Here is a 57,671-nt window from a genome sequence, read left to right as displayed (position 1 = left end):
TGATCAGGAGACCAAGTGGTGTCCCCGTAATTTGAGTGGGTGTTAATCACGACATAATTGCTGCCTTTATGGCTCACGATTTCACCACTTGTATACACTTCTGGTGCCGAGAATGTACCTAGTTTCCACACACGGTATTCTGACTCCCCGCCTCCAGGTGTTTCCGTTTCTTCTTTGGCATTGGTTTTCACGCTCAGCTGGTTACTGAAAGCGGATTGTTCGCCCGTTTTGCTGATTGCTTTGATTTGGTAATTGTAGGTTGTATCCGCTGCTAGATTCGTGTCTTCATAGGTTGTCCCTGTGGCTGTAGCGATTTTGACGCCATTGCGGTAAACGTCATATCCAGCGATCCCATTTGTATGAGTCGATGCTTGCCACATTAAGGACACGCTGCTGTCTGTCACGCTCATTTGGTGCAGGTTGCCTGGTGTCGAAGGTGTTTCGACTTGATTATCTGCTGAGGTAGTCACTTTCACTGCAGCACTTTTTTCTGAAACTAACGCAGTAAAGCCAACTGCTTCTACTTGATAGCTATAGGTTGTGTTGGCTTTTAATTGTGTGTCGGTAAAAGTTGGCTCAGTCGTCGTTGCCACTAAGGCACCATCGCGATACACGTTGTATTCTTTCGCATCGGCTTGACCGTTCCATGCTAAAGCCACCGTGCTGCTAGTCACTCGTTCTGAGCGGACATTTGCTGGTGCTGCTGGTTTTTCGGGAATGACTGTTGAACCAGAAACGTTAACGTCGATCACGTTATAAAAGGCATTTGGCGTATCTGCAACATCCCAGACCGCTAAAATGACATGGTAACCGAGACGATTTTCTGGAATAGTAATGGTATGGCTTGGGCTATTGCTGGCAGCCGAACCATCGTGATTCACAGTAGCGATCAATTCCAAGCTATCTCTTGAAAGTGGCGCGTTTTGATCCCAACCTGGTTTCGTGATATAGTAATGCCATTTTGTGGTCTTGTGAGGCGCTGTATAATGCCAATTGACCCGCAATGGTCCTTGATTGATGTCTTGTTTGGTCCAACGATTGGTTCCTTGTTCATCAAGAACAAAGTCCCCGATTTGTCCGAGTCCACCATCTGCTGAAGCGATACGACCATCTACTGGTCCTGCTTCTGGAAAGCCTTTTTTAGTTTCCAATGATTGTGGGTTTGAAATGACATTGCCATATTTTTCAAACGCAGCGCTCCACCCTAACGTATTGCGATCCAAAGACCCTTGATAGCCCCGACTGACAGGTGATTCCACATAACCATGAGCAAATACTTGTTTCCCCGTGAAGAACAAGGTCCCTCCAAGTAAGATTGCCACCCCGACCGACCATTTTACCAATGCGTTTTTCATACTCTGCCTCCTAAAATTTTTTATCATCGAATAAACCAAACTTATCCGTTTATTCATTGATTCCGATTCAGTGAAAAGCAACCTCTCCATTTAAAAATAGTTTGTTTATATATGTATAATAAATGACCTAATCATTATAAGATTATAATGACTAGTTTTCCGTCCTTTCAGTGAGAAATACAAAAAAACTTGAAACGATTCTCCTAATCACTTAAGAGGATTCGTTCCAAGTTTCTTTCTTTATATACCATCTTTTTCAGGAAAAAACAGCCGCTTATTTCCCGTTTTCTTTCACATAGTCAGAGGATTGCGCGCCTGCTTGGCGACCAAAGACCATAATGTCGGCTACAGCATTGCCGCCGATTCGATTTTGTCCGTGGATACCGCCGGTCACTTCACCTGCTGCATACAAGCCAGTGATTGGTGTGCCATCTTCTTTCAACACTTGGGTCTTCGTATTGATCTTGACGCCGCCCATTGTATGGTGGATCCCAGGTGCGATTTGAATCGCATAGAATGGCCCTTCCGTCAAATCATAGTCCATCGCCGTTTCACGACCGAAATCTTTGTCGGCTTTGTCTGCCACTGCTTGGTTCCATGTATCTAAAGTTTTCTTCAAGGTTGCTGGATCAACATCAATTTTTTCAGCTAACGCTTCGATGGTGTCAGCTTCTACCACTACACCTTGTTCTTTGTAGTAATCGACTTGTTTGGCTCTACCTGCTAACGCATTGTCAAAAATCAAGTAGGCATAGCTTTCTGGCAGATCCGTAATGGCAGCTGAAACATTGTCGCGGGTTTCTAATTCATTGTAGAAACGTTCCCCTTGTTGGTTCACCAAAATGGCGCCTTCTCCACGAACGGTTTCACTGATCAACATCCCTGTATCTTGAACCACTGTTGGATGGACTTGGATTTGATCCATATCAACCGTTGCGCCGCCTAATTCTTCGATCATCTTGATGCCATCGCCTGTACTTCCTTCAGAAGTCGTGCTGACATAGCCTTTCAGATCTGGACGATATTTTTCGATCAGTTCTTTGTTGGAGCCAAAACCACCAGTAGTAACAACCACTGCATCACCAGCGATTTCTTTTTCTTCGCCATTGATTTTCACGTTGACGCCAGTGACTTTGCCGTCTGTTTCATTGATTTTTGTCACATCAGCATTTACAAACAAAGGAATTTCTTGCTCATGAATGTTTCTTAACAGGCCATCCACCAAATACGTACCGACTGCTGAACCGTCGTGAGGGCGATGGATCCGTTTCACACTGGCACCGCCGCTATAACTGATATTGTCTAAAGTGATCCCCATTGAATCCAACCAATCAATCGCTGAAGCAGAGTTGTCTACTAAATAATGTAGCAATTCTTGATCGTTGGTTCCTTTACCACCTTTAAGGGTATCTTCAAAAAATTGTTCATTCGAATCTTCAATGCCTTGGGCTTCTTGGAATTTGGTTTCTGATGCGTTCATTCCGCCAGAAGATTTCAAGGTATTTCCGCCTGCGATCGGCATTTTTTCTAAAATGACTGGATTCATTCCAGCATCTTTAGCCGATAAGGCTGCTGCCATCCCTGCACCGCCAGCACCAACGATAACGATATCATATTGATCTTTTAACTCTGCTGGATCGGTATACTCTTGTTGGGAAGCACCTGAAGTGACTTCACTTTCTGAAGAAGAGCTTGCCGCACTGCTGCTGGCTTTTGTTCCGCCATCGGCACCACATGCACTAAGCAACAATAATGAGGCTGCCCCAATCACCCATTTTGACCATCCACTTTTTTTCATTTGTTTCCCTCCGTTTTTCTTGCTCTTTTCTCCTCACTGATCCCCGTCATATATGATGAGAAAAAAAGCATTTTTCTTGCGAACCCCGCTCAACTTGTTACTTTATTAACAATGGTAAACATCTTGCGATCGGACTATTTTTCTATTCGATAGCGATAAAAACATTGTTTAAGCAACATTTCAACAGCGTTCTATTTTATTTAACCATTGTAACAAAAAAAGAAACTAAGTGTCTCGTAATAATTTGTGTATATTTTAACTATCGATTCTCATTATTTCCTAATTTTTTTGAAAAAAGATATTATATTTTCCTCACTACTTTCTGCTATTGAAAGCTATCACAAAAGACATGCCCATAGAATGACCGTTAAGCTCGCGGGTAAAAAGATATGGCCGCGATTGTTCTTTCACTGTTCTTTTCCCTTTGTCCTGCGCCTTCTTTTGTATAATAAAAGAAAAAGCAGAAATGGAGTGGCAAATGGAAAAATTGACCCGAATGTTCGAGCGAGTGATTAGTATCTGCATTGATAGCATGTTAGCGATCTTAGTCGTTGTCGTCTTGATTTTTATGGGAAAAGCGATTTTTATGATCAGCACGACGCTCTTTCCTTTAAGTGAAGCGCCCCACCTGTCCTTTTTGATTGAAGAAATTGCCACGTTATTCATTTTGTTAGAAATCATTTTGATGTTGCTGCGGTATATGAAGGACGGACACCATATTCCCGTCCGTTACTTGATTTTGATCAGTATCACTGCGATTTTGCGCGAGTTATTATTGACGCAAGGCATGGCGAACGATGCCCTATTTTTTGCTTTAGCGATCTTTGTTTTGGTACTCGTCTTACTAGTCCTGCAAAAAATCAATGCCTTCCAGCATGCCCAAGAAAAAGACCACTGAAACCACCCCGTCGGATCAGTTGGTTTCAGTGGCTTTTTCGGGATCAGTTAGAGGAATACCAATATAAAAGGTGGTTCCTTTAGGCGTACTCGTAACATCGATCAACCAGTCGTTTTTTTCCACGATTGAAGAGACAGTAAAGAGTCCTAGACCAGTACCGCCAGTGGCACTCTTGGTCGTGAAGAAGCGGGTAAAGATTTTTTCTTGGATCGCTTCTGGTATGCCGGGACCGTTGTCGGCAATTTCGATCAAAGCAAATTCCTGTTGCGCTGGGAATGCTTGCTTACGAAACGGAAAGTTGGCGGTTGTTGTCGAACTGCGACTCAATCGAATGCTGCAATCGGCATTTGCTTGGTACACATTCATCAACAAATTGTAAATGATCACTTGCAGATCGATTTTCTCGTAGACGGCATATCCCGCTTCTTGGATATCATACGTAAGGGAAAAGGCTTTTGGCAATAGCGAGCGCATAGTATCGATGGCTTCTGTCAAGGTAGTAGCGATCGACTGCACAGTTTTATCGGCACTTTCGAGTTTCGAAAAACGCAGCACATTGCTGGCTAACTCTTTGCCTTTTTCCGCCGCTTTGCAGACTTCTTGCAAGTCCTCCACTAAGACTTCATCGTGTTGGTTTTCCTCGATCAGTAATTGCAGATGACCAATCATTGGCGTCAAAAAGTTGTTTAGGTCATGGACGATTGAGGTCGTTAGCAAGCCAATGGTTTCCAGTTTTGATTCTTGCAAAATGTTTTTTTCGATTTCGTGCTTTTCTTTTAGTAGCCGTTGTCGTTCTTTCAATGCTTGGTTTTCGACATAGGCTTGATTGCGTTTCATGTAGTTTTTGATCAGGACCGTCAATAAGATCATAATGACAAACAACAAACCCAACAGGCCGATCAAAATCAAGTTGTCTTGTAAAAAGAGACCGCTTTGCTCCAAAAAATCGGCATTGCTAGCGACGATCAGCCGACTGTCGCCGATGGTGATCCATTGATAAGCAGCCAATTTCAGCACTTTTTGCAGTGTTTCTTCATTCCACCAATAAGAATAATAGACAGAGGTGCCTGCTTCATTGTCGATTTGTTCTTGCTCCAAGCGCTCAAGATCGGTGAAATCCAGCTCTGGAAATTCTTTTTTACGGCTCTCAACGATGGAAAAACCAATTTGTTCGTCCGATGGGTGCATAACGATCCGCATATCGGCGTTTTTGACCATCGTATAGCCGGAGACATTGCGATCGGTGGTAAATTCATGATGATACATGCGCTGTAGATTCAAAGGCATCACAAGAACCGCTTCTTTGTCGTCAAGGGTTAGGGACTGATACACATTTAGATAGGCCTCTTTACCATCGAAATAGACTTGCCCATTTTGTACCTGCCGTCCCGCCAATACTTTGTCTAAGGATGGGTCTTTAAATAACAGCTCCTGCATCGTTGGATCTTGTGGTTTATTGATAGACGTTGCGGTATTTTGAGTGATGACTTGACCTTGTTGGTCGATCAAAAACAATCCGACCATGGCATTGTTCGCGGAATTGATCACTGGTAACGTTAAGGGCCGCTGCAAGTCAGCCAAGGCGGCTCCTTCGAGGTGGTCATCGGCATAATTGGCAAGAGCCATGTGGTACGATTCGATACTACGGCTGATCAGCTTGATCGCCGCTTGGTTGACCGTTTCTAACTGCCGCAACCCGACGGTTTCAGCTTGTCTTTGTGCGCTTTTATAACTTGTAAAGGTAAAAATAAGTCCAATCAATGTAATGAATAAGGTAGCGACCACGCTTAAATACAGCCAAAACTTTGATGGCGGTTTCATTGTAAACCCCTTTCATATTTACTATAATACTATTGATACAGGAGGCGGATATTTTGCGAGATGAAAAAATTTTAATCGTTGATGATGACCCTGCTATTCGGCGGCTGATTTGGAAATCTTTACAGTCGACAGGCATTTTGATCTACCAGACTGATTCCGTTGAAAAAACGATTGCGATCAACTCTCGTGTCAGCTTTGATCTTTTTTTACTGGATATCAGTTTGGAGCATGAAAATGACGGCTATCATTTGGCACAACTGATTCGGGAAGAAAACCCCACGGTGCCGATCGTTTTTTTGAGCGGAAAAAGTGACGAAAAAGACATGATCAACGGCTATGAGATCGGCGCCGATCACTACATTACGAAGCCTTTTTCACCGGCACTCTTAAAAGCACAAATCGTTTCGATTCTAGATCGCCGCAACGTGCTGCGAGAAAAAGGGATCGCTAAACCGGAAGGAGATCTGTGCAGCGGCATGTTTCGTTTTGACCAAAAACGCTATCAGTTTTTCAAAAATGATCAGCCCATCAAGTTGTCTTCAAAAGAAATCATGCTGATGCGCTTTTTCATGGAAAATCCGGATCAAGTGTTCTCGAAAGAACAGATTTACAGCAATGTTTGGCAAGATGGCCAATTCGATGCCAATACCGTGATGGTTTTTATCAATCATCTGCGAAACAAAATTGAAGATGAGCCGAAGCAAGCCCGTTTTTTGAAAACCGTTTGGGGGATCGGCTATACCTTTTTACCAGAAGGAGACGCCTTCTAGCTGCAAGAAATAAAGGGCCAAGGCTAAAAGATCCGCCGAGCCGCCGGGACTCAAATGGCGTGCAATCAATACTTGATCATAGGTCGTTAATTCACGAAGCAAGTCTGTATCCGACAGATTGGCTTGGTGAATTTTTTGCATCTCCTGCTGCACGGTCTTCATCGCCTCGTAGCCGCCTCGGTGGACGAGGTTGCTGTCTTCGGTTTCACTCATTAGATAGACCAACCCGCGCAACAAGGAAACGGAGGTTTTTTGTGGTTGCTGCCGCAAGTACTCCAGCAGTTTTTTGACCGTTGGATACCCAGCTGCAGCTTCTCCACGAATCCCCATCGTGCCGTAGGTCAAATAATTTTTTTCTCCGTAAGACAACTGGTCTTTGTGGGCGATTTGCTGCAAGTCTTGCTTGACCAAATGCTGGCAGATATCAGCGGCAAGCTGCAGGATCTGATTGGTATCTTCAGCCGTCAGCTCCGCCTTGCCATTTTGTTGATAATAGACTCCTGTTGCCCCCAACAAAATCGCAAAGGAAAAATTCGCCCCTTTGTGGGTATTGATGCCTTTGGTTGCCTGAAGCATCGCTTCTTCTGCTTCTTGACCGATGCCTCGTAACTGGTCAAACAGCTGGATCAGGGCACCTGTATGGGCGAAACCGGCTTGGCTATAGCGCTGAAAAAACGGCGCCAAACAAGTGATACTATTGATAAAGGTAAACACATTCATGTCCTGATGCGCACCGGATGAGCAAGGATCTACTAAACCAGGCTTGGGAGCTAACACTACCTCATAATGCAGCGCATTGACTGCATAGTTGCTGGCGGTAAAAAGACGGGAATCAGTCAATTTTTCTTCGCTCCATTTCAGCAAGAATAAATTGCAGGGAATGATCCAAATGTTCATGGGTCAACAACGTGATCTGTTCCGTGTCATTGGTTCTCATGCCGCGATAAATCAGCCAATGTTCCGCCAATGCCGCATCCCTTCTTCTAGAAGAGCGAATCGCAATGTCGCGGAAATACACGAGGTACGCTTGCAGATCCAGCACGATACTTTTTAACCGCAGCATCTGGCTTTTTTCGTAAATAAACGCATTGAAGTCAGAAAAGTTTTTCAAGACCCCATCCACATCATCCTCACGATTCAGCTGTTCGCCATGTTCTAACAAGCAGCGCATCTCCCGGAAATCTTCCTCACTCATCAAGGCCATTGCTTTGATAGTCGCCAACGTATCCAATGATTTACGGATATCATAAATCTCATAGGCATCTTTGATACTGATCCCTTTTACAACGATGCCGATTTTTGGCACATGCTCCACGAGTTTTTCAGCCACCAGCTGAGTCATGGCGTAACGAATTGGGGTCCGGCTGATGTTTAACGTATCGGAAAATTCTTTCTCATTGATGCGAGAGCCTGCGGGAATGTCTCCTAAAATGATGGTTTTTTTGAACGCTTCATAGATCAAATCTTTTAATGGTTTATTTTTGGTCAGATCCAGATTTTTATTTACTGCATCAATAATTGGATTCATGATTTACTCCTATCATACTAAAAACAAATGAGATTTTTGGGAAAAAATAGATATATCGATAAACAAGGAAAACTACCGAGCAAAATGGCAGCCTGCTCGATAGTTTCTGTATGAAATTACTGTGGAATATAAAACGGCATGTGGCCTAATAGTACGATCGTAACGACGAAGATCACGAAAATTCCCAGTGCGTATTTCGCCGCTTCTTTTTGCCATTGCCCCATATCTAAGCCCGTCAAGCGCAATAGCAAGTAGATGAAGGCAACCAATGGACTTAACAAGTGGAATGCTTGGCCCATTAAGGACGCCAAGGCCATCTGCATATTGGTGAAGCCATACGAGCGACCTGCTTCTGCTAAGACCGGCAGGACCCCAAAGTAAAACCCGTCATTGGAAATAAAGAAGGTTCCTGGTGCGGAAATCAGGGCGATAACTAACCCCCAGAAACCGGCCAATTGTTTAGGGATGATTTGCGTGAAGCTATTCGCCAAAGCCGTTGCCATCCCTGAGCCTTGGAACAAGCCCATGAAGACGCCCGCTGCAAAAACTAAAATTACGACTTGCACAGCGTCGCCGCCGTTGGCACCGATCCGTGACGATTGATCTTTCAAAATTGGGTAGTTGACCATCAATGCGATACAAGTACCTACAAGGAATAACAAGATTGGTGGTAAAGCGATACTAGAAATAAAGGAGCTTGCTACTAACCAGCCAATCAAGACGATCGTTAAGATACCATTGAAGACAAAGTTTTTCGGACGACGGATCGCTAATGTATCAGGATCAGTCACAGTCGTCATTTCTAAAATCTCATCGTTCGTCAGTTCCGTAACCCCTAAACGTTTCCGTTCTTGGATCCCCATTCTGCGAGCTACGAAGAAAATCACATATAACAGAGACAAAATCATTCCTGGCAACAAATAAGAAAGAATATCCGCATCAACTTCCAACACCGCCATTGCCCGAGCAGTCGGTCCGCCCCATGGCAATAAGTTCATGATGGTGTTTTGCAAAATGATCAAGACACCAAGGTTCATCATTTTCATATTCAGCTTCTTGTAGATGGGAATAAACGCAGAACAGCAGATCAAGGTAGTGGTCGTTCCATCACCGTTCAAAGAGACTGCAGCGGCAACGACTGCCGTTGCCATCAAGACTTTCATCGGATCGCCTTTGGCAAAATAAATCATTTTTTTCGTTATTGGATCAAATAAACCGGCATCCAACATAATGGAAAAGTACAAAATCGCAAACAGCAACATGATCCCTGTGTTGGCTGTAGTGGAGATTCCCTCAAGAACAAAATCTCCGATGTTGCCTTTTTCGGAAACACCGGCAACCATCGCAACGAGGGTAAATAGTAATGGGATAATTACTAAGGATGTAAAGGGTGACATTTTTTTCTTCATGATGACAAACATGAAGACAATAATCATGGCATAGGACAAAATTGTTAAGAACATTTTCTTCTTCCTTTCATGCATCGAAATGTGTAAGCGTTATCAAAAAACATTTTTAAAAAAATTACAGGCCCGTAATTTATTAGTGACAAGCGCCACTAGTTTGTGAAAATTTTTCTTTTCTTAAAGGAAATAATGTTATTGAATGCTTTACACGTCTAAGAATAAACAATCAAGAATTAGAAAAAAAGACCCGTTTACAAAAAGAACAGCAAAAAAACAATTTCTCTTTTCAAATCTTATTTTTCGTTTAAAAAGTTCTTAACAGAATATTAACGCAAGAAAAACCTTGATAAAACAACGTTTATATCGGTTTTTCACTCTTTTCTCAAAAAAGGAACACTGAAAAAACAATTTTGAGCTGAAATAATTCTCGCTGATTGAACAGGAGTTTCTATAATGAAAGAGAACGAATCATTGAGAAAGGAGAAGCCCATGAATCTTATTAAAAGATTGTTCAAAAAAACGCATGATGAACCAGATGCGCCTGTCAGTCCTACTCTGAAGCCAAGGGAAATGATAGCGGATCCACCCGCATCTGTTTGGCAAGAAATGTCGAGCTATCAGCCGGCGCCAGTAGAAGACTATCCACTAGTCAGTCTGATAGCCGCCGCACTAGGTGCCGAGTGTTACCCTAAAAGTCAGTTTGTCATTCGTAGAATTGAGAAACGCAATCCTGAATTTAAGCGAGTCACCCTGATAGCCGCCAGTATTGCCGCCGGAGAGCTGCCTGATTCTCAGTTCACAATCAAAAAAATAGCCAAAAAAAATGAAAACAAGTGAGGGAAAAACATGTTACGTAAATTTAAAATAGCAATCGATGGGCAAGAATATCTTGTCGAAATGGAAGAAATCGGTGCGCCGCAAACTACCGCTCCTGCCCCAGCAGTGCCAACACCGGCTCCCGCAGCGGTACCTGCTCAACCAGAGCCAGTCAGCACACCAGAACCAGAAGCCGCACCACAGCCAGCGCCAGCTACGCTCCCTGCTGACGGCGAGCCGATTCATTCTCCGATGCCGGGAACGATTTTACGTCTCTTGGTCAATGTAGGTGATACTGTACAAGAAAATCAGTCATTGATGATTTTAGAAGCCATGAAGATGGAAAATGAGATCGTGGCACCAAAAGCCGGAACCGTGGTTGCCATTGCAGTCAATGCGGGCGATATGGTCAACCCAGGAGAACTGCTGATTACGATCGGCTAATTTATTGAAAAGGAAGTGACGTAGTGGAAACGTTAATTGAAGGTGTAGTCGGGTTAGGATCAGAGCCGGGACGGATCGTTATGATGTTCATCGGTGGTCTATTGATGTATTTGGGGATCAAGAAAGAATATGAACCAACCTTGTTAGTCCCTATGGGATTGGGCACGTTGTTAGTGAACTTCCCGAACTCAGGTGTGTTAAGTGCTGGTGGAGAAGCTGGCCCGTTCCAAGTATTGTTTGATATGGGGATCTCAACTGAATTGTTCCCTTTACTTTTGTTTATCGGGATTGGCGCCATGATCGACTTCGGTCCATTGCTGCAAAATCCATTTCTTCTGTTGTTTGGCGCTGCTGCACAATTCGGGATCTTCTTTACGATCATCGTTGCCGTGCTGCTTGGCTTTGATTTAAACGACGCGGCTTCCATCGGGATCATCGGTGCCGCTGACGGACCAACGTCGATTTTTGTCGCAAATACGCTGAACTCGAAATATATGGGTGCGATCATGGTGGCAGCTTATTCTTACATGGCGCTAGTACCGATCATTCAACCGGTAGCCATCAAAGCAGTGACGACCAAGCATGAACGAAAAATCCGTATGACGTATCGTGCCGGAGAAGTTTCGCAAACGGCAAAAATTTTGTTCCCAATCGTGATCTCGATCGTAGCAGGGTTGATTGCTCCTGTTTCATTGCCATTGGTCGGATTTTTGATGTTCGGAAATCTCTTGCGGGAATGTGGTGTATTGGATCGTTTGTCCATCACTGCTCAAAACGAACTGGTGAATATCATCAGTATCCTCCTAGGTTTATCAATTTCTGTGAAAATGCAATATGAAGAATTTTTACAAGTCGATACATTGATGGTTATTGGTTTAGGGCTGGTTGCCTTCATTATGGACTCCGTCGGCGGCGTGTTGTTTGCGAAAGTGCTGAACTTGTTCCGTAAAGAAAAAATCAACCCAATGATCGGTGCAGCTGGTATCTCTGCGTTTCCAATGTCTAGCCGGGTCATCCAAAAAATGGCGACAGATGAAGATCCGCAAAACTTTATCTTAATGCATGCAGCCGGTGCCAACGTTTCAGGACAGATTGCTTCGGTCATCGCCGGTGGCTTACTGCTAGCACTGATTGCTTAGGTCACTAGAAAGGAGAGGAAAATTATGAGTCAAGATTTACTGACTTCATTTGAATTGTTGTTATTCGGTTGGGGCGGCGTCTTTGTCGTGATCCTGATCATCTACTTCGCATCCTTGCTTTTGTCGAAGCTCTTTCCAGTAAAAAAATAAAGAAGGCATTGTATGTATACCTTAAAAAGAATCTGGCTGCAAAAAGATCCGGAAGTCTTTTTGCAATGGCAAAAATTGATCACTCATGCTGGCTTAGCCGTCGGTGAAGAAGTAGCCTATACCGTGGGCATTTTTGACCAGCAAACCTTGATTGCTACTGCTTCTTGCTATGCCAATATCATCAAGTATGTGGTGGTCTGTGAAAAAAAACGCTCCGAACAGCTGTTAACGCAATTGATTTCGCACCTGAGCGATCATATCAAAGACGAGGGCTATACCAAGTCCTTCGTCTATACAGCACCGAAAAATCGTCTGTTTTTTGAATCTCTCGGGTTTCGTGAAGTGCTGGCTGCGCAAGACATCTTGTTCATGGAACAAGGCGTTCCTTCTTATGAAAGCTATGCCCAACAACTGCAACGGCAGCGAATCGGACAAAACAACGGCGCAATCGTGATGAACGCCAATCCTTTTACCAAGGGACATTTGTACTTAGTTGAAACAGCTGCGAGTCAAAAAGAGCAAGTTTATGTGTTCGTTTTGTCAGAAGACCGCTCACAATTTTCTGCCAGTGAACGGCTGCAGATGGTGACGGAGGGCGTGGCTCACCTGCCAAATGTAACGGTACTGCCAACCAACAACTATCTCGTCTCTTCGGCGGTCTTTCCCAGTTATTTCTTGAAAGAGCAAGCACCTGAGGCGATCGCCAAAAAACAAGCCGCCTTTGATGCGACCCTCTTCAAAGAAAAAATTGCTCCGCTGTTGGCGATCACTACGCGTTTTGTGGGCTCAGAGCCTTACTCACCCGTGACCCAACTCTACAATGAGGCAATGGCTGCCGTTTTTTCTCCCGAGCTTAAACTGATCGTGATTGACCGTCTGAAGATCAACCAATCAACCGTTTCGGCTACTAAAGTTCGGAAAGCGATTGCAGAAAGAGATTTACCTTCCTTGCAGCAATTTTTGCCAGAAACAACGTTCTCATTTTTAATGCAGCATAACTATATTTAGAGGTGATAATAAGTGGAAATCAAAAAAAGTGCGGTTGCTGGCTCTGTTGAATCCAGTGATATCTTGATCGCGATCGAGCCTAACACAACCCAAACCATCGAGCTGACCCTCGATAGCAGTGTCGAAAAACAATTCGGCAAACAAATTCGCGCCGTCATCCTTGAGACACTGAACCATCTAGGCGTGACCCAGGCCAAAATCACCGCCACCGATAAAGGCGCATTGGACTGTACCATCAAAGCCCGAACTCTGACCGCCGTTCATCGGGCAGCCGAACAAGAACAGTATGCTTGGAAGGAGATCGACACATGGAACGTTTAAGAAGAACGATGATGTTTGTACCAGGAGCTAACGCTGCCATGCTACGAGATGCACCATTGTATGGCGCCGATTCCGTCATGTTTGATTTAGAAGATGCAGTCTCCTTGAATGAAAAAGACTCCGCTCGGACACTGGTGCATTTTGCCTTAAAAACCTTTGACTATTCTGCCATCGAAACCGTCGTACGCATCAACGGCCTCGACACGGTGGGTGCCCTTGATATCGAAGCGATGGTCCTAGCGGGGGTCAACGTCATTCGTCTACCGAAAACCGAAACCGCCCAAGACATCATTGACGTTGCCACTGTGATCACACAAGTAGAAGAAGACAATGATCTACCGGTAGGAACCACCAAAATGATGGCTGCCATCGAGTCGGCCGAAGGCGTTTTAAATGCCCGAGACATCGCCACAGCTTCCGAGCGCTTGATCGGGATCGCTTTAGGGGCAGAAGATTATGTCACCAATATGAAGACTCGTCGCTACCCAGATGGGCAAGAATTGTTGTTTGCCCGCAGTATGATCTTGCATGCAGCTAGAGCTGCGGGAATCGCCGCCATCGATACTGTCTTTTCTGATATCAATGATACAGATGGCTTTATCGCTGAAACGACCCGCATCAAACAGCTTGGTTTTGACGGAAAATCAGTGATCAATCCACGGCAGATTCCCCTAGTCAATGGGATCTATGCGCCTTCAAAAGCCGAGATCCAGCAGGCCAAAGAAGTGATCTGGGCCATTCGCGAAGCCGAAAGCAAAGGCTCTGGTGTGATCTCCTTGAATGGCAAAATGGTCGATAAACCAATCGTTGAGCGAGCGGAACGCGTGATCGCCCTTGCCAAAGCAGCGAAATTGATTACCGAGGAGGAAGTGTAATTATGGTGTTAAACAAAGCAGGAAAAGACATCCCTGAATGCTATGCCACCCAATACGGGGTCTTTGAAAATGAAACAGCCAATATCCATGCCTACAAAGAAGCGAGTCGCAAGATCGAGCCAGTCCTGCCAGGCAAAAGCAAGGTCTTGGGCAGTATTCGTGAAGCCATTGAAAAAACAGGGTTAACGGACGGCATGACGATCTCCTTCCACCATCATTTTCGCGAAGGGGATTTTATCATGAATCTCGTTTTGGACGAGATCGCAAAAATGGGTATCAAGAATCTTGCGATTGCCCCTAGTTCCATCGCGAATGTCCATGAACCATTGATCGGACATATCAAATCTGGCGTCGTGACCAATATCACCTCCAGCGGACTGCGGGACAAAGTCGGTGCCGCAATCTCCGAAGGCATTATGGATGCTCCAGTCATTATCCGTTCTCATGGCGGTCGGGCTCGTGCGATTGCCGCCGGCGATATCCACATCGATGTCGCCTTCTTAGGGGCGCCTAGCTCAGATGCGTATGGCAATGCCAATGGTACCGTCGGAAAAGCAACTTGCGGCTCATTGGGCTATGCGATGGTCGATGCAAAATACGCCGACCAAGTCGTGATCATCACCGACACCCTTGTGCCGTTTCCAAATACCCCAATCAGCATTCCCCAAACGGATGTCGATTATGTCGTGGAAGTCGACGCCATCGGTGATCCTGCAGGGATCGCAAAAGGTGCGACCCGCTTTACCAAAAATCCAAAGGAATTGCTGATTGCTGAGTATGCAGCCAAGGTCATCACGAGCTCGCCTTACTACCAACAAGGCTTCTCCTTCCAAACCGGAACAGGCGGTGCCGCATTAGCCGTTTCTCGTTTTTTACGCGAAGCGATGATCAAAGATGAGATCAAAGCCAGCTTTGCCCTCGGCGGCATTACCAATGCCATGGTGGAACTGTTAGAAGAAGGATTAGTGGAAAAACTGATCGATGTCCAAGACTTTGATCATCCTTCCGCGCAATCGCTAGGGAAAAACGCCAATCATTACGAGATCGATGCCAATATGTATGCCTCACCGTTAAGCAAAGGGGCGTTTATCAATCAATTGGATACCGCCATTCTTTCCGCACTGGAAGTCGACACGGATTTCAACATCAATGTCATCACCGGTTCTGACGGTGTGATCCGCGGTGCCTCTGGCGGCCACTCAGATACCAGTATGGCGTGCAAAATGAGCTTAGTGATTGCTCCTCTTGTGCGGGGACGGATCCCAACGATCGTCGATACCGTCAACACGATCGTCACGCCAGGCGCCAGTATTGATGTCGTCGTTACGGAAATCGGGATCGCCATCAACCCTGCTCGCGAAGACCTGATCAGCCATTTTGAAGCATTGGATATTCCCCAACACACCATTGAAGAGCTAAAAGAAAAAGCCTACAGCATTGTCGGTCAACCCGAACCAATCAAGTACGGGGAAAAAACCGTCGCTTTGATCGAATACCGCGATGGCACGATCATTGATGTGGTCAAAAATGTCTGATGCCCTATTTTCAGGAAACCCTGTGACGCTAACCGATATGCTGCAGGCGCGAGAAAATAGAAGCTCCCTTCAACGGGAGCTTCTCGCTGCGGATGAAAAAGCAGCATTGCTTGTTGCCACCATGAATATTCCCGGTCCCGTGAAAAATTCTGCCCCATTGACCGCCGTTTTTGAAGAACTCATTACGGAAATCGAAGAGGCCGTCAAGGAACTGATTCCACTGGCAAACCTCTACCGTAGTTTGGAAACTGGACCGGAATATTATCTCGTACTGCCCACAGATCCTTATGAACTAAAACGAATGATGGTTCAGATTGAGACCCATCATCCTTATGGTCGATTGGTGGATCTGGATGTCTTAGCCAAAAACCAAGACCAGCTTTTACCTATCAGCCGCACCGAAATCGGTCTGCCGGCAAGAAGCTGCTACGTCTGTGAACAAGATGCCAAAGTTTGTGGCCGTTCTAGAACTCATAGCGTAGCAGATATGCAGCAGCAGATCCGTAAAATCATTCAGGAAAGAGTGAAAGAATGAAAAAAATCCAATTTACCGAAACCGTCTTGCGGGACGGCCAACAAAGTCTGATCGCCACGCGAATGCCTACCAGTGATATGCTGCCGATTTTAAAAACCATGGATCAAGCAGGCTATCATGCCCTTGAAATGTGGGGCGGCGCGACCTTCGATGCTTGTCTGCGTTTTTTAAATGAAGACCCATGGGAAAGATTGCGGGCGATCCGCAAAGAAGTGAAAAATACCAAATTGCAAATGCTCTTACGGGGACAAAATCTCTTAGGGTACAAAAACTATGCCGATGACGTCGTTGCTGACTTTGTGACCAAATCGGTCGAAAACGGCATCGACATTCTTCGTTTGTTTGACGCCTTAAATGATGTTCGCAATTTAGAAACCGCCATCCGCGCCACAAAAGCAGCCGGTGGACACTGTCAAACGGCAATCTCTTATACTACTAGCCAAATCCATACCGTGGATTACTTCGTTGACCTTGCCAACAAAATGGCAAACCTCGGCGCCGATTCCATCTGTATCAAAGATATGGCCGGCGTTTTGACGCCGCAAACCGGCTACGAGCTGGTCAGCCGAATCAAAGATGCCGTCGATCTACCGCTAGAAGTCCATACCCATGCCACCAGCGGCATCGCTGAGATGACTTACTTGAAAGTTGCGGAAGCCGGTGCAGACATCATTGATACCGCCATCTCCTCTTTTGCTGGCGGCACCAGTCAGCCAGCAACCGAATCTGTGGCAATCGCCTTAGAAGATTGCGGCTTTACTACGGGACTTGATCTGCAAAAAGTCACTGAGATCGCGGAACACTTCAATCCCGTTCGTGATCGTTTCCGCGAAGAAGGACTACTGAACCCGAAAGTCAAAGATATCGAACCTAAAACCTTGATCTATCAAGTACCTGGCGGCATGTTGTCAAACCTACTCAGCCAATTGACGGAACAAGGATTGCAAGACAAGTATGAAGAAGTTCTAGCAGAAGTACCAAAAGTCAGAGCGGACTTGGGCTATCCGCCACTAGTGACCCCATTGTCGCAAATGGTCGGTACCCAAGCCTTGATGAATGTGATTTCAGGAGAACGTTACAAACTTGTCCCAAGTGAGATCAAAGATTACGTCAAAGGACTTTACGGTCAATCGCCAGCACCCATCAGCGACGAAATCAAAGAAACAATCATCGGAGATGCCGAAGTGATCACCGTTAGACCAGCTGATCTACTGGCGCCACAACTGCCAGCCTTCCGGGAAGAAATCGCTGAGTATGCCAAAAGCGAAGAAGACGTGCTGATGTACGCCCTCTTCCCTCAACAAGCCCAAGACTTTTTAGGCCGACGAGAAGATCCCTTTTATGATGTCCCCGTACAGACCGTGTCTGTGAAGATTGCGGTGGATTAGCAACAAAGCCAGAAACAGAGAAAACGACTGAAAGTGCCCCTCACAAATTCGCTTGCTTGAGCAGATTTGTGAGGGTTGTTATCATTTCCAGGCTGTTTCCTCGTTTTTACTAATCAGCAGCGCGGAAATACATGCGCCATAGCCACTCCACCAATAAGCTTGCATTCGTCGTTTCTCGCTCACGTATTTTGGGTAGCTGAGAAGCCAGGATTGTGCTTCCGCTCCATCCATTCTATAATCAGCTAAAAGAAGGGGTTTAAAGGAGGAGTTATCCATGCAACGATACATCGCTTTATTAAGAGGCATCAATGTCGGTGGAAAGAACAAAATTTCTATGAAAGAATTGAAAGCCGGTTTTGAAGAATTGGGGTTTAGCAATGTGGTCACTTATTTGAATAGCGGCAATGTGATTTTTTCCAGTGAAGGGGATGATCCACAAGCCCTTGCCGAAACGATTAAAGCAATGGTCAAACGCGACTTTTCCTTTGATATCGCTATTTATATCATTCGCCAATCAGAGCTGCAGGAACGATTGACCCATATGCCCGACTGGTCAGGAACGGAAGATAAAACCATCTATGACAACCTGATCTTTTTGATGCCTTCGCTGACCTACGAGATGTTATCTGAAAAACTCGGGGCTCCGAATGCCGAGCTTGAACAGGTTTTCCCTTACAAAGACGTCGTCTTCTGGTCTTACCTCCGCAAAGACTATCAAAAAACCAATTGGTGGAAAAAAACAGCCAGCACCAGCGTCGGCAAACAGATTACGATTCGAACCATCAATACCGTACGGAAGATTGCGGAGCTGTGAGGACATTCTAAAAAATATTCCTCTTTCAGCTTATAAGAAAAACCGCCAGAAGGAGTCCCTCTGACGGTTTTATTTGACTATCGAATCGTCTTTTTCGCTTGATGGATTTCAATAAAAAGTGCCAGCAGAAACGTGAAGGTTACGATCCAAATTGAATATTTTTTTAAAGCAAGACTGACAAAGGCTAGTAAACAAGCACCAATGACAAATGAGAGCACGACGATCGTATAGTTATGGGCATTGCGTTTTTGAAGCGACGTTTTATTCCGTGAGGTCAGATACAGATACCATTCATTTAGCATTTTCCGATAATTGCCTGAGGTCATCATGATCGTATAAGGATTTCCTTCGATTTGCGTTCCAGTAAACGTCAGCATCAGCAAGCCACTGCCAAAAGCAAGCAGACCAATTTTAAAAAGGTGCAAGTTTTGAGACAACAATGGAATGATCAAGCTCGATAAAATAACAGGTAGCATGGTGTAACTGCGCCAATAATGACTGAAATTGCTGCGCTTTAGAAGAATACCTAATAAAAATCCTACCGTAAACAAAACGATCGATACGATCTTAGGCAGCATTTGCTGCCAATTATATTGGGATAAATTCGAAGCCATCAAAATAATGTTCCCCGTCTGGGTAGCAACTAATCCATGAAAGTAATTGTGAGAATAGACATCTAATGCCCCGCCTGAAAAAGCCATTAAAATCGCAAACAGACGACTGTTATTCGAGACAGAGACAACTTTATAAAATTTTTTTTGCATAGTAGGTTCCTCAATCGCTTGATAATTTTGATAATATCGTTCATTTTAGACACTTTTCTTCTATCAACACATTCAAAAATCATTGATCTTTGAATGAAGTTTTTTCAATTGTAAGTATAACAGAATGAACATCTCCTCTTACTTTAATGCAAAGAAAATAAATAGCAAGTAAAGAAGCCCAACAAAGCAAACTTCGTTGAGCTTTCCATACCCGAGATTCGAAAAGAAACCTTTCGCTATCTTTTCATCCAGAAACCAATAGTTCAAACGTACCTGATTCTTATATGCTACTGTTTTGCATGGCGGGCAGGTCATCCTTATTAAGTTTATTTAGATAAGGAATCATCATTAAGACACCCGCAACAAACGCGATACCTTCTGTAATCGTCATTGACCAAATCAATCCATCCAATCCATAGAAATGATGAAGCACTAAAACGATTGGAATAAAGAATGTTCCTTGAATCGTGGACATCACTCCGGTCTGAGCACCTAGTCCAGATGCCTGAAAGATGCCCGTGAATAAACCAGAGAAACCATTAAAGATCGAAGAAACCAACTGTGCCCCTAAAATCGTTAAGCCAACTTGGATCACACGAGGATCACTTGTAAATAACCCCAGCACAGGCACTCGCAACCAATACACAATCAATGCAAAAAGGATGGAGATCCCACCTATCCACAAAGATACTTCTTTCAGTGCTTCTTTCACTCGTTTCGTGTTATGGGCAGAGAAACTGTAGGCAAATAACGGTATGACGCCCAAAAATAGACCCATTGTTAAAAATTCCGGTAGTTGCGTGATTCGAACAGCGATACCAAAGCTAGCCACAACATTGTCCCCATATTCAGCAGAAAAATTGTTCAATAATAATGTGGTGACGATCATGAAAGCTGATTTAAACAGCTCGGATATTCCTATTTTGTAAACTTCTAGCTGATCTTTGATTGAAAGTTTCATGCTCTTTAAAAAGCCCTTCAATGTCTCACTTTTCGTTTCTAGGAACCAGACATAATACGTTGTTGAAGCGATATTCGCAATCACCAGTGATAGCCCTGCACCGATCACATGTAGGTTAAAGACGAGAATCAATAATGCATCAAGTAGGATACTCACTGCAACACTGACAAACATGCCATACATTGATTCTTTTGATGCCCCTTCTGAACGCACCAACTGTTCCAAAGCAAAATTTAAAATGAACGATGCTCCACCAACAAACAAAATCAGTGAATATTGTTTTGTATACAAAAATGTCTGACCACCTGCTCCTAGTAAATGAATAAACGGATCCATGAAAATTACTGCGACAATCCCTATGATCACACCGAGCAGGATGCTCGAGTAAAACGCATAGCCGGCAACTTTCTTGCCCTTTTGAGTGTCTCCATTTCCTAGTAGTCGTGTGATATAGCTTCCTCCACCAACACCTAGCATGTTCCCAACGGCCATCAACAAAATCGTAATGGGCATCGCCAAGGTAATCGCCGACATCATATTGGTATCATGGATCAATCCAATAAAATAAGCATTAATCAAATTATAGATCGTCGTGGTTGAAATACCAACCATCATCGGGATCGATAAATGGGCAATTGCCTTTCGCACCGGACTTTCGCTTAAATAGTAAATATTAGATTCATTCATTGTGACTTCTTCCATGATGATTCCTCCTTTAATTAGATAGTTAAATGTTAGAATTCTAACTTTAAGGCAATAAGCAGTGATTGACTGCTTATTGCTCATAGACTTTGATCGATTTTTCTTAACAAACGAGTCAGTTCTTCGACTTCTTCTGCATTCAGTGCTTGGACCAGTTCTTTTTCTGCCGCATAAAAAGCTTCATTGGTTTGATCAATCAACGCTTTTCCTTTGGGCAAAACGTATATATTTTTTTGCCGCTCATTATTTTTTGGGATGCGGCGTTCGATATACCCTTTTTTTTCTAACCCTTGAAGCATACTTGTGATACTGGCATCACGACGTTGAAACACTTGGGCCAAATCCTTCTGAATCAATCCCTTGTCTTCATTTTGTGCGATATACGCAATCATTCTTCCTTGCTGCTGACTGATATCCAGGTCTTTTATACGCAGTTCCATCGATTCCCGTGACTTATTCATAATGGAACGCATCAAATTCGAAACGATCAGTTCCTCCAAAACGACTCCCCCTTCGCCAAATGTTAGATATCTAACTATTCGAAAAGAATATACACCGGTTAAAAAGGAAAGTCAATAAAAAGATTCGCTACCTAATAATTAGATCTCTAATTATTTTCAATTCCAATAATGGTAGTAAGGCTCAGGGAGTTCCACACTGTGGAAAAGTTACTCACAAAAGCAGACAACAAGGTACTTTTTATTGCCTTTGTAGTAAACGTGTATAAAAGAGACTCTGGGTTCATCGATTTTTTCCCCTCATGGTATCAAAGCCAATTAGAAAAGTAGGCTTTATTTTCCGCTCTTGCTAGCGAAAAAAAGAAAGCTTAGCCAGAAATCATTTTCTGAATAAGCTTAAACTGATTTATCGATCTAATTAAAAAAATTTTCGTCAACTAAGATCGGATTCAATACTGTAGTAGGTATTATGAACTCTTGTGTCCCCATGTATCCAGCCGAAACTTCATATTTATCAAACGAAATAACTAGTTCATGATTTTCATTAATATAAAAATTCGGATCATTCTCCAACCAATTTGTATCATTATAGTCTAAAACCCAATATTTGATATCGCTATTTACTCTCATCCGCTCTTTCATTTGGTGCTCAATTTCCTGAGCCAGCACCTCTAAATAGTTTTCCGTTTTAAATAACATCTTTAATGATAATAAGACCTCGTTCTTTTTATCGAATGTATCAAATCGATGTTCGACATTGGTGCTCCCCACTGTCTCTTCAAACGTACGGTCGATTACTAAAAATCGATTATCATTGACTTTCACATCATAGGTACCACTGACATACATTTGTTTTTCGTCCACCTTATTTATTACGTCTATATAACTTTGATATGCTCGTTGTCCTTCGCGGAGATATTTTTCATTTAATTGCGAATACACTTGATTTTCTTCTGTTATCTTAGGCACATCAATAGTGATTTCTGCTTCCTCTTGACTGAACAGAAGCGTTTCCCCAGTTATAATTGATACCAAATCACCCAAAATAGGTATTTCTGATGCAAAACCTCTAAAGGTAGTATTTTGAAGCATAATCAAAAAACTAAAAACCACCAAGATCACGCTTTCGACTCCTCTTCTAAGTACTTTTCGCTTCTTTTCTTCGTATACCTTTGCCTTTTCTATTTGAAAACGCGCAACTATTTCACGCTTTAATTGTTCCTGGTTTTCTCCATCAAACGTGTGCTGTTTCATTTCGCTCATTCTCCTTTTCATATCTTGTTTTTTCTAATTTAAAAGATGCTTAAATTGAACAAGAGAACGGTACATCTTCGTTTTCACCGTATTCTCATTTAAATTAAGTATTTGAGCAATTTCTTGCAAGGTAAATCCATCAAAATATTTTAAAATGATGATATCTCTTTCCGGACTAGGCGTTCTCTCTAGAATTTCCTTTAGTTCAAGAAATTCACTTTGATCGAAACGAAAATGACTTAGTTCTATAGTTTCTTCAAAGGCTAACCCAAATGGTCTTAGTCTCTTCACTCGCCATTGATCAATCGCGGTTCTTACTAAAATTTTATAGAACCATGCTTGAAAATTATCAATTTCTACTGTGTTTCTAAAGCTTTTTAACGCCTTTTGAAAGCTATCCTGCAGGACATCTAAAGCATCTTCATGATCATAAACATAACTGTAGGCAATTCGATACATTTGATCATATTTACCTTCTATCAGTTCTTCTAGTAGATGCTCATAATAGCGCACTTTTTTTGTTTGACTTCTATTCTTAAAAATAAAGATCACTCCTTCAACAACTCTCCAAGGGACTAGAAAAGACTGCTATTTAATTTCTCTTTGGTCAGCTAAACCAAAATACTGATTTAGTGGTTTTTGTCCATAAGAGAGCAATTCGCTTATAGTCACAAACTCATAGCCTCTTTTTCTTAGTTGACTTACCATTTCTGGAATGGATTCTACGGAACGTTCATGGATATCATGAATCAAAATGATTGATCCATTTTCTACAGTATCAATTACCTTATTTACAATCAAATCTTTATTTTTGACTTGCCAATCTTCAGAGTCTACATTCCATTGAATAATAGGCAATCCGATGGTTTTGGCAACGGCGCCGTTTACTGCTCCGTAAGGTGGTCGAAAGAGTTTTGGCAATACCCCTGTAGCATGAAATATTGCCTTATCAGTCTTCAGTACTTCTTCTTTGACTTTATCCAGAGTTACTTGAGTTAAGTCTGGGTGAGTGTATGAATGACTGCCAATTTCATGCCCCTCTCCCACTATTTTTTTCGCGACCTCTGGGTTCTTATCAACCATCTGACCTAAAACAAAAAAAGTCGCTTTTATCTTTTCTTTTTTTAACTCTCCTAGTAATTTTTTCGTAGACGTATCGTTAGGTCCATCATCAAAGGTGAGTGCGACATAGTTTCTTTTTTGGTCTAAGGATTTTTTTGGCAGATTATTATCAGAAACGATTGCTGGATCAATAAAAGGCAGAATTTTTTCAATGTCGACATTCATCTTTGTCAACCCTAAGACCTCTTTATCAAAAGCGATTTGTATTGAGTGAGGGAGAATGGTTATCTTACTATCCTTGCTTAAAAAGTCATATGTTAACACTTGATCTAATTCTTCCTCATCAATTGTTGATTTTAATTTAGTTCGAGTACTAAGTAGTTGTTCTTGTACAACTCTGTTTATCGCAAGCAAGTCTGATTCATCGTTGACAATATCTTTTAATCGAGGCTCATTTCGATTTTTGGATAAGAGTATTTCAGATAGTTCTTTTATTTCACCTAAATATTTCAAAGACTTTGTTTTATCATCCCAAATATATTCCTTTGTTACTAAATGTCGATTAATAAGGGCATCATTCACCTTTTCCTCATTGACATAGGAAAGCACCATTGACCGAGAATCCTTCAATTGTTTCGAAGCAACCTGAGTTTGAGCTTCCAATTGTTTTATAATATTTTTATTTTCAGTCGCAGAATAGTACAGGTAATATTTATTGTATTGATTATCGCCACTCTTTGATTCTTCAATCTGAGTGATATCACGATCAAAAAATGCAGTTTTAATTGTTTTTTCGACTTGCGTTTCAAAATTTGTTTGTTCTTCTCCATACACTTGACTCATTAGGTACTTATACGTGACACCCACTACTAACGTAAGAATCAATGCACAGAATATAGCTATTAACAATAATTTTTTTCTCATAGTATTTCCTCTCTTTCGTTGTTCTATAGGGTATGACGAAAGAACAGGTCAATTAGTTTCATTTATTAGCAAGTTTTTATCAATCGTGAACTTTCTTAATCGTGATTCCTTTATCTCCATAATATTGCTGTCTAAATTCATTAGCGAAAAATAGTAACTTCCAAATTATTCGTTTTTTCCTATCTTTTCCTTTAAGGTTTAGCTTTAACACAGACCTTTACGTTTTCCCTTAACTATGTCATTAGACAGTAGCGTTAGTTCTTAATCTTAATACTTGCGGAAAACAAAAAAAGGCTTCAAAAAATTTTTTTGAAGCCTTTTTTAAGATAATTTTTATTTATACAAACTCTATGACACATTGAATACGATAGAATTCTTCTTTTCTACACTTAGATCATAACCACAGATTTCTTTGAAATATGTCTTGTAATCATTCTCAGTAATTCTAATAATCTCATCTGCTGAGAAATCGTCGAATCGAGATAATTCTAAAACTAGATTCATCTTTGCATCAAGTCCTAGAATTTTTGGGAGCACTTCCCAGAAATTATCTTTTGAAATCGATTCAATCAGCTGACCGAATTCAGTTAGGTGTTTTTCGCAATATGCTTCCAATTTTTCACGTTCAATACCTTTTTTTATTTTCTCAAAATTGAAGTAGTAAGAAAAGGTTTCGTGGTTGTTTCCACCGTCCATTCATTTGCCCCTCTTTCTATGTATTTCTCCTAAAATTTTATTTGTATCAGCTAAACGCTATTATCTTGCCTTCCTTTTTATAACAATTAAATAAAACTGCCCTATCAGCTCCATCGAGGTGTTCTGATAGGGCATAAGTAATTATAGAATACTCTGCCTACTCACTTATTTGTTCACTAATTATAGTAATCAGTCGTTCCATAAATGTGTCTGCTTTTACTCAATAGTAATAAGATAGAAGATACTATGAGTGCATACCCAAGAATGGTCAAACTGCTTGTGTTTGACGAACCTGTTTGTGGTAATTTTCCTTGTCCGATTTGAGAAGCATCTGCGACGATCGTTTTCTTATTGTCACCGTCTGCTTCTTCCTCTTTCTTCGCTGTTTCACCAATTCGACCAGTCACAGTGACCTGCCCTGTTGTCGCCTCTGCGACAATGGTTTCTGATAGCTCCCAGACAGTCAGAGCCAGTAATGCAGCGATGAAAAAAATGATTCTTTTTCGTTTTTTCATACGATAGATCCCTTCTTTACTGGGATTTCAGTTTTTAGTCTTCCTCTACATCCGGCGCAAAACTCAAGACCAATTTGAAACTTGGGTTTGATTCTTCTGATGCATTGACAGGTGTTGCTTCACCAGTGAACGCAAACGTCCCTTCATTCGTTCCTTGGTTGCCTTCAAGGGTAAACAATTCTGTTTCTGTTACAGTTGGTGTGCCGTTTTCAAACAACTCAATCCCGTTTATGTTTAACAAGTCTACTTCAGACATATTCAATGGTGTATCAACACCTGCAACAGAAGCGATCACACCAACTGCTGAGTTATTTGTCACTGTGTACGTAGGCGAAACGATCTCTTTGTGGCTTGATTCTTCTGTGGTGTAGAACAAAGCAGTCGTTGGAATCGTTACATTGATCCATTGGTTCAAATCATCGGGATTTGGTCCAGGGGTTGTGTTATCGAATGATCCGATGATCCCGTTTACTTGGACATCTCCTGACGTATCGCCTTCACGTCCCTCAATAGTTTGTGTCGCAAAAGCGGTGGTGCCGCTTGCGATTACTCCTGCGATCGTTGCTGTACTTAGAATAGCTGCTACAAATTTTTTCATTTTTATTTCCTCACTTTTCCTTTTTTTAATTCTTAACGATAATCGTTAATTCAGCTTCAGTGACCCCTTGTTTTTCTTTGCTTTCAGGGTCGTAAATATTGATGGTGGCTTTGGCAGGATACTCGCCTTTTGCCAATGGTGTCGCCAAGGCAACATTTTCAACAAATTGATTTGGATGGATCGCACCGGAAGAATAGATGACTTCCCCGCTCGACAGTAAAGAGATATCCACGGCGATTGGGTACACATTGGTGCCCGGGTTGACGATCTCGATGGATCCCGTGCTTTGACCATCTTCAAAAATGGCTTCTGGATTGATTTGCAGGGTAAAATAATTCGCATCTGCAATTTCCTGCGCCCGTTCAGATAATCGCTGATCGGTGGCATCACCAGATTCAGGTAAAAGGTCTGCACTGATCAACGGAACCGCTTCTTTTGATTGATAGAAATAGTACCCGAGTCCACCGGCAAGTACTGCCAATAGCAACAACCACCAGAGGCATTTCCGTCGTTTTTTGTTTTCGGTTTGATTCGTTTGCTCCAATGGATTCACCTCCTTCCCATTTGGTACGATCTTTTTTAGTCTCGTGGGACAAAGCGTAAGACGATGCGATAATTCGGTACGAGCAAGTCTTCATAATACCCGCCTTGATCGGCTTCTGAATCAACGACCCATTGCGGGTAATCCCCATAGAAATCCCCTGTTAAGGAAATCGGCACGCGACTTCTTTCTTCTAAGCGAACCAAGTGTTGTTCTTCCATCGTTTCATAGAGTTGGATCTGGGTTTCTTCCGTTTTTAGGTTCAATCGCAACAGCGGGGTTGAGATATCGTCATAAGTAAGAGTTGGATCTTCCTCTTCGCTTTCAGCGTAATCGAGGGGATCTTCTCCCTCTTCTAACAAGACGATTCCGGCAGGATCATCGATCGCCAATTGATTGATATAGGTATCCACAGCAAGTGGCGATTGATTGCGGATCTCATATCCTTGGCTTTCAAAATTACGATTCGATTCCGCCGTATTGTATAAGGATTCAAAGACCATTTTGGTCGGGATTGTCACCCGCAGATACTCAAGTTTTGATGTCACATCGATACCGACTATCAGCTGGTAAGCTTTATTTCCCACCTCAAGAACAGCGAAGTAGCTGCCGTCTTCGTCCACTCCTCGTGTAAGATCCGTTTCTACGATGCGAAAGTCATCCGTCATATCCGCTTCCGACAACACATTTGCGGCTTGCGCGCGACTTTCTTGAAGGATCAAGGCATCTAATTCTTCTTGCGTGCTTAATTCATTAATTTTGAAACGGTCTAAAGTGAGGTTATTCGCTCGATAATCAATTCCTTTTATGACTGTTTGTTCTTCCGTTCTATCACCAGTCGTGACAACAGAAGGTTTCGAAACTGTAATCGTTACCTTTGTCTCGGTCTCAAGACGTTCATTTCCTATCAAATCAATTTGGAACTGTCGGACATGTTGATTTGACTCTTGATAATCGCCCCAAACAATTCGAGGATCATCTTTTTCAAGAACTACCTTATCTCCAGACGTCGTTTGGTAACTAATAGTCAACTCATCTACGGACTCTGTTGCATATCCAGTAATAGTTTGGGACTGATCGCTTACTCGATCAATGCTTGCGACAAGCTGTTCTGGAGCTACTCGCTCCCAGATATAGGTTCCTGGGGAACTACCATCATAGTTAGCCATAAACTCAGTTGAGTTTTCAAAAGTTATAACCGAACCATCACCCGACAAATTTTCTTCTAGCGTCCAGCGTCCAGTATATTGTTCAGTACTTGGGATTGCTGGTAAGTTTGCAGCAGCAGAAAAAATAGATTGTTCTCCTAATGTTATTCTATTTAATGCGTTAGTATTACCAAACATACTCTGCATATTAGTTACCTGAGAAGTATCCCAGTTACTCATATCCAGCTCCTTTAATGACCGCATTTGGTTAAACATAAAACCCATATCTGTAATTTGAGAGGTATTCCATCTACTTACATCTAGCGTAGTTAAAGAGTTTCCGTTATTAAACATCATTCTCATGTTTGTTACTTGAGAAGTATCCCAGTTGCCCACATCCACTTCCTTTAATGACTGCATTTGGTTAAACATAAAACCCATATTTGTAACTCGAGAGGTATTCCATCTACTTACATCTAGTGTAGTTAATGAACTTCCCTGAAACATGGCTCGCATGTCTGTTGCTTGAGATGTATCCCAGTTGCTCACATCCAGCTCCTTTAATGACCGCGTTTGGCTAAACATAAAACTCATATCTATAATTTGAGAGGTATTCCAACTACTTACATCTAGCGTAGTTAAAGACTCTGCATTTTGAAACATAGCTTGCATATTTGTTACTTGAGAAGTATCCCAGTTGCTCACATCCAGTTCCTTTAATGACTGCGTTTGGTTAAACATAAAACTCATATTTCTAACATTTGAGGTATCCCAGCGACTAACATCTAAATGTTTGATGGATCTTGCAGCACCAAACATATTGTACATATTTTCTACATTTGAAACGTCTAAGTTTTCAGCATGCTCAATGGTTTCTAAGTTGTTTAATGAAGAAAACAATCCTCTAGAATTTTCTGGCAATACAACGATATTTTCAATAGTAATTTGTTTAACGGAAGTATACGTTCTCCAAGGTGCTTCTGTTACAGAACCTGCAATTCCTCCGTATAAAATAATAGATTCTGCTTCTTCGTCATATCCCCAAGGTACGGTGCCCCATAAATTTTGTTGCGGTTCGTACCTTTCGTATAAATAAAGAACAACCTGCTCCTCTTGGGTAAAAGTACCGGATGCGTTACTAGGGATTCGACTAACATTCCACCCCTCAATTGTTAATGCCTCTGTTGAATACTCTTCATCAAATAAGCCTGCTAGAATTTCATCTTCTACTAATTTATTTCCTTCGGCATCTTCATGCTTTACTATAATGTTTCCACCTTGCACAGGAGCGAACATAGCCTGAACGACTGAATTACCCGCCCCCATAATTAAAGCAGGAAATAAATTAGTTGGGGACAGCAAGTTGACTGGTCCGGATACAACCTCCCATTCAACAAAGTGATAACCTGTATTAGGAATTGCTGTAACATTACCAACCCCCATTCCTACGTCACCCCAAATTACGGTAGAGTTCGTAGCTAGGTTAATAGCAGTACCTCCTCTTGGTGGATTGGCAATTAAATCAATACGATACTGGGTTGAGCGACTACCTTCATTAGCTTTTTCAGGTTCGCTTTCACTCTCATCAAGTTCTTCTTCCCCCTCTTTGATATTTGACGATTCGCTTTCAAAATCATTTAAGCTGTCAAAAACTTCCGTTGATGCATTTACTAATTGAAATGGGACATGGGATAGAAATAAGACAGTGATTAAAAGAAACCTCCCCAGAAAGCCAATAGATATTACCCGTTTCATATCATTCATACCTCCTTAAAATGTCTCAAATTTCTTCGTTTTTGGGTTGACGACAAAAAAGACACCTGAATTTATCAGTTGTCTTAGAAAAAGTTGTTAGATTAGGATTTCTGAAAAAGAGGATACATAACAGACAATCGTTCTAAAAAACGAAGGTTTTTGGTACTTTCGTTTGTCATTTTGTATGCATACCTTTTCCTTACATGATTAAGGTTACCTGATTTTTTGGTCAAATTGGAATCAATATTTTCATATACGGATGAAATAAATGAAAAAAAAACACTCGTTAATACTTTTAACGAGTGTACGGGAATTAGAGAAATGGTTTTCGATACGGATCGATTTTTCTTTCCAGATTCCGCCAGTCATGCTCATCTGGGACAGCTTTCAATAACAAGTAATCTGTTTCAATAATATAGTCTAAGAGGTACCGATTATAGTTTGTGACAATCAAATCAATATGATCGGCATTTAATATTTCTTGTGTCAGATGTTGCAATGGCAAAAAGGTCAACGTGTGCTTTGTACCAAACTGTTGCATTGCACGAGTTCGAATCTGTTGGCAGATGAAGTGATCACCTTCTAAAAGAAAATAAATTCTTTTTGTCGGTGAATAAAAATCAAAAATCAAATCACTGTAGATCGTTAAACTCACACAAATATCTTCAAGATATGGCGCAGCCAAAAAGTCTTTTCTTTGATGCTTCTTTAAAAATCGTAAATTCCGTTGATAGTTTTCATTGTCAGAACGCATGAGAGATTCTTTGATGTCCTGTGCCTCTTTGTTCAATGCAGGAGCTAACGCATAGTTCACTTTTCTAGACAAAAAGAAGGATTGCAAGAAAATTTTTATCTTGGCATAGCTCTCATTTGTGAGCTCAAACTCTTGTAAGTAAGCCTCCGTAAGTTTGGCAATTTCTGATCCTTGATGAAACTGCTGGTAGAACTTTTCCTCCGATGCTTCTCGATCTAAGGTACGTTTACAAATAGTAACTAAATAAATCCATGCAAATTCTTCCTTCGCTAGTTCTACGCCGTAAAGCTTGTTGATTCCGTCTTTTAAAGAATACAGGAGGGAGAAGCTATTTCCTTTGTAGGCTAATTCAATCAAGTATTTCGGTACTGTTATCGGAAAACCAAGGCTCGCCCGTTTGATTGCAATAAAAAAAGTATAGTAAAAAGCAGCTGGTGTTGTTCCAGAGCCAATATCATATTGTCCTAGTTTGTTGTTTAACTGGGTTAAGACCAACTCATGCAATGCGGGGTCGGGAACAAGGGTATGGGCAGTATCAATCCCTTCGTAATAAAAGTCTTTGAAGAATTTCCGTAAATCCGCTTCGCTCCCTTCAATTGTCAATGGATTCGACACCCATTTTAACCGATAACTGCTCAATATTTTGTTCGATTGACCCAACAACCGTCGAAACGTGCTCTCAGAAAAATGATAATGATGGGCCAACTCGTCAATATCCATCAATTCCCCTTGAAAAATATGACCGATGATTTCAAATAAACACTCATTTTCTAGCAAATCTTGTTTCTTTTCTTGGTACACGGAAGGTTTTTTCTCTTCAAAAAGAAAGCCACTATTCCCCGAAATTAGGGTGATACAATCACCAAAATAGTCTTTCACATACTTGAGATCATTTGCAATTGTGCGTTGTGTGACTTGCATCTTTTCTGCCATTTCACCAATTGTAAATAAACGATCTCGTTCCATCACACTCAAAACTCGAAATAAGCGCTTAGTTGTGCGATTACTGATAAATGCTAACTGTAAGTCTCTCATATTCTCCGCCTCATATCTCACTACGTCTTTTGTCTAGATGTTACATACATAACACAACAACAAAAAATGAGCAACACACGGCTCTTAATCACTTCATAAAAAAATAAGCTGCTTCTAAACACAAAAAAAGGATCAAATGCTCTTATGCTTTTCCATTATTATCTATTTGCTTACAAAACATTCTAATCTCATTAGCGATGGTGAAGAAGAGGAATGCTCTCGAGCTTCTTTCATTGCAAAAATCTTCTCTCTATGGTTTAATAGTTTAAACTTTTAAACCATACAGGAGAGACAATTATGATAGATTATGCCAATCTGCAACAAGATTTTTCTGAGTTAAGTGATTTTTTAATCGCGCTAGGTGACAAAAAAAGACAAGCTATCATCATTCGGTTGCTAGAAGCGGAAAATTGTGCTGGCTTACAGGTCACTTCCTTATTAGAGGCCACCAATTTATCTAGACCCGCCATTTCACATCATTTGAAAATCTTGAAAGAAGCCAAAATCGTGAATTTCAGACAAGAAGGAACAAAAAATTATTACTATCTCGATCACGAGCAAACAGAAATAAAGAAACTCCAATCTTTTTTGACGAAAGTCATTCACATTATGAACGAGAGGGACCAATCATGAAGAAAGTATTAGTTGTTGAAACAAACATTCAAAAATATGCTGGCACGAACGAAGCTACCGGACTTTGGTTAGGAGAAAGTGCCGAGTTTCTAGATGAAGTCTACCAACAAGGGATTGACGTTGATTTCGTAAGTCCATTGGGAGGCTTTGTTCCTCTAGATCCAAGAAGCATGAAATATATAGATCAAGCCATTATGAACATTTATCTGGAAGAAAATTTCATTCAGAACGGCTTGATTCACACGAAAAAAACCTCAGAGATAAATCCGAACGATTACCATGCGATTTATTTTACCGGAGGGCATGGTGTCATGTGGGATTTTCCTGATAATAAAGAGCTGCAAGAACTCGCTTTAGCCATTTATGAAAATAATGGGTATATTTTATCTGTTTGCCACGGAATCGCTGGTTTACTAAATATAAAAGATAGAGAAGGAAGCTTTTTGATTTCTGGAAAAAAAATCACAGGATTTACGAAAACAGAAGAATTTCTCGCCGGGAAAATGAACAAAGTTCCTTTCTTTAATCAAACCGCCGCAAAAGAAAGAAACGCTCAATTCAAAAAAAGACGCTTTTATAAAGCATTTGCCCTAAAAGATGGGCGGATCATCACTGGCCAAAATCCTTTTTCTGTACGTGCTGTAGCAAAACTATATCTTGAGGAGGTACAGTCATGCAAACAATTTTAGGAAGCAATGGACAAATCGGCTATGAACTAGCAACAGAACTATACAAAAATTACACAAATGAGCTTCGACTAGTTAGCCGGAAGCCTCAAAGAATCAATCCTACAGACCAGCTCGTTTCCGCAGACTTGATGGACTTTTCGCAAACGAAGAAAGCGATTGAACATAGTGAGATTGTTTACTTCACTGTTGGGTTACCGATGGACGCTGAGCTGTGGGAAACCAATTTTATGAAAATCACAGAAAATGTCATCCGCGCTTGCCAAGAAGCACAGAGCAAACTGGTTTTTTTTGATAATACTTATATGTATCCAAAGGATCGTACACCCCAAAAGGAAGACACGCCATTTTCTCCAGCAGGCAGGAAGTCCCTCGTACGCTCTAAAATGGCTCAATTGGTTTTATCCGAGATGGAAAGTGGCCGTTTAGATGCGGTGATTTGTCGAGCCCCAGAGTTTTACGGACCAGGCAAGACCCAGAGCATTACCAATACACTCGTCTTAAACAATATAGTCCACAATGCTCCCGTCAAAATACCTGTCAATAAGGACACTTTACGCACACTTATATGGACACCTGATGCTAGCCGGGCCATGGCCCTTATCGGAAATACGCCTAGTGCCTATGGCCAGACTTGGCATTTGCCCTGTGATACACCTCATAGTTTCCAAGACATGATCGATCTCGCCGAAAAAATTGAAGGCAAGCCATTGAAATACCGCGTCATTCCTTTGTGGCAATTTAAACTTGCTACGCTATTCAGTAAAAACGCGCGCGAACTAAGTGAGTTATTACCTAGATATACGATGGATAATCTTTTTGTCTCTGATAAATTCAAAAAGGCATTCCCTCATTTTAAGATCACAACGTTTGAAGAAGGCATTAGGCAGGTACTTGTTGAGAATAGGGCAGGATGACTGATGAGAAGCTACCCAGCTTTTAGTAAATCAAATTCAAAGGATGTTCGCGTTAGTAGAAAGTTGAATTAGATATACTTATTTTACCGTTAGCAAAACCGTTCATTACACCGTCACTATTATTAATAAAAAGGATATTCATCCACCCAAACACAATTAGCACAGGAATATAGAAAACCAATTAGGCGTAGGCCTAATTGGCTTTAATAAGACATTCTGTTTCCTTTTTCTTTGCTCGGGCTAATAGAAAAAAACCAAGCACTAAGAAGTAATTTTGAGGCAGCTAGACAACAATATAACTGAAGACGAGAACGAAAGAAAAAATTCTTATTTGCGACATTCGATTAGGCAAAAAATATATATGAACATCTATTATTAGCCATCCTTTTTTCTAACTCACATTTTAGTTAACCTTTTTATCTATCCTAACTACTATAAAAACTCTCTCACACGTTCTTTAACATGCTGCTATTGTTCCAACTTCTTTATTGCTAAAGCTAAGCAGCCGATCAAACCTGCATCGTCAGCAAGCATTGGAGTTAGTAGGTATTCTTCAAGAACAGGGGTATCCACATAGGAACCCATTTTTTCTTTAAACGCTTGGCGAATCAACTCGAGTAGTTGCGGCTGTTTCATTACACCCCCACCTAAAATTATTACTTCCGGTGCATATAGTAACGTTGTGTTATACACACACTGAGCAAGATAATCTGCCTCAATCGTCCAATAAGGATGATCAAATGAAATGGTCTGGGCTTTTCTTCCAAAGCGCTTTTCAATCGCGGGTCCTGAGGCTAACCCTTCCAAACAATCATGATGAAAAGGACAGATTCCTTCAAATTGATCTTCATTATGACGTTGTAAGAGCATATGTCCCATTTCAGGATGACTGAAACCTGCGACTATTTTCCCACCCACTACAGCACCACCACCAACACCAGTACCAACGGTGTAATACAGAACACTATTTTTACCTTTTCCATAACCTGCCATATATTCTCCATAACAAGCAGCATTTACATCGGTAGTCCAATAGATGGGAACCGACAAGGCGTTTTCCAAAGCTCCGACAAAATGATAATTTTGCCAAGCTAACTTCGGTGTGTTGGTGATATATCCGTAAGTTCTTGATTCGATTTGAATATCAATAGGCCCAAATGCTCCTACACCAATTGATGCGATATTTCCTTTGTACTTATCAAAGAAATCAAACACTTGCTTCATCGTTTCTTCTGGTGTTGTGGTAGGAAAACTTTTCCGTTCTATCACTTGTAATTGTTCATTACCAATCCCACAGACAAACTTTGTTCCACCGGCTTCTATTCCACCATATAACATTTTATCTACACCTTTCATTCACTCATTTTCAAAAAAAGAAACGTATTTGCACTAAGCAAAATCGTTTCTCACTAAAGGTTTCGTTGTGCCACCTTCGCCAAATTCAATCGGCAATACGGTACGTTTTTCTACTGTCTCTCCATTAATGACAGCAATTAATTTTGCCACTGCCACTTCCGCCATTTGCTTTGTAGGTTGGGCAATCGTTGATACGAGATAAGGGTCTCCTTCTGTCATCTTTTGACCATCAAATCCGATAACTTGTACATCCTCTGGTACGTTTTTCCCTATTTTTTCAAGCATACCAATGACAGCTAATGCCATCGGATCGTTGATCGTAAAAATCCCATCGATATCGGGATTCTCTAACAAAAAATTTGTTACACGTTCTGAGAGATGGTCTAAAGGTTCTAACATATCTAACGCTTTATAGGAAATCCCCAGTTGACGGCACTCGATCTCAAAATATTTTCGACGACTCTTCGTTTCATTCGGTGTTTCTTGGTACCCACCGATATATGCTACATTCTGACATCCTCGGCGATAAAGTTCATTTGCAGCCAAACGTCCACCGGCCGCATTGTCAGCGGTCACATAAATCACCTCTTCAGTGAAATAACGGTCGATACTAACAAAAGGCAGATTACTCGAAATGTATTCATCGATATCTGAATAAGTAATTCCAATGATGCCGTCTACTTTATTTTGGCTGACCATCTGGATATATTCTTGTTCTTTTTCACTATTCCCACTGGAGTTACACAAATAAAGCTTGTAGTTTTGTCTTTCTAATGCTGTTTCTACATGGTAGGCAAATTCGCCAAAAAATGGATGCCATACAGTGGGTAGAATCAAAGCAACCGTGTTCGTATGCTTCATCTTTAACCCCCGGGCATAAAAATCTGGTTGATAGTTTAACTCTGTCATTGCTGCTTCAACTTTTTCTCTAGTAGAAGCTTTAACAGAACCGTTATTCAATACCCGGGAAACAGTTCCTACTCCGACACCTGCTAATTTTGCGACATCTTTCATTGTTGCTTTCATAGTTGATCCCTCACATTTCTGCACAAGTTTAGTATAATGAATTTTGTCATAAATTACTAATTTTTTCAAAATACTAATAGCAAAGCCATGGGAAATCTAGCTATCTGTTCTTTTCTAAAAACATTATCCTTCAAAACCTATTAAATAATTGATACATCGCCTAAGCAATCAAACATTTATTTCACACTCGCTGTTTCAAAAGCTTGAATACGACTTTCTCCAATCGAATGAAACAAGATATCTCGAGCTTTTTCCAGCTCATAGAAAGTAGCCGTCATAACTTCTAACCCATTAATAAAGACTTCAACTGATGAGGTATCTCTAAAAATCTCAAGAACGAGCTGATTATCAATCAAAGGTACTTCAACTTTTCGGACATTCAGAGGGTCTTCTTCCGCCCCTGTAAGCTCTCTTCCTAGTTTCTGACGATCCAATTCAAAAACCTGTTTAGCAGTGTCATAAGTTAGTTTGAGACAATCCGTCTTAGACCGCAGTAATTCAATTGTAAAAACTTCTGCTTTCTCCAAATCTGCGACTAGATGTAAATATGAAGAATCCGACAGTGCGTTTCGAAATACGACTGATGTGTCAGTCACTGCGATATTTTCACTGCCTTGTTGATAAACTAAATGACTATATACAGTTGAGATGGGTTTTTGTACCAATCGATTTTTTTTCACTCTTAACTCTCGGGGCAAACTCATAGAGCCTGCCCAAAGATGGCCTAACTCATGTGTAGGCAATGTACGATCCCACATCTGCATCCAAGCAATCATCACCCGTCCACCATTAGGATCTGTTGTTGTTTGTGGTGCATAAAAATCCATTCCAAAATCCATTTCATGGAAATTATCAACTATCATCTGACCTGTTTCCCAGTCTACCTCACCAATACAAGCCATGGTAGAACTGATATTATGATATTCCAGTCCGTTCTTCTTGATTTGTATCGGTGACATGATTAAGACATCTCGTCCGTCTAAATGGAATAAATCAGGACATTCCCACATTATTCCTTGCTCTAAAGTCCCTTCTAGCAACACAGAGTAAAAGTGCCAAGTATACAAATCTGACGATTGAAACATCACTATTCTACCAGTAGACTGTGTAGATTTAGTAGCTACTACCATATAGTAAGCATCGTTGTGAACAATTACTTTAGGATCACGAAATTCTTGTATCAGCCCATTTTCACCTAGCTGTTTTTCTGCTACCACAGGATTACCATTGTATTTGCTAAAATGAATACCATCTTCAGAGACCGCCAAACATTGATGCTGATGGCTAATACCATCAATTTCTTGACAGCCTGTATAAAATAAATATAGTTTTCCGTCTCTTTCAATTGCACTTCCTGAGAAACACCCGCCGCTGTCATAAGGTTGATCTGGGGCTAACGCTACTGGTAGATCTTCCCAATGGACCAAATCACTACTACGCGCATGTCCCCAATGCATAGGCCCCCATCGACTATCGTAAGGATAGTATTGATAGAAGAGATGGTAATGCCCTTTGTAATATATAAACCCATTGGGGTCATTTATCCACCCAATGGGTGCGGAAAAATGATAGTTTTGTCGATACTGAGGGTTAACTTTTCCTCGCATCATTTCAATAAATCGATTTGCTTTATCCAAAATCGCCGTTTCTTCTACTAACACTTATTGTGCTCCCTTCAAAAAATTATCATAGCCAGTTTGCTTTATTTGAATCCATTCTTCCAAACCTACACGTTCCAATTCAGCAAGGTATTCTTCCCATTCTTCATCGATTTTACCGCCGGTGATCCACTCTGCTCTTTTGCGATAGATGTAATCCCACATATCTGTTTCAATTTTTGCTAATCGATCTGTTTCTTCTTTTTCTAAAAAGACACGCGGATAGATATTGTCTTCTGTAATATATGGCAAATACGTGTCATGCATCAAATCTAAACGCCACTTCGCATCATCTGGCATAGTAGTGACTATGCCGTAATAAGAATCAAGAACTGCTAATGGTCCTCCAGCTTCGGTTTTTTGTCTTAGTTCCCCCGGTGCTGTCCCCTCTAAAGGCAAATGTTTTAACATACCATCCTTTAATTCAAAAATATTGGCCTGTGCTTCATCACCGTAAGTTCCCCAGTTATTTTGGACAGACTGTAACGGTTCATACATTTTATCTATCCATCTAGCTGTAAGTTCCAAGTTTTTATTCGCACTAGTAATTACGAAACGATCTCTTGAGAAACCCATGCCATTCGTACGAGTAACGTGTTTCGTTCCATCTGGTCCCGCTAAGACTGGCAAGACGTCATAACTATCATCTGCACCCGTGATATTTGCTTTATCCCAAGTAAAATACACGCCATACTTATGTTCTTTTCCTTTGGCAACATACGTATTCCAATCTTGTTCGAAAGCCTCTTTATCAATAAGACCTTTATTATTCATTTCATTGAAATATTTGATAGCTTCTTTATACCCTTCTTTGTCAGCAGTAAATTGTACCTGGCCATCGTTATCAACGACTAAGTGGTCATCATTATCACCTAGACCGAATGCCCCCATTAAAAATTTTAAGTCTTCATTTCCTCCATTGTTAATAAAGCTAAAAGGAATTTCATCTGCTTCACCATTACCATTTGGATCTTGCGTCTTGAAAGCCTCCAACACAGTCATCAACTGATCAGTGGTTTGCGGCATTTCAAGACCCAAATTATCCAACCACTCCTTGTTGATCCAAGCCATCCCATTTACTGTATGAATCGACTCTTTTTCTTCGCCTAATTCTTCAATCCAAGGCATAGAGTAAATGTGACCATCAGGTGCAGTAGACATTTGTCGGTATTCGGGATTTTCATCAAAAATTTTCTTCAGATTTGGCATATAATCTTCGATCAAATCTTCAATCGGTACAATAACGCCACTTTCCGCCCAGTTTAATAAATCATAGTCACCTGCAGCGGCGTTGAAGATGGCATCTGGTAAATCACCACTAGCGATATCCAAATTTCTTTTTTCGGCAAAATCACTACTGTAGTTTGTCCAATCAATATGGAGATTGGTCTCTTCTTCTAACCGTTGGAAAATCAATTTGTCATTAGGATCATTGGGAGCCAAAGGGGCACTTTGAGACATCATTTTTAAAGATACTTTTTCTTTCAATGGAAAAGAGACATTTTCTAGTTCATAATCAGGGCTTGATTTACTCTTTTCTTTTGAGCCTCCACAAGCCCCCAAAATTAGTACGGAAGTAAAAACGATTGGCAGCATCCATTTTGCTTTCATCTTAAAATCTCCTTTATAATTTTTATTCATACAAATAGTGAACAATGCTTATCCTTTAACAGAACCAACTAAAACACCTTTATCAAAATATTTTTGGAAGAAAGGATACATTATGATTAATGGCAGACTAGAAATGACGATCGTTGCGTATTTGATTAACTCAGCAATTTGTTTCATTTCTGCCATGGCTGTATTGGCTCCCACCATGTCTTGTGAGGGTTGGTTTTGGATCAAAATATTTCTTAATACGAGTTGCAACGGCTGTAAGTCGGGATCTTTGATATAGATCATGGCATCAAAATATGAGTTCCATTGCCCAACAAAGGCATATAAAAACAATACGAACATAATTGGTTTAGCCAATGGAAGCATGACTTTGAACAGTATTTGCAAGTCATTGGCCCCATCGATAGTAGCAGCTTCAGAAAGTTCTTTTGGCAAAGCACTAAAATAGGTACGGGCTAAGATAATATTCCACACATTTATAGCACCTGGTACGATAATCGCCCATACACTATCTAACATGCCCAAGTTCTTTACCAATAAATAGGTAGGTATCAAGCCGCCACCAACGAACATTGTAATGACAAAAAAAGTCATAATAATCTTTTTCCCAGCCAAGTTAGGTCGAGACAAAGGATACGCAGTGATCATCGTAATAAATACAGTCAATAAGCTGAAGCTAAAAGAGTAAAACAACGAATTTATAAAACCGCGTAAAATGGAGTCATCTGCAAGTACCCGCTGATATCCTTGTATTGTCCAATCTTTCGGATTGAAGCTTATACCTTTATTGATCAAAGTAGCTGGGTCCATAAAAGAAGCTACCAGTACATAAATCAGCGGAACAATGGTGATGACGACTAAAAAAGTTACAATCACTCGATTCAGCCATAAGATTTGACGGTCGATTTTTGATAAAGCACTATTCATAATTTTCTCCTTTCGTTACAAGCCTTGACCATCGTTTAGCCGCTTGGTTATATTGTTGACAATCAGTAATAAAACGACATTAATAATCATATTGAACAGACCAACAGCAGCAGAGTAGGCATAATCACCTGATTGCAAGCCGACTTTGTATACATAAGTGGAAATGATTTCTGAGGCAGGGATGTTCATTGAAGTTTGCATCAAGTAGGCTTTTTCATATCCTACATTCATAATACCGCCGGCAGCCAAGATGAAGCTGATCACCATCACAGGCCTCAATGCCGGCAAATCGATATGCCAAATCTTTTGTAAAATATTTGCCCCATCGATATTTGCTGCCTCATATAAATCGGTACTGACTCCCGCCAGCGTCGCGGTGTAAAGAATGGATGACCAGCCGATTCCTTGCCAAATTCCCGATAAAATATAAATCGTTCTGAAATAAGCTGGATTAGACATGAACATAATTGGTTGCCCCGTAACCTTTTCTACTAACCCATTAATAGGTCCATTTGCGGATAGGAACAAAAACAGCATCCCCACGATAATAACTACTGAGATAAAATTCGGCGCATATAGAATCAACTGGATTTTCTGTTTTATTTTTTTATTGATAATTTGATTCAAGCTCAGTGCTAAAATAATTGGTGGAAAAAAACCTAACAATAAACCATAAATGCTAATTTTTAATGTGTTGCTCAGCAAAAGCGTAAAATTTGGTGAACTAATAAATTCCCTAAAGTGATCTAGTCCTACCCAAGGACTTTCCAAAATTCCTAGCATAGGATTATAGTCTTTAAATGCAATCACAGCACCGTACATTGGCACATACTTAAAGATAAACGTCATGATGATACCTGGTAAGAGCAACAAGTACATCCACTTATCACGCCGCAACTGTTTCTTTAATTTTTCCCACTTCGAGATATTTTTTTTATCCCGTTGTACCGCCCTTATCTCACCACCTGGTCCCAATGTCTTTTCCAATTCGATCTCCTCCCAATATATTTTAGAAACGTTTCCATTTTTGTTTAAAAAAATAAAAATTTAACGAAGATGCATTTTGGAAACGTTCCCACTATTTTCGTTTATAGATTACCATAGCCATTTTTTTAAGTCAATATTTTTTTGTAATTATTCTTTCACCCACACTAAGCTTCCTTCAATTCATTTATGGTTTTCGAAAATTGTTAAAAAATAAGGATCTCGATTATTTCATTAATCCTATTTTTCTCTACTTTTCTAGCATTCTTCTTTTATGAGTTTACTTATCACAACTTGCATTCCCTAATCTCTTTTCTAACAATCATTCACTGTTTAACCGTTCCAATCGGAAGATTATCTAGTTAATTATTTAAAAATAGCTCGGATTCACATTTATTTTTTGCGTTTTAACTAACTAAAAGCGAAAAGATAAGAGTTAGATATGTAAATGTATATAAGGTTAAGAGCTGTTAGATGAGCTTTTTAGGGGAATCTTGGAAAACTAAAGATATTCAAAAAAATTGTGAATTTACTCCAAATCAATACAAAGCTTTTCTTTCAAGTAATCAAGTTTTATATAGAGATGCTTGCGCTTTCCTCCTATAGCAGCCCCATACTTAGTCAATCTCAACATTCAGCTACGAAATGCTTTTGCATATGAATGATCTGTGATTAGCGACCGATCAAATCTACAATAATCATTGTATTCTCGATGTAAGAACGTTTAGATCACCACACAAAAAGCTAGTCAGGGACTGTTCCTAACTAGCTGTAATTACTTTTTCATCTTCCTGTACGTGCCCTTATCTAAGCTAATCGTTAAAGCTAGTTTCATCTTATAAAATCTTCGTAAAAAAGAGTTTCTCTTGACTACTATCTTCTTACTTTTAACTGATTTTAAGCTTCCCTGCAATCAGCCCCACTAGAAGCAATAAACTGCCGGAAAGAACAAACACCCACCGTACATCAAAAACATCTGCCACCTGTCCCATCAACAAGGTGAATAAAGCAAAAACACCGGAATTTAAGATGCCTGAGGCAGCGTAGATGGCAACCAATCGATCGGCTGCTACTTTTTGTTGGATTAATGAGGCTTGTGGGATATTTTTGATCTGGGAGAAAAGCCCGATTAGAACGGATAATCCTAGAATCAAAAAGCGGTCGCCTGATAGGGCAACGGCAACTGTGATCAGTCCGCCTAAAATAGCGCCCATTACAATCGCTGTTCGTTTGTTTTTATCAAACCGCTCGGAAAATCGCATCACCAACGCACTTCCTAGCAACGCGCCAACAAAATAAGTGGCGTTGATATAGCCCCACCAAGCATCAGGTGCCTGCATCACTTCTCGGACGAATACTAACACAATCACAGACACCCAGGCTGTATTGGCGATACTTTCCAGCATGTCCATGCCAACGATCACCCGAACAAGAGGATCTTTCATAATCCAGCGCCAACCGATAAACAACTGGTGCGCTAATGGCTGCTTTTCGTTTTTTTCTCGAGTCGTTCTGGGCAAAAACGCTAATACTATCGAGGCGCTTAGAAACAGAAAGCTGTCTAATAAAACCAACTGATGAACAGAAAATACCAGAAGCAAGGAGGTTCCGATCGCCCAGCTGCCGATGTTGACTGTTTGAAGCATCGAATTGAATATTCCATTGGCTTTGACGAGGCGATGCTTTTCCACATATTTCGGGATCAAGGCACGACTAATTGGTTCTGAACAGCCGTCCAAAAACGAAATCAATGCGACAAGGCAATATAAAACCAATAGATTCATCGTTTCAGCTTTCAAATAGAGATACGCGGTCATAAAAAAGAGTAAGGCTGTTTTGCACATCTGGCTGACCTTCAGCACTTGTTCTAAGCGAAAATAACTCGTGATGACCGGTGCGAGAAAGCCGGAAATGACACCACCTCCTGTTACTAGCACTGGGACAAGCGCCGCTGCCAAAGCAGAGTCCGTCCAGCTAAAAATAGAACTGATAATTGCCACAATATAAATGGTATCCCCGACATTCGCCACTGTTTGGCCAATGATCAATTGGGTAAATCCCTGATTCTTCTTCATTTGTTTTCCACCTTTACTTAGAAATAACGATTGCTCGTTTTTCTAGTTATTGATCGCCATTTGCTAAGTAAAGGATTTTATTTTGTCTGATTCATTTTTGTTCGTGCCTCCTCTATCTGGTGTTGCCTAGCTGTCTAATAGTTCTACTATACCAGATTGACGAGCAAAATTATCTTATGTACACTATAATCACATTGCTCAAGGAGGCGCCTATGAATAAGTTAGGAACCACGTATCGTAAAATCAGAAAAAGCCGTGGCATCACGCAAGCGCAAGTTTGTAAAGACCTGCTTTCAAGAACCACCTTGTCTAAATTTGAAAATGAAAAATTAACGCCCTCCGTTACCCTTTTTATCGAACTTTTAGCGCGAATCGATTGCGGTTTTGATGAATTTTTTTACATCGCCCAAGGATACCGTTTAAATGAAAAACAACAAATCTTGCATCAATTTTTCTCTTTGTTTTCCAACCAGGATCTAAAAGCATTGCTTGCTTTGAAAGAATAATGTTTACTTTTCCAAAGAACATCCGTCAGTAAAACCATTGACTTATTGTTGTATGTAATCGACTCTCTCACAGCGCTCTCAACGAATGCAGAAAAAGAAATTCCTTGCCTGCCCAAAGTTCTTTTGACGGTTCCCTGGGATGCACTTCAGACCTATTCCAATTGGACTCTTGATGATATCAAATTGATCAATTGCCTTTTATACCTCTTTCCAGTTGAAACCGCCCACGTCATTGCCCGCCAATTGATCCAACAGCTAAAAAAATACGAAGCACTTGAAAATACTGTACCTTTACAGTGTGCGATTCATTTGAATGTTGCCTTGCTTTATCTGCAAGAACAGCAACACCAAGAGGCGAAAAAAGCCGCGGATCAAGCCCTTCTATTGGCAAAAAAGAGCAAGCGCTATGATTACTATTTGTTAGCCACTGCTCGAAAAAGTTTTGCGATCAAAGATACGGATTTGTTTGCGCAAGCAAGACAGATGGCATCGTTATTTGAAGATAAATGGACGTGTGAGTTGATTGAGAAGGAAGGACGACTGTTTTTGGGTTGATGGCAGGTTTATTGGAGGATTACATTGTTTATAATGAGGGAATTGGTGATGAAAGTTTGTTTTGAGCTGAAAAAGTGACCAGCCCCTCCATCTTTTTTGGAGGGTGATGTTGTGATGATTCAGTCGATCGTTAATTGAACGCTGCTGGTGCTCCATTATATTAGATTTAGACAAGATCACACAGTTGTTACTAGCGGTCAACAAGCATCTTTACATTCCACTCTTTTAGATTTGACCTGCCACCCGGCGAAGGAGCCCACCAGAGTGAGGGTTATTTACATTCCACTCTTTTAGATTTGAACCCCGCATCTACTACACATTGAAATAATAAGCTTTTTAGCCCTCTTTCTGTCGATGTCCAAAATTTGAAGTAATTCATACCCTTAGATAACATTACATATCAAAAGAAGCTTATATTCTAAGTACTTTTCGTCATCTGTCGTAACTAGGGGAAATCAGGGTTATTCAAGATCGACAGACGAATCATTTAAAGCATTCTATCATCAATTTTGGGCTAATGAAACCAAACCCCTTGTTTTCGTATCATTTCAGCTTTATATTAAAAGAAAGATTCGTTTAAATTTTCTCAGGTCTTCTATTGAACGACTTTTTGTGTTGAATCATTTTCTACGCAAGGACAAAAATATTTCATTAACTAGGTGAACATCTTTGTGCCATAACTCTTAATATAACAACAAAAAAGAAGTGAAACCCAAAAATTATTTTACAATTTTTGAGTTCGCTTCTTTTTATAAACTTCCAGTGACATAACAATAGACTAAAGCCGAACTTTCTCTATTTGTACTCTGGTAAATAACCTGCATGGGCTTCAATTAATTCATCCACTAGGCAAGTAATTGCTTCTAGCGAGAGTTCTGAAGAGAGATGCGGATCTAGGTAAGCTGCTTGATAGATTTTCGACCGGTTCAATGTCAATGCAGCTTCGACTGTTAATTCTTGTACGTTGATGTTTGTTCGATTTAACGCTGCTAACTGGGTAGGCAGTTGACCTACATAGGTTGGTTGAATGCCGTTCTTGTCCACTAAACAGGGGACTTCAACACAGCAGTCTTCAGGAAGATTGGTTATGAGGCCTTTATTCAAAACATTCCCTGCTATAACAGAAGGAGTACCAGTTACAATTGAATCCATAATGTATGACGCATATTCATTACTGCGAGTATGGGTTAATTCCCCATTCATAACAATACTTTCCCTCATCTGATTCCAGTCACTAATTTGATTTTCACAGCGGCGCAAATACTCATCTAGCGGAATATCGAAACTATCGATTAATTCTGGGTACAAATTTTTAATAAAGTAAGGATGATATTCTGCATTGTGTTCACTGGATTCTGTGATGTAATAGCCAAAACGTTTCATCAGTTCAAAACGCACCGAATCTTGATGAGGATGTGGTTTTGCTGCTGCTAGTTCTCTGATTGTTGGATAAAAATCTTTCCCGTCTTTTGTCAATTCCAGTAAAAAAGCCATATGGTTGATCCCGGCGATCTTCCATTGAAATTCGTCAGCATTATATTGTTCTGAAATCCCCAGTTGCTTAAACAACTCTGACACACAAACTTGCACACTATGACAGAGTCCAACAGCTTTAATCTTCGTTCCTTTCAAAATACCCATCGTCAACATCGCCATTGGATTGGTGTAATTTAATAACCAAGCTTGAGGGCAGACCTCCTCCATTTCTCTTGCAAACTCTAGCATCACTGGCAATGTCCGTAGGGCGCGGAAAATCCCACCGATCCCCATGGTATCACCAATGGTTTGTCTTAGACCGTATTTTTTGGGAATCTCAAAATCAATCACTGTAGATGGCTGGTAGCCACCTACTTGGATTGCATTGATGACAAAATCTGCACCGGTTAAAGCTTCTTTGCGATTCTGATAGGTTCGGATTTTTGCCCGATCATGATTGGCATTTTTATTGATCGTTCTCAACATTAGCTCTGATTCTCTAAGCCGCTGTTCATTGATATCGTATAATGCAATATCAGCCTCAGATAAACTTGGGGTCAGCATCGCATCCCCTAACACATTTTTTGCAAATATCGTACTTCCTGCACCAATAAATGTAATTTTAACCATATACTTGCTCCTCTCAATCTCTTCCATATTTTCTCGAAAAATCAATCTTCTATTTTCCTATTGGCAACATTCACTCCATCGATTGTTTGTCTATTTTTATCTGTAGCAAGACATAATTTTTCAACACTAGATACATTGATACACTTCCAGAAAAGAACAACAGAAACATCGGAAAAAGAAACCCTATACACGCTATGAGAATAAGCAAAGCCAAGACCTTAGCTGTTTGAACTGGAAATGCCAGTGCAAAGCATCCTGCTGAAAAAAAGGTCTGATACATCGATCTTCCCCAATAAACACTGATAGGAAACACATAGACAAGCATGGATAAAGTACCAATAATCGCTAATAGTATGGGAATGCGTAAACCGATAAACAGCGGCTCTTCGGAGGTTAAAACTATGTGAAAATTGATCCCTAAGCTGCCGAGAATCAACCAACAGATGCATCCTAATTTATTACTACGAAAAAATACTTTTTTATAGCAAATAAAGAAGTCCTGCGCTGTCCATTCGGTTTCACCATCAACGATGAAGCTCTTTAACAGAATGAAGCTAGTCATCGTAGCTGGAAAAAATCCAAAGAGACCAACCCCTAAAAGGGTAAACCCTAACCAGAGAATGTTGAGGTACGCAAATCTCATTACCCACTCTAGATACTGTGCCAGTTGATTGATTTTCACTTATTAATCATCCTTTTTTATCTATCCCTTGATCCCTGTCAATGTGATTCCTTCGATAATATAGCGTTGGGCAAACAAATAGACCAGAATAATTGGAATCACCGAAATCGTGGCACCTGCCATCATGTAAGACCAATTTGTCACATAGAGTCCTTTAAAGTTATTTAGCAACAAAGGAACCGTGAATTTTTCAGGCGTCGAAAGATAAATCAATGCATCCATGAAGTTATTGTACGTGCTCATAAAGATAAAGATCGTCATGGCTGCAAGCGCCGGTTTGATCAATGGTAATATGACACTCCAATAAATACGCGGGATGCTCGCACCATCCATCACTGCCGCCTCTTCTAATTCTTTGGGGATTCCTCGAATAAATTGTCTCAATAAAAAAACTGCAAAGGCGTTAAATAAAGCACCAGGAATGATCAATGGCAAATGCGTGTTTAACCAGCCTAACTTGTCCATAATCAAATACAATGGAATCATGGTGACTTGCTTAGGAATCATCATTGTCGCTAAAAATAGCAGAAACAGAGCCTCGGAACCTTTGAATTTCAATTTTGCAAAAGCATAAGCAGCCATCGATCCAGTGAAAAGCTGACTAACAACGACGATGATCGTAATGTAGAAGCTGTTCCAATAGGCGCGACCAAAAGGCATCGCTTGCAATGAATCGAGGTAATTTTGCCAGACAATCGGATTCGGGAACCAAACAGGTGGTATTGCAAAAATCTGTGTCATATTTTTTAAGGAACTGCCGATCGTCCAGAGAAAAGGAAAGACCATCAAAAAAGAACCGATTGCTAGTAATCCGTGTAAGCACAATTTGCCTACGCTAATTTTCTTATTCTTCATAATGAACCCACCTTTTTTGCGCATAAAATTGAATCAATGTAAGAACCAAAATCGCTACAAACAGGATAACCGCGCCTGCTGCACTTGACCCAAAGCGAAAATCAATAAAGGCCTGCTGATAAATGTGATAAACAAGTGTATAACTGGCTTTCCCCGGACCACCTCGAGTAAGAACAAACGCTTGGTCAAACACTTGAAACGAACTAATGATCGCCATAATGGATAGAAAGAATGTCGTTGGTGAAAGCATCGGTAAGGTGATTTTAAAAAATTGCTGCAACTTACTGGCACCATCCATTTCCGCGGCTTCATAATAGGATTTGGAGATATTTTGAATACCTGCTAAAAAAATTACCATGTTGTACCCTAGTTGCCACCAGATGCTTAACATAGCGATAGATAGCATCACGATCCGAGTGTCCGTCAGCCAATTAGGTCCTTGGATACCGATCATCCCCAATACCTGATTCAATATCCCAATATCACCATTTAAAATCCACATCCACATGACGGACACAGAGACTGAGCTTGTCACAACCGGCATGAAAAAGAACAATCGATACACATTTTTTCCAGTACGTTTATTCAAAACGACCGCTAATACCAGCGCCAAACTCAGACCGATCGGAACAGTGAATAAGGTATAGAGCAATGTATTGTATGTTGCTGTCCAAAAATCAGGATTGGCAAATTGATTGATATAATTCTGAATCCCTACAAACGTCCGAGCACCAAATCCATCCCATGACATGAAGCTCAAGCCAATTGCTATTGCCACTGGAATCAGAGAAAAAATGATGAGCCCCACTAATTGTGGCGTTAGAAATAACCAGGCCCATTTTGTTGTGCTTTTCCTCATTCTACCACCTCCTCATCTAATAAATATTGCTACGGTTGATTGGCTTCGATCAATTCATTGGCTGTTTTTTCCAAGCGTACTACAGCTTCATCAAGATCTAACTGCCCTAAGAAGAGTAGATCCAGAATACTTTCTAATTGATCACTTAGTCCTGGAACCAATGCCTGTTTATCTTCTACTTTACCGATATCTCTTGCATCGATTAAATAGTTGGCATGCTCAGGTATCGTGGCATTTTCAATGATGTCATCTGCTGTCGTCACAGAAGGAACAGCATTTCCCTCATCTTCTAACCGATCCCGTTGTCCTTGCTCCGAAGTATAGTAGGATAGAAAGCGCAACGCTTCTTCTTTATTTTTTGAATGATCACCTACCGCTAAATACGCGGTTGCAATAAAGCTAGGCTCGATTTGTTCACCTGTGTTAGTAGGATATGGAATGTAATCAAATTCTAATGCCTCATTTTCGCTGAACATTGGTGTAAACCACCGTCCCGCTGACACAAAGGCTGTTTGGTTGGACATAAACATGGCGTCCCCACCTTGCCCCTCTGGCAAAGCCCCTGCATAGGTGAAATTCCCGTCAACTACATTTTTCGTCAAATAAGCAAAGGTTTCTATTCCTCGTTCATTTTCAGGTAAAATAAACGAACCATCGTCCCCATACATTTCTCCACCATTTGACCACAACCAACTGAAGTAGTGATGTGCACCATTTTCTAGGACATGACCATATTTTCCATTAGCAGTGACCGTCTCATTTATCTTTTGGAAATTATCCCAAGTCCAATTTCCAGATTCATATAATTTTTGCGGTTCGTTAGGATCAAGTCCTGCTTCTTCTAGCACTTTTTTGTTGTAATACAACAACATTGGATTGGAATCGACAGAAACACCGTAGATTTGCTCCCCTCTTCGAGCAGGTCCCCAGATTCCTGAGGCAAAGTCATCAACTTTGACATAGCTATCCTCTGATTCCAAGAAATCTGTTAATTCAATCAATCGTCCAGTCGCAATCAGTTGCGCCATTTGTACCTCCCCTACATAAAATAAGTCAGGAGCTTGACTTCCTTGCAACTGCGTGAGTAATTGCTGCGCATACGTATCCCCAGGAGCAGGAATAAGTTCGATGGATACGTTTTCATTTTGTTTCATATAGGCATCAATCGCTCGCTGATATACTTCTTGCTCTGCTGGATTTCCCCAGGCTGTCATGGTTAGCGAAACTTTCCCATCATTGCTATTAGACTCACCATGATTTGATTCATTGGAACAGGCAGATAGAATCAGGATACTGACAAAACAAACTACCCCTAGTAAACAAAATCTTTTTCTCACATAAATTCCTCCTTATAATTGTTTGGTTGAAAATCAACTAAAGCCTAAGCCTTTCTCGCAAACTTTGTCTGGAAATCAAGTGGTAACGTTTATAAAATTCCTCCTTTCTCTTTCACTTACTATGATCGATCAAAGTTTTATCATTGGTGCTGTTAGGAAAGTCTTAGGTGTGTGATGAAACTCTTCTCCAGTTCGTGACTATGAGCATATTCTATTGAACTTTACCTTAATCATGAAGTTCCTTGGTAAGTTTAAAAATTAGTGTTGTATATGGACTTGCATTATCTGATTGATTTGACAACTCATGATAAAAAAGTAACTGGCAACAGCTGATTCCCATGGAAATAGATTGATCGAATGTATTTCTCAGCACATAGTCTCATTTCTATTTTCAACCTATAACAGATTTAATTAAAATAGTATCTATTTTGTATACAACTCATCTTATCACAACAAAATAGATGTTTAAACAGTAAAATCTATTTTATATACAAAACATACCTATTTTGTATTCTGTGATACGCTTTTATAAAACAGGTATGAGAGGTGCAGAATTTATGTCCCAACAAGAGAACTTATACGAACCCTCAAGAATAGGGGAAAATGTGGTTAATCTCAGAGAAAGTAAAAATTATTCTCAAGCGCATCTGGCAGAGCTAATGAACCTTAATAAAAATGTTCTCGGCAGAATTGAAAGAGGCGAGCGACCGTTAAGAGATACTGAGATTTTAAAACTAGCAGAAATATTTCATGTGTCTACAGATTTAATTCTTGATAATCAAACCGAAGCTATCCCTGATTTACAAAAGAATTTCTTAGACTATCGAAATAGCAGTCAAAAAGATATTTCTAAACAAATGTCGAAGTTTCTTGATTTTCTAAAAAAAGAACCTAACTTAACCTTCTCAGGAAAAGTACTTTCTAGTGAAGAGCGAAAGAACATCACTACGGCGTTTGAAGTGACGAGTCGTTTGATTAGTGAACAGTTATCTCGAAAATAGGATAGCAGTATCGTTGCATAAGACGATTTGAGAAGATTTTGAAAGAAGTAAGATGCCAATACATAAAAAAATAAGAAGTACTCAAGGATATTTCTTTTTCTTGAGTACTTCTTATTTATATATATGGTTGGGTTTCTTGTTACTTTTTTCATATTGAATTCATGCTTAAAGAAGTTTGGCGATTGACAAGAAACCCTAGTAATAAGAAGAGATACTACTTGAATTTTAATAGATATCCCTTATTGTTCTGATATAAAAAACAAAAAAGACACTTTCCAAAAGTCGAAAGTGTCTCTAATCTTTAATTGAATGGTACTCGATTTCTGAGAAATCTCCATCACATACTGTATTCGTAAGCGAATAAATTCGCAACGACCCCAATTAACGTTTTGAAAACTATGAAACCTTAAGAGATTTTTTAAGACCTGGTTGGATTTGCTAGAAATTAAATGATGTTCAAAACATTTGAAAGTAATGGTGTCAATTTTATAAAATACTGCGAGCTGAAACTGCAACTGAATAGAAATTTTTCCCTTAATGTTAATTTTAAAGCAGATAGAAAAAATTTTAATTTAATTACTTTTTTTAAATAATGGAGTACTAGAATCAGGTGTTACTATGGGTGGTATAACTTTTATACTTAACGGCATAGAGAAATCTACTCCAGTTAGAATAGCCTCACCTTCTCCTAAAACAGGAAGATAAGCTAGAATGTCTGAATTGGCAGAGGAACAAGATTGCCTTATAGCTTCTTTATCATTGTAATTAATTAAGCGATGAACTAAAAAAGTACCCATCTGAGATAAAGTTCCTACTGGGATATCCCTTGGCATTTGTGTAGATATACAGAGAAATAGTCCATATTTCCTACTTTCCTTTGCAATTTGATCAAAAGCAGTCAAGCTAGCTGATTGAAAATAGTCATCAACGATCACTTTATTCAAAAATTGATGAGCTTCATCTAAAACAAGTACAATAGGATTCTCTTTAAACTTTTGATTTCTTGCTAGTTTTAAAAGATATTTCCCAATTGCATTTGCTAAGATTTCTCGTGCTTGAAATTCATAACCTAAACCCTCAAATCCTATTCTAAGAAAAAAATTTTTCTGCTGTTCATCAGAAAGAAATCCTTCAATAATCTCAATCAGGTTAGCTTCTTTTTCCTGAGTATCATTAAAGATCATATATCTTCGTAGTTACCAGATTAGTTATTCTAGAAGATAGTCCGTAACAAAAATTGGCATCACGTTCACTAATTGGGCCAAAAAGCTTGCTGTCACTATTATCTGTTGGATAGATACACTCATAGATAATTTGTTTGCTTAATTTTTTTATATTGATATTGATATCTTCTGACTCAATTACTTCAAAATTTTGTAATTGATATCTCTCAAAACTTTTTATTATCTTTTTCGATTTCTTAAGATGTCCAGATTCAATGTCAATAAAATCCTTTATCTGATCTCTAGTACTTGGCTTGTCAATTTTATCTTGATATATTTTTACTATTTTCAATGAACGTATTGCCTCAAGTAGCTTAGGTTTTTGTACACCCTCAGATGGTTTAATTAAAAAGAATAAATCCTCTTTTGTTAGATTTCTATATGGAAAAAAAGCACTTTTTCCTATAGCAACAGATTGCACACTTTTTTTTATAGCCGCATACTCTCCAGTAGGATCTAACAAAATGACTTTAGACTTGTTATTGATCATACTTTCAATTAATTTTGCGATAGTCCAGCTTTTTCCCCCACCAGTTGTTCCCACTACTGCACAATGACGATTAAATAATGCCTGTTGACTCACACAAACCTCAGTTTCTGAATTAGATGTTAAATGGCCTAATCTAATATATGGAACATCCAAATCATTTTTTTGCCCAAATTTCATTACATATTTTTGAATAAAACTACTTGGACAAACAAAAACTTTAGCTCCTATATTAGGAAAAGCATTCAAAGTGTGTTGCGCATTTCCACTAAAATAATCAAAAGAAAGTAAAATTTCTACTTTAGCAGTTGGATGAAAATCCGAATTTTGAAATGATTTTTCCGATAACGTCAGTCTCTCTTTTTCAGGTAAGTCAATTTCTGAAATTTTGCCAATAAATCCAGCATTCTCTGCTTCAATAGTAACAAAATTTCCTACTAACCCACCATTAAATTCTTCTCCAGAAAAAATCGTTTTATTAAGCAAAGTAGATGATGGGAAATGAACCTTGACAAATTGAGGACTTACGTGGCTAATATATCCAATAAAATAGTTATTATCAAATGGATTTTTTTCATTCATCCGAACTCCCCCATTTAGCCGATGAGTAAATTTCAGAATACGGATAACTATCTACAAATTCCTCAAATGTTTGCTTAGTCAATATTACATTCCCGGTTTGAGATACTTCTTTTTTTAAATCTTCATATTGATCCTCAGCATCTATATTCGGAGCTACGAATACTATTGTTATACTCGAGTTAACACTTAATGCTTCATAAATCATGGCATTAATATGTGCATCTCCACAACTATATCCAACAATTATAAGTAGTGTATTCTTGGCTCTAGTTTCTTGCTGAAATCTGCTCATCATTTCAAAAAAAGGCTGTTGATAGGAACTTTCATACTTATTAGAGCTTGGATAAATCATAAGTGGGTCTTCGGATTCATCGCTAATAATTACTTCATTGTTTTAGCTAACCAATTTACTGAGCCATGGGGTTTATAAACATGAACTACATTCGGAACAAAGTTATCCTCCAAAACATTTTTATTAGTTATTCTAGTTACCACATCTAAATCAAAATTTGTTCCTTTGAATTTTCGAGGAAAATTAAAAGAAAAGCCATCAATAATCATAAATCCATTCTTTTCAGCTGCTTGTTCAAATAACGTATCATAGTTCAACGTAAACACTTTTGGTCTTGCATACTTAGTTTTCTTTGCTGCTAGCTTTCTTAAGAATTTGCGATGTACGCTATTCTTTGGTAACTTAAGTGTGCAACTTTCTTTTACCATATTTCTAAGTTGCTTTATAAATTCCTCTACGTCTGTATCTCCAGTAACATATTGATATAATTGAGCATGTGTAAGAAGGAATTCTAAGTTAGTAGTTTCATTTTTAGGTTTAAACTCCTTGAAATTTATTTTATTACAAAAATCTTGCAAATGAGAATAACCGAATTTATTTACCGCTTCTTCCCATAAACCCGACATTAATTTTCCTTTTTTATCACCAATTCCAACTCCAAAAGAACTTCCTGCACCAGTCAAAACGATTGTATTTTCATATTGACGTTTTAAGTGTTTCTGCAAGGCTTCACCTCTCAACCTGATAGCGACTTGCTCCCAAGTTTCATTGTCCTTTTTTTCTTCATTAGAAATTTTTTTACCGTTTACTTTAACATATTCTTCAGTGAACTCAATATCATTATTGTATTCAATATATATTTTCTCGCTCAACAACACACCTCCATTTTGTCATTTTAAAATAAGATTCGTATTTTCTTATTCTAAAATAATGACTTTTGTTATAGTTTCATTTGTAACAAAATCTATCTGACCCAACGGAATACCAAGAATGTATGATTGCAGTTTATCTAGCAATTTCAAAATTTGAAATTAAAGGATGTGATTAGTTTAGGGAGACGCATCTTACTTCTCCCTTAATCCTTAACTATTTCATTCTAGTCGTTATTTTCTTAGTGCAGTTATGTTTGTTAACTTAATTAAATTTAGAAGTGGCTGCTTCATTAGACTATTCCTAGTGAGTTTTGTTAAGTATCTCCCAAGTATTCTTGGATTCATCATTAAATAAGAAGCAGATCCTTTTTTTTGTAGTTTTCAATTTTTGTTTGTTCCCTTTCTTTATATTTTCTTACATTAAATGCTAGATTAACCGTGATTCTTCCGATTAATTGTTCTGTGAGGTCAAGACGTTTCGCCACTTCTGATAGAAATTCTTAATCTATTTGAGGATATGATAATAAAAATTTGTTTAAAGTTATTTCTTTGAACAATGCATTCTTTAGAAGGTGATATTGTTTCTATAAAACATCTAAATTGTTGCTCTTTAAATTGTAGTTAGTATAAAAAAATTGTTCACTGATGTAAGATCATCAGTGAACATTTTTTTTATACTTATTCTTCTTTATCTGCATTATAAAGAACTGCTCGTACTGAAACTTCAATAGAATTTTTTACTGCTTTATAATATGGATAATCTTTATGTGCTTCTTCAGCAATATGTTGAAGCTCTTCCAAATCTAAATTTTTAACTGCACTTTTAATCTCATCGTGTAATTTAGATTTCTCTTCGACTGGCTTTTACTATATTTACCTGTATGTGTAACTATTGAATGTTAATGAAATCCATATTGAATTCTAAAAATCTATATTACCTGATAAAAGACACTACCGCCTAATGAAAATAATTGTTTTGAATTTTTTTACTTCACGGTTGTATCAATTCTTAATTAATGACCAATTTCCTCTTAAAATGTTTCTGCATTTAAAAATTCATTCCATTGTAAAACCATTATTATACATTACTTTACTAAATTCTATATGACTTTCAAAGAAATATAATCTTTCAATTTTATTTAATTTTCACTTAAATAAATCAAACTCCATCTAGGATTATCTTTGACTGTATATCCAGTTAGTTCTCTATAAAAATATTTTTTGTCGCACTTAATCATTTGAATGATTTGATCTTCGCTCATTTTGAAACCCTTTAACACCTCATTTTGTGAGGACTCAACAATTTCTAAAATCATTTGTATTTCAGCATCAATACTGAGCAACTTTCCCATTTTAAGAAAAAGATTATCATCATCATAAAAGATCGCTTTGAACTGTTCACAAAGCTCGCAATAGTATTCAAAAATTTTAGGATAGCTATCAGTTATTTTCGCCTTTAGTAGTATTTTGTTTGAATAAAGCAAATACTCTTCGGGTTTTGTAATTGTTTCTGCTAACATCTTTCCACCACTCACTCCGAATATTTAAGCATAATTTGAAGGAAACTCAAAATGAATAATCACAACAGTTAAATTTTAATACAAGAAAATCGTTTGAGTTAATTTTAGTTATAATATTATTATAAACTAGATTTTGTCATTATAGAATACAACTATTTATAATGTCAGTTTAATTTTTTGACGAAAATAAACAATTATTCCTATAAATATCAATATAATAACGCCTAAGATTTCCATCCATACTAGATCTTGATCATTAGTTTTGGGAAGTTTTTTATCATGGCTACTTCCTTTTTCCGAATTTTCAATTGTAGAAATTGCTTTATTCTCAAATTCTCCTACATCAACTAAGCTTGGCTCACCCAGCGCTTCGCTTACAATCGTAAATTCAAATGGTGTCTCATCTAACACATATCCTCTAGGCGCTTTTGTCTCAATAAATTGGTAATCTCCTGGTGCCAGATTTTTTACCAATACAACCCCCTTATCATCCGATACAATATCTTGTATAACCGTTTTTCCTTCTTTATCGATGATCTTGAATTTTGCACCAGGCAATGGGTTTTCTTTGCTATCTGTTTTCAACAATTGTGCGGATCCTTGATAATTTACAAAACTTTCGCTTGCTACAACCACTTCGGGTTCATCTGCTGCTTCTGCTTTTATCGTGAAGTTGACTACTGTCGAATTAAGGATAAAGCCTTCTGGTGCTTTTGTTTCAATAAATTGGTAATCACCTGATGCTAAACCTGTTACTGATACTATTCCGTCAGCATTTGAAATTATTCCTTCTTTAATCACTTCACCTTTAGTATCTACAACTTTAAATTCTGCGCCAGACAGTGGGTTACCTTCACTATTCGTTTTTAACAATTGTGCAGATCCTTGATAATTTACAAAACCTTCACTTGCAATAACTACTTCGGGTTGTCCCTCTATTGAGTACTTTATAGAGAAATCTGTTGCTGTTGGATTAATAATGTATCCTTCTGGTGCTTTTGTTTCTATAAATTGATAGTCCCCTGGTGCTAATTCTGTGATTGATACGATTCCTTTTTCATCTGAAACAAGGCCTTCTTGAATGGCTTTTCCCTTATTATCTACAACTTTGAATTCTGCGCCAGACAGTGGATTACCTTCACTATCC

The 57,671-nt window shown here is 39.7% G+C and carries 55 protein-coding genes (1 of these 55 running past the window's edge); 19 read left to right on the top strand and 36 right to left on the bottom strand.

The window, feature by feature from the left end:
• Both IAE45_RS15795 and IAE45_RS15790 read right to left on the bottom strand, forming a co-directional pair.
• Positions 1-1,355, bottom strand: the 5' portion of a protein-coding gene (locus tag IAE45_RS15795; protein WP_200127219.1) for a lytic polysaccharide monooxygenase. 28 nt of this gene lie to the left of the window's left edge; the window shows 1,355 of its 1,383 coding nt (coding positions 1-1,355); the start codon lies at positions 1,353-1,355; its stop codon lies beyond the left edge, outside the window.
• Positions 1,356-1,629: 274 nt separating this feature from the next.
• On the bottom strand, positions 1,630-3,153 hold the full coding sequence (locus tag IAE45_RS15790; RefSeq protein ID WP_005233089.1) for a flavocytochrome c: 1,524 nt from the start codon (positions 3,151-3,153) through the stop codon (positions 1,630-1,632).
• 478 nt (positions 3,154-3,631) lie between these two features.
• Between IAE45_RS15790 and IAE45_RS15785 the strand changes: the two genes are divergently transcribed.
• The gene (locus IAE45_RS15785; RefSeq protein WP_008381850.1) at positions 3,632-4,051 is read left to right on the top strand and encodes a phosphate-starvation-inducible PsiE family protein; all 420 of its coding nucleotides are present in this window, start codon (positions 3,632-3,634) and stop codon (positions 4,049-4,051) included.
• Between the two features lie 15 nt (positions 4,052-4,066).
• On the opposite strand, the gene IAE45_RS15780 is transcribed toward IAE45_RS15785, so the two are convergent.
• The gene (locus IAE45_RS15780; RefSeq protein ID WP_200127221.1) at positions 4,067-5,872 is read right to left on the bottom strand and encodes a sensor histidine kinase; all 1,806 of its coding nucleotides are present in this window, start codon (positions 5,870-5,872) and stop codon (positions 4,067-4,069) included.
• A 53-nt stretch (positions 5,873-5,925) separates the two neighbouring features.
• Here IAE45_RS15780 and IAE45_RS15775 point away from each other — a divergent pair, with 53 nt between their 5' ends.
• Positions 5,926-6,642: a response regulator transcription factor gene (locus tag IAE45_RS15775; protein ID WP_008381846.1), complete on the top strand. Its 717-nt coding sequence runs from the start codon at positions 5,926-5,928 to the stop codon at positions 6,640-6,642.
• Here IAE45_RS15775 and citG read toward each other — a convergent pair.
• The 3 genes from citG to IAE45_RS15760 form a co-directional block, all read right to left on the bottom strand.
• The gene (gene citG, locus IAE45_RS15770) at positions 6,619-7,482 is read right to left on the bottom strand and encodes a triphosphoribosyl-dephospho-CoA synthase CitG (RefSeq protein ID WP_233619108.1); all 864 of its coding nucleotides are present in this window, start codon (positions 7,480-7,482) and stop codon (positions 6,619-6,621) included. The two genes, IAE45_RS15775 and citG, sit on opposite strands and share 24 nt — an antisense overlap.
• Complete coding sequence (locus IAE45_RS15765) at positions 7,475-8,170, bottom strand: GntR family transcriptional regulator (RefSeq protein ID WP_005233081.1); 696 nt, start codon at positions 8,168-8,170, stop codon at positions 7,475-7,477. Before IAE45_RS15765 ends, citG begins: the two co-directional genes overlap by 8 nt.
• A gap of 116 nt (positions 8,171-8,286) precedes the next feature.
• The gene (locus tag IAE45_RS15760) at positions 8,287-9,633 is read right to left on the bottom strand and encodes a CitMHS family transporter (protein ID WP_034872423.1); all 1,347 of its coding nucleotides are present in this window, start codon (positions 9,631-9,633) and stop codon (positions 8,287-8,289) included.
• Positions 9,634-10,029: 396 nt separating this feature from the next.
• Here IAE45_RS15760 and IAE45_RS15755 point away from each other — a divergent pair, with 396 nt between their 5' ends.
• The 11 genes from IAE45_RS15755 (at position 10,030) to IAE45_RS15710 (ending at position 18,601) form a co-directional block, all read left to right on the top strand.
• Positions 10,030-10,413 (top strand): hypothetical protein, encoded by a 384-nt coding sequence (locus IAE45_RS15755; RefSeq protein ID WP_200127225.1) that lies wholly within the window; start codon positions 10,030-10,032, stop codon positions 10,411-10,413.
• A 9-nt stretch (positions 10,414-10,422) separates the two neighbouring features.
• Positions 10,423-10,836: an acetyl-CoA carboxylase biotin carboxyl carrier protein subunit gene (locus IAE45_RS15750; protein WP_081119349.1), complete on the top strand. Its 414-nt coding sequence runs from the start codon at positions 10,423-10,425 to the stop codon at positions 10,834-10,836.
• Positions 10,837-10,859: 23 nt separating this feature from the next.
• Positions 10,860-11,975, top strand: coding sequence for a sodium ion-translocating decarboxylase subunit beta (locus IAE45_RS15745; protein WP_081119350.1), 1,116 nt, complete (start codon positions 10,860-10,862; stop codon positions 11,973-11,975).
• 24 nt (positions 11,976-11,999) lie between these two features.
• The gene (locus tag IAE45_RS19235; protein WP_008381833.1) at positions 12,000-12,125 is read left to right on the top strand and encodes an OadG-related small transporter subunit; all 126 of its coding nucleotides are present in this window, start codon (positions 12,000-12,002) and stop codon (positions 12,123-12,125) included.
• Positions 12,126-12,137: 12 nt separating this feature from the next.
• The gene (gene citC, locus IAE45_RS15740) at positions 12,138-13,133 is read left to right on the top strand and encodes a [citrate (pro-3S)-lyase] ligase (RefSeq protein WP_200127227.1); all 996 of its coding nucleotides are present in this window, start codon (positions 12,138-12,140) and stop codon (positions 13,131-13,133) included.
• A 12-nt stretch (positions 13,134-13,145) separates the two neighbouring features.
• The gene (gene citD / locus IAE45_RS15735; RefSeq protein ID WP_200127229.1) at positions 13,146-13,454 is read left to right on the top strand and encodes a citrate lyase acyl carrier protein; all 309 of its coding nucleotides are present in this window, start codon (positions 13,146-13,148) and stop codon (positions 13,452-13,454) included.
• Positions 13,442-14,329, top strand: a complete 888-nt coding sequence (citE, locus tag IAE45_RS15730; protein ID WP_086291492.1) for a citrate (pro-3S)-lyase subunit beta — start codon at positions 13,442-13,444, stop codon at positions 14,327-14,329. The genes citD and citE overlap by 13 nt, the downstream gene beginning before the upstream one ends.
• A 2-nt stretch (positions 14,330-14,331) precedes the next feature.
• Positions 14,332-15,864: a citrate lyase subunit alpha gene (citF, locus tag IAE45_RS15725; protein ID WP_200127231.1), complete on the top strand. Its 1,533-nt coding sequence runs from the start codon at positions 14,332-14,334 to the stop codon at positions 15,862-15,864.
• Positions 15,845-16,399 (top strand): citrate lyase holo-[acyl-carrier protein] synthase, encoded by a 555-nt coding sequence (citX, locus tag IAE45_RS15720; RefSeq protein WP_077454176.1) that lies wholly within the window; start codon positions 15,845-15,847, stop codon positions 16,397-16,399. Before citF ends, citX begins: the two co-directional genes overlap by 20 nt.
• Positions 16,396-17,787 carry an oxaloacetate decarboxylase subunit alpha gene (locus IAE45_RS15715; protein ID WP_200127233.1) on the top strand — a complete coding sequence of 464 codons (1,392 nt, stop codon included), beginning with the start codon at positions 16,396-16,398 and terminating at the stop codon, positions 17,785-17,787. The genes citX and IAE45_RS15715 overlap by 4 nt, the downstream gene beginning before the upstream one ends.
• A gap of 274 nt (positions 17,788-18,061) precedes the next feature.
• A complete protein-coding gene (locus IAE45_RS15710) occupies positions 18,062-18,601 on the top strand; it encodes a DUF1697 domain-containing protein (RefSeq protein ID WP_200127235.1) in 540 nt (179 codons plus the stop codon).
• A 77-nt stretch (positions 18,602-18,678) separates the two neighbouring features.
• Here the strand turns inward: IAE45_RS15710 and IAE45_RS15705 are convergent, their stop codons facing one another.
• The 12 genes from IAE45_RS15705 to IAE45_RS15650 all read right to left on the bottom strand — a co-directional run bounded on the left by IAE45_RS15705 (position 18,679) and on the right by IAE45_RS15650 (position 31,768).
• Entirely contained in the window at positions 18,679-19,365 is a 687-nt protein-coding gene (locus tag IAE45_RS15705; protein ID WP_200127237.1) for a YoaK family protein, read from the bottom strand.
• Between the two features lie 280 nt (positions 19,366-19,645).
• The gene (locus IAE45_RS15700; protein WP_034872420.1) at positions 19,646-21,028 is read right to left on the bottom strand and encodes an MATE family efflux transporter; all 1,383 of its coding nucleotides are present in this window, start codon (positions 21,026-21,028) and stop codon (positions 19,646-19,648) included.
• Between the two features lie 80 nt (positions 21,029-21,108).
• Entirely contained in the window at positions 21,109-21,489 is a 381-nt protein-coding gene (locus tag IAE45_RS15695) for a MarR family winged helix-turn-helix transcriptional regulator (RefSeq protein WP_016613715.1), read from the bottom strand.
• Between the two features lie 411 nt (positions 21,490-21,900).
• Entirely contained in the window at positions 21,901-22,740 is an 840-nt protein-coding gene (locus IAE45_RS15690) for an RsiV family protein (protein ID WP_233619107.1), read from the bottom strand.
• 33 nt (positions 22,741-22,773) lie between these two features.
• Entirely contained in the window at positions 22,774-23,292 is a 519-nt protein-coding gene (locus tag IAE45_RS15685; protein ID WP_005233050.1) for an RNA polymerase sigma factor, read from the bottom strand.
• A 36-nt stretch (positions 23,293-23,328) separates the two neighbouring features.
• Positions 23,329-24,726, bottom strand: coding sequence for a polysaccharide deacetylase family protein (locus IAE45_RS15680; protein ID WP_200127240.1), 1,398 nt, complete (start codon positions 24,724-24,726; stop codon positions 23,329-23,331).
• Between the two features lie 348 nt (positions 24,727-25,074).
• A complete protein-coding gene (locus IAE45_RS15675) occupies positions 25,075-25,422 on the bottom strand; it encodes a DUF7006 family protein (protein ID WP_016613710.1) in 348 nt (115 codons plus the stop codon).
• 176 nt (positions 25,423-25,598) lie between these two features.
• Entirely contained in the window at positions 25,599-25,937 is a 339-nt protein-coding gene (locus IAE45_RS15670) for an LPXTG cell wall anchor domain-containing protein (RefSeq protein WP_142425341.1), read from the bottom strand.
• Between the two features lie 34 nt (positions 25,938-25,971).
• The gene (locus IAE45_RS15665) at positions 25,972-26,535 is read right to left on the bottom strand and encodes a hypothetical protein (protein WP_200127242.1); all 564 of its coding nucleotides are present in this window, start codon (positions 26,533-26,535) and stop codon (positions 25,972-25,974) included.
• Between the two features lie 25 nt (positions 26,536-26,560).
• Positions 26,561-27,079, bottom strand: coding sequence for a hypothetical protein (locus IAE45_RS15660; protein ID WP_142425343.1), 519 nt, complete (start codon positions 27,077-27,079; stop codon positions 26,561-26,563).
• A 35-nt stretch (positions 27,080-27,114) separates the two neighbouring features.
• Positions 27,115-29,988 carry a BspA family leucine-rich repeat surface protein gene (locus IAE45_RS15655; protein WP_233619106.1) on the bottom strand — a complete coding sequence of 958 codons (2,874 nt, stop codon included), beginning with the start codon at positions 29,986-29,988 and terminating at the stop codon, positions 27,115-27,117.
• A gap of 304 nt (positions 29,989-30,292) precedes the next feature.
• Complete coding sequence (locus tag IAE45_RS15650) at positions 30,293-31,768, bottom strand: helix-turn-helix domain-containing protein (RefSeq protein WP_008381810.1); 1,476 nt, start codon at positions 31,766-31,768, stop codon at positions 30,293-30,295.
• Between the two features lie 297 nt (positions 31,769-32,065).
• Between IAE45_RS15650 and IAE45_RS15645 the strand changes: the two genes are divergently transcribed.
• From IAE45_RS15645 to IAE45_RS15635, 3 genes are read left to right on the top strand one after another with little or no spacing between them, the layout of a single operon-like run.
• Positions 32,066-32,401 (top strand): ArsR/SmtB family transcription factor, encoded by a 336-nt coding sequence (locus IAE45_RS15645; RefSeq protein ID WP_077454166.1) that lies wholly within the window; start codon positions 32,066-32,068, stop codon positions 32,399-32,401.
• Positions 32,398-33,090, top strand: a complete 693-nt coding sequence (locus tag IAE45_RS15640; protein ID WP_081119356.1) for a type 1 glutamine amidotransferase domain-containing protein — start codon at positions 32,398-32,400, stop codon at positions 33,088-33,090. The genes IAE45_RS15645 and IAE45_RS15640 overlap by 4 nt, the downstream gene beginning before the upstream one ends.
• Positions 33,075-34,004: an NAD-dependent epimerase/dehydratase family protein gene (locus IAE45_RS15635; RefSeq protein WP_081119357.1), complete on the top strand. Its 930-nt coding sequence runs from the start codon at positions 33,075-33,077 to the stop codon at positions 34,002-34,004. The genes IAE45_RS15640 and IAE45_RS15635 overlap by 16 nt, the downstream gene beginning before the upstream one ends.
• A gap of 468 nt (positions 34,005-34,472) precedes the next feature.
• Here the strand turns inward: IAE45_RS15635 and IAE45_RS15630 are convergent, their stop codons facing one another.
• From IAE45_RS15630 to IAE45_RS15600, 7 genes are all read right to left on the bottom strand, one after another.
• Entirely contained in the window at positions 34,473-35,342 is an 870-nt protein-coding gene (locus IAE45_RS15630; RefSeq protein WP_081119358.1) for an ROK family protein, read from the bottom strand.
• Between the two features lie 51 nt (positions 35,343-35,393).
• Positions 35,394-36,386: a LacI family DNA-binding transcriptional regulator gene (locus tag IAE45_RS15625; RefSeq protein WP_002323463.1), complete on the bottom strand. Its 993-nt coding sequence runs from the start codon at positions 36,384-36,386 to the stop codon at positions 35,394-35,396.
• 176 nt (positions 36,387-36,562) lie between these two features.
• Positions 36,563-38,047: a glycoside hydrolase family 32 protein gene (locus tag IAE45_RS15620; protein WP_081119359.1), complete on the bottom strand. Its 1,485-nt coding sequence runs from the start codon at positions 38,045-38,047 to the stop codon at positions 36,563-36,565.
• On the bottom strand, positions 38,048-39,655 hold the full coding sequence (locus IAE45_RS15615; RefSeq protein WP_081119360.1) for an ABC transporter substrate-binding protein: 1,608 nt from the start codon (positions 39,653-39,655) through the stop codon (positions 38,048-38,050).
• A gap of 48 nt (positions 39,656-39,703) precedes the next feature.
• Complete coding sequence (locus IAE45_RS15610) at positions 39,704-40,588, bottom strand: carbohydrate ABC transporter permease (protein WP_008381795.1); 885 nt, start codon at positions 40,586-40,588, stop codon at positions 39,704-39,706.
• Positions 40,589-40,603: 15 nt separating this feature from the next.
• Positions 40,604-41,596, bottom strand: a complete 993-nt coding sequence (locus tag IAE45_RS15605; protein WP_005233042.1) for an ABC transporter permease — start codon at positions 41,594-41,596, stop codon at positions 40,604-40,606.
• 863 nt (positions 41,597-42,459) lie between these two features.
• Positions 42,460-43,647: an MFS transporter gene (locus IAE45_RS15600; protein WP_081119361.1), complete on the bottom strand. Its 1,188-nt coding sequence runs from the start codon at positions 43,645-43,647 to the stop codon at positions 42,460-42,462.
• A 212-nt stretch (positions 43,648-43,859) separates the two neighbouring features.
• On the opposite strand from IAE45_RS15600, the gene IAE45_RS19040 reads away from it, so the two are divergent.
• Positions 43,860-44,153, top strand: coding sequence for a helix-turn-helix domain-containing protein (locus tag IAE45_RS19040; protein ID WP_233619104.1), 294 nt, complete (start codon positions 43,860-43,862; stop codon positions 44,151-44,153).
• A 48-nt stretch (positions 44,154-44,201) separates the two neighbouring features.
• Entirely contained in the window at positions 44,202-44,708 is a 507-nt protein-coding gene (locus IAE45_RS19035; protein ID WP_233619103.1) for an Rgg family transcriptional regulator, read from the top strand.
• A 795-nt stretch (positions 44,709-45,503) separates the two neighbouring features.
• On the opposite strand, the gene IAE45_RS15590 is transcribed toward IAE45_RS19035, so the two are convergent.
• From IAE45_RS15590 to IAE45_RS15570, 5 genes are all read right to left on the bottom strand, one after another.
• Positions 45,504-46,814, bottom strand: a complete 1,311-nt coding sequence (locus IAE45_RS15590; protein WP_081119363.1) for an alpha-glucosidase/alpha-galactosidase — start codon at positions 46,812-46,814, stop codon at positions 45,504-45,506.
• A gap of 70 nt (positions 46,815-46,884) precedes the next feature.
• Entirely contained in the window at positions 46,885-47,496 is a 612-nt protein-coding gene (locus IAE45_RS15585) for a YesL family protein (RefSeq protein WP_200127244.1), read from the bottom strand.
• 21 nt (positions 47,497-47,517) lie between these two features.
• Positions 47,518-48,351, bottom strand: a complete 834-nt coding sequence (locus IAE45_RS15580; RefSeq protein ID WP_081119365.1) for a carbohydrate ABC transporter permease — start codon at positions 48,349-48,351, stop codon at positions 47,518-47,520.
• Positions 48,341-49,210, bottom strand: coding sequence for a carbohydrate ABC transporter permease (locus IAE45_RS15575; RefSeq protein WP_005233036.1), 870 nt, complete (start codon positions 49,208-49,210; stop codon positions 48,341-48,343). Before IAE45_RS15575 ends, IAE45_RS15580 begins: the two co-directional genes overlap by 11 nt.
• A 29-nt stretch (positions 49,211-49,239) precedes the next feature.
• Positions 49,240-50,547, bottom strand: a complete 1,308-nt coding sequence (locus IAE45_RS15570) for an ABC transporter substrate-binding protein (protein ID WP_081119366.1) — start codon at positions 50,545-50,547, stop codon at positions 49,240-49,242.
• 557 nt (positions 50,548-51,104) lie between these two features.
• Here IAE45_RS15570 and IAE45_RS15565 point away from each other — a divergent pair.
• The gene (locus IAE45_RS15565) at positions 51,105-51,548 is read left to right on the top strand and encodes a helix-turn-helix domain-containing protein (protein ID WP_233619101.1); all 444 of its coding nucleotides are present in this window, start codon (positions 51,105-51,107) and stop codon (positions 51,546-51,548) included.
• A gap of 572 nt (positions 51,549-52,120) precedes the next feature.
• Here IAE45_RS15565 and IAE45_RS15560 read toward each other — a convergent pair.
• The 6 genes from IAE45_RS15560 to IAE45_RS15535 form a co-directional block, all read right to left on the bottom strand.
• Positions 52,121-52,732: an ATP-binding protein gene (locus IAE45_RS15560; protein WP_200127248.1), complete on the bottom strand. Its 612-nt coding sequence runs from the start codon at positions 52,730-52,732 to the stop codon at positions 52,121-52,123.
• Positions 52,722-53,840 (bottom strand): helicase HerA domain-containing protein, encoded by a 1,119-nt coding sequence (locus IAE45_RS15555; protein WP_200127255.1) that lies wholly within the window; start codon positions 53,838-53,840, stop codon positions 52,722-52,724. Before IAE45_RS15555 ends, IAE45_RS15560 begins: the two co-directional genes overlap by 11 nt.
• Complete coding sequence (locus IAE45_RS19230) at positions 53,833-54,192, bottom strand: SIR2 family protein (protein ID WP_200127257.1); 360 nt, start codon at positions 54,190-54,192, stop codon at positions 53,833-53,835. Before IAE45_RS19230 ends, IAE45_RS15555 begins: the two co-directional genes overlap by 8 nt.
• A 29-nt stretch (positions 54,193-54,221) precedes the next feature.
• Positions 54,222-55,004, bottom strand: coding sequence for an SIR2 family protein (locus IAE45_RS19225; protein WP_200127259.1), 783 nt, complete (start codon positions 55,002-55,004; stop codon positions 54,222-54,224).
• A gap of 1,139 nt (positions 55,005-56,143) precedes the next feature.
• The gene (locus tag IAE45_RS15540) at positions 56,144-56,524 is read right to left on the bottom strand and encodes a DUF7006 family protein (protein ID WP_200127261.1); all 381 of its coding nucleotides are present in this window, start codon (positions 56,522-56,524) and stop codon (positions 56,144-56,146) included.
• Between the two features lie 156 nt (positions 56,525-56,680).
• Positions 56,681-57,671, bottom strand: a 991-nt coding sequence (locus tag IAE45_RS15535) for an MSCRAMM family protein (RefSeq protein WP_200143138.1), incomplete at its 5' end; no start/stop codon positions are given.

This window comes from Enterococcus sp. S53, from assembly GCF_016516865.1.
GTDB lineage: Bacteria > Bacillota > Bacilli > Lactobacillales > Enterococcaceae > Enterococcus_D > Enterococcus_D innesii.
The sequence above is the reverse complement of the archived record's forward strand: the minus strand, read 5'-3'. Positions and strand labels throughout refer to the sequence as shown.

Bases quoted from the DNA above. Each gene is read 5' to 3' on its own strand.
- IAE45_RS15675 (WP_016613710.1), bottom strand. From the start codon at position 25,422: ATGGACGGTGGAAACAACCACGAAACCTTTTCTTACTACTTCAATTTT.
- IAE45_RS15710 (WP_200127235.1), top strand. From the start codon at position 18,062: ATGCAACGATACATCGCTTTATTAAGAGGCATCAATGTCGGTGGAAAG.
- citE (WP_086291492.1), top strand. From the start codon at position 13,442: ATGGAACGTTTAAGAAGAACGATGATGTTTGTACCAGGAGCTAACGCT.
- IAE45_RS15600 (WP_081119361.1), bottom strand. From the start codon at position 43,647: ATGAAGAAGAATCAGGGATTTACCCAATTGATCATTGGCCAAACAGTG.
- IAE45_RS15630 (WP_081119358.1), bottom strand. From the start codon at position 35,342: ATGTTATATGGTGGAATAGAAGCCGGTGGAACAAAGTTTGTCTGTGGG.
- IAE45_RS15750 (WP_081119349.1), top strand. From the start codon at position 10,423: ATGTTACGTAAATTTAAAATAGCAATCGATGGGCAAGAATATCTTGTC.
- IAE45_RS15670 (WP_142425341.1), bottom strand. From the start codon at position 25,937: ATGAAAAAACGAAAAAGAATCATTTTTTTCATCGCTGCATTACTGGCT.
- IAE45_RS15680 (WP_200127240.1), bottom strand. From the start codon at position 24,726: ATGAGAAAAAAATTATTGTTAATAGCTATATTCTGTGCATTGATTCTT.
- citF (WP_200127231.1), top strand. From the start codon at position 14,332: ATGGTGTTAAACAAAGCAGGAAAAGACATCCCTGAATGCTATGCCACC.
- IAE45_RS15700 (WP_034872420.1), bottom strand. From the start codon at position 21,028: ATGGAAGAAGTCACAATGAATGAATCTAATATTTACTATTTAAGCGAA.
- IAE45_RS15590 (WP_081119363.1), bottom strand. From the start codon at position 46,814: ATGGTTAAAATTACATTTATTGGTGCAGGAAGTACGATATTTGCAAAA.
- IAE45_RS15615 (WP_081119360.1), bottom strand. From the start codon at position 39,655: ATGAAAGCAAAATGGATGCTGCCAATCGTTTTTACTTCCGTACTAATT.
- IAE45_RS15705 (WP_200127237.1), bottom strand. From the start codon at position 19,365: ATGCAAAAAAAATTTTATAAAGTTGTCTCTGTCTCGAATAACAGTCGT.
- citX (WP_077454176.1), top strand. From the start codon at position 15,845: ATGTGGTCAAAAATGTCTGATGCCCTATTTTCAGGAAACCCTGTGACG.
- IAE45_RS15665 (WP_200127242.1), bottom strand. From the start codon at position 26,535: ATGAAAAAATTTGTAGCAGCTATTCTAAGTACAGCAACGATCGCAGGA.
- IAE45_RS15560 (WP_200127248.1), bottom strand. From the start codon at position 52,732: ATGATCTTTAATGATACTCAGGAAAAAGAAGCTAACCTGATTGAGATT.
- citC (WP_200127227.1), top strand. From the start codon at position 12,138: ATGTATACCTTAAAAAGAATCTGGCTGCAAAAAGATCCGGAAGTCTTT.
- IAE45_RS15790 (WP_005233089.1), bottom strand. From the start codon at position 3,153: ATGAAAAAAAGTGGATGGTCAAAATGGGTGATTGGGGCAGCCTCATTA.
- IAE45_RS15780 (WP_200127221.1), bottom strand. From the start codon at position 5,872: ATGAAACCGCCATCAAAGTTTTGGCTGTATTTAAGCGTGGTCGCTACC.
- IAE45_RS15645 (WP_077454166.1), top strand. From the start codon at position 32,066: ATGATAGATTATGCCAATCTGCAACAAGATTTTTCTGAGTTAAGTGAT.
- IAE45_RS19235 (WP_008381833.1), top strand. From the start codon at position 12,000: ATGAGTCAAGATTTACTGACTTCATTTGAATTGTTGTTATTCGGTTGG.
- IAE45_RS15655 (WP_233619106.1), bottom strand. From the start codon at position 29,988: ATGAATGATATGAAACGGGTAATATCTATTGGCTTTCTGGGGAGGTTT.
- IAE45_RS15765 (WP_005233081.1), bottom strand. From the start codon at position 8,170: ATGAATCCAATTATTGATGCAGTAAATAAAAATCTGGATCTGACCAAA.
- IAE45_RS15575 (WP_005233036.1), bottom strand. From the start codon at position 49,210: ATGAGGAAAAGCACAACAAAATGGGCCTGGTTATTTCTAACGCCACAA.
- IAE45_RS15625 (WP_002323463.1), bottom strand. From the start codon at position 36,386: ATGAAAGCAACAATGAAAGATGTCGCAAAATTAGCAGGTGTCGGAGTA.
- IAE45_RS15755 (WP_200127225.1), top strand. From the start codon at position 10,030: ATGAAAGAGAACGAATCATTGAGAAAGGAGAAGCCCATGAATCTTATT.
- IAE45_RS15540 (WP_200127261.1), bottom strand. From the start codon at position 56,524: ATGTTAGCAGAAACAATTACAAAACCCGAAGAGTATTTGCTTTATTCA.
- IAE45_RS15580 (WP_081119365.1), bottom strand. From the start codon at position 48,351: ATGAAGAATAAGAAAATTAGCGTAGGCAAATTGTGCTTACACGGATTA.
- IAE45_RS15640 (WP_081119356.1), top strand. From the start codon at position 32,398: ATGAAGAAAGTATTAGTTGTTGAAACAAACATTCAAAAATATGCTGGC.
- IAE45_RS15715 (WP_200127233.1), top strand. From the start codon at position 16,396: ATGAAAAAAATCCAATTTACCGAAACCGTCTTGCGGGACGGCCAACAA.
- IAE45_RS15785 (WP_008381850.1), top strand. From the start codon at position 3,632: ATGGAAAAATTGACCCGAATGTTCGAGCGAGTGATTAGTATCTGCATT.
- IAE45_RS15610 (WP_008381795.1), bottom strand. From the start codon at position 40,588: ATGAATAGTGCTTTATCAAAAATCGACCGTCAAATCTTATGGCTGAAT.
- IAE45_RS15695 (WP_016613715.1), bottom strand. From the start codon at position 21,489: ATGAATAAGTCACGGGAATCGATGGAACTGCGTATAAAAGACCTGGAT.
- IAE45_RS15555 (WP_200127255.1), bottom strand. From the start codon at position 53,840: ATGAATGAAAAAAATCCATTTGATAATAACTATTTTATTGGATATATT.
- IAE45_RS19230 (WP_200127257.1), bottom strand. From the start codon at position 54,192: ATGATTTATCCAAGCTCTAATAAGTATGAAAGTTCCTATCAACAGCCT.
- IAE45_RS15760 (WP_034872423.1), bottom strand. From the start codon at position 9,633: ATGTTCTTAACAATTTTGTCCTATGCCATGATTATTGTCTTCATGTTT.
- IAE45_RS15565 (WP_233619101.1), top strand. From the start codon at position 51,105: ATGTCCCAACAAGAGAACTTATACGAACCCTCAAGAATAGGGGAAAAT.
- IAE45_RS15635 (WP_081119357.1), top strand. From the start codon at position 33,075: ATGCAAACAATTTTAGGAAGCAATGGACAAATCGGCTATGAACTAGCA.
- IAE45_RS19040 (WP_233619104.1), top strand. From the start codon at position 43,860: ATGAATAAGTTAGGAACCACGTATCGTAAAATCAGAAAAAGCCGTGGC.
- IAE45_RS15690 (WP_233619107.1), bottom strand. From the start codon at position 22,740: ATGAAACAGCACACGTTTGATGGAGAAAACCAGGAACAATTAAAGCGT.
- IAE45_RS15650 (WP_008381810.1), bottom strand. From the start codon at position 31,768: ATGAGAGACTTACAGTTAGCATTTATCAGTAATCGCACAACTAAGCGC.